Origin of the sequence: Arthrobacter sp. YAF16 (assembly GCF_052113385.1) — a bacterium.
Classification (GTDB): Bacteria; Actinomycetota; Actinomycetes; order Actinomycetales; family Micrococcaceae; genus Arthrobacter.
The window spans coordinates 1,303,144-1,359,403 of sequence record NZ_JBFRDC010000001.1 but is presented as its reverse complement, the minus strand read 5'-3'; the positions used below and the strand labels follow the sequence as shown (position 1 = coordinate 1,359,403).

The 56,260-nt window shown below is 64.9% G+C and carries 51 protein-coding genes, 2 tRNA genes, 3 pseudogenes and 1 riboswitch (1 of these 57 cut by a window edge); of the genes and pseudogenes, 16 read left to right on the top strand and 40 right to left on the bottom strand.

Annotated elements, in window-relative coordinates:
• Positions 1 to 828 precede the first annotated feature (828 nt).
• The 5 genes and pseudogenes from AB4Y91_RS06360 to AB4Y91_RS06340 all read left to right on the top strand — a co-directional run.
• Positions 829 to 1,425, top strand: a complete 597-nt coding sequence (locus AB4Y91_RS06360; RefSeq protein WP_441417615.1) for a hypothetical protein — start codon at positions 829 to 831, stop codon at positions 1,423 to 1,425.
• Positions 1,426 to 1,463: 38 nt separating this feature from the next.
• Complete coding sequence (locus tag AB4Y91_RS06355; RefSeq protein ID WP_441417614.1) at positions 1,464 to 1,604, top strand: hypothetical protein; 141 nt, start codon at positions 1,464 to 1,466, stop codon at positions 1,602 to 1,604.
• 130 nt (positions 1,605 to 1,734) lie between these two features.
• Positions 1,735 to 2,781 (top strand): DUF4238 domain-containing protein, encoded by a 1,047-nt coding sequence (locus AB4Y91_RS06350; RefSeq protein WP_441417613.1) that lies wholly within the window; start codon positions 1,735 to 1,737, stop codon positions 2,779 to 2,781.
• A gap of 410 nt (positions 2,782 to 3,191) precedes the next feature.
• Positions 3,192 to 3,332, top strand: a pseudogene (locus tag AB4Y91_RS06345) (hypothetical protein); the annotation flags it as partial.
• Between the two features lie 31 nt (positions 3,333 to 3,363).
• Positions 3,364 to 3,492: pseudogene (locus AB4Y91_RS06340) on the top strand (DUF7255 family protein); the annotation flags it as partial.
• 276 nt (positions 3,493 to 3,768) lie between these two features.
• Here the strand turns inward: AB4Y91_RS06340 and AB4Y91_RS06335 are convergent.
• The 4 genes and pseudogenes from AB4Y91_RS06335 to AB4Y91_RS06320 all read right to left on the bottom strand — a co-directional run.
• On the bottom strand, positions 3,769 to 4,206 hold the full coding sequence (locus AB4Y91_RS06335; protein ID WP_441417612.1) for an Lsr2 family DNA-binding protein: 438 nt from the start codon (positions 4,204 to 4,206) through the stop codon (positions 3,769 to 3,771).
• Between the two features lie 92 nt (positions 4,207 to 4,298).
• Positions 4,299 to 4,919: an RES family NAD+ phosphorylase gene (locus AB4Y91_RS06330; protein WP_441417611.1), complete on the bottom strand. Its 621-nt coding sequence runs from the start codon at positions 4,917 to 4,919 to the stop codon at positions 4,299 to 4,301.
• Complete coding sequence (locus AB4Y91_RS06325; RefSeq protein ID WP_441417610.1) at positions 4,913 to 5,533, bottom strand: hypothetical protein; 621 nt, start codon at positions 5,531 to 5,533, stop codon at positions 4,913 to 4,915. The genes AB4Y91_RS06330 and AB4Y91_RS06325 overlap by 7 nt, the downstream gene beginning before the upstream one ends.
• Before the next feature lie 110 nt (positions 5,534 to 5,643).
• Positions 5,644 to 5,982 (bottom strand): annotated as a pseudogene (locus AB4Y91_RS06320) (class 1b ribonucleoside-diphosphate reductase subunit alpha); the annotation flags it as partial.
• 456 nt (positions 5,983 to 6,438) lie between these two features.
• Between AB4Y91_RS06320 and AB4Y91_RS06315 the strand changes: the two are divergent.
• The 3 genes from AB4Y91_RS06315 to AB4Y91_RS06305 all read left to right on the top strand — a co-directional run bounded on the left by AB4Y91_RS06315 (position 6,439) and on the right by AB4Y91_RS06305 (position 9,413).
• Complete coding sequence (locus AB4Y91_RS06315) at positions 6,439 to 7,854, top strand: competence protein CoiA family protein (protein ID WP_441417609.1); 1,416 nt, start codon at positions 6,439 to 6,441, stop codon at positions 7,852 to 7,854.
• A 187-nt stretch (positions 7,855 to 8,041) separates the two neighbouring features.
• Positions 8,042 to 8,770 (top strand): hypothetical protein, encoded by a 729-nt coding sequence (locus tag AB4Y91_RS06310; RefSeq protein ID WP_441417608.1) that lies wholly within the window; start codon positions 8,042 to 8,044, stop codon positions 8,768 to 8,770.
• Positions 8,771 to 9,236: 466 nt separating this feature from the next.
• Positions 9,237 to 9,413, top strand: coding sequence for a hypothetical protein (locus tag AB4Y91_RS06305; protein ID WP_441417607.1), 177 nt, complete (start codon positions 9,237 to 9,239; stop codon positions 9,411 to 9,413).
• Between the two features lie 79 nt (positions 9,414 to 9,492).
• Here the strand turns inward: AB4Y91_RS06305 and AB4Y91_RS06300 are convergent, their stop codons facing one another.
• A complete protein-coding gene (locus tag AB4Y91_RS06300; RefSeq protein WP_441417870.1) occupies positions 9,493 to 9,885 on the bottom strand; it encodes a recombinase family protein in 393 nt (130 codons plus the stop codon).
• A 233-nt stretch (positions 9,886 to 10,118) separates the two neighbouring features.
• On the opposite strand from AB4Y91_RS06300, the gene AB4Y91_RS06295 reads away from it, so the two are divergent.
• The 3 genes from AB4Y91_RS06295 to AB4Y91_RS06285 all read left to right on the top strand — a co-directional run bounded on the left by AB4Y91_RS06295 (position 10,119) and on the right by AB4Y91_RS06285 (position 12,840).
• Positions 10,119 to 10,841: a hypothetical protein gene (locus AB4Y91_RS06295; protein WP_441417606.1), complete on the top strand. Its 723-nt coding sequence runs from the start codon at positions 10,119 to 10,121 to the stop codon at positions 10,839 to 10,841.
• A 575-nt stretch (positions 10,842 to 11,416) separates the two neighbouring features.
• Positions 11,417 to 12,229 carry a hypothetical protein gene (locus AB4Y91_RS06290; RefSeq protein WP_441417605.1) on the top strand — a complete coding sequence of 271 codons (813 nt, stop codon included), beginning with the start codon at positions 11,417 to 11,419 and terminating at the stop codon, positions 12,227 to 12,229.
• The gene (locus AB4Y91_RS06285; RefSeq protein WP_441417604.1) at positions 12,226 to 12,840 is read left to right on the top strand and encodes a restriction endonuclease; all 615 of its coding nucleotides are present in this window, start codon (positions 12,226 to 12,228) and stop codon (positions 12,838 to 12,840) included. Before AB4Y91_RS06290 ends, AB4Y91_RS06285 begins: the two co-directional genes overlap by 4 nt.
• Positions 12,841 to 13,059: 219 nt before the next feature.
• Here the strand turns inward: AB4Y91_RS06285 and AB4Y91_RS06280 are convergent, their stop codons facing one another.
• From AB4Y91_RS06280 to AB4Y91_RS06230, 11 genes are all read right to left on the bottom strand, one after another.
• A complete protein-coding gene (locus AB4Y91_RS06280; protein WP_441417603.1) occupies positions 13,060 to 14,415 on the bottom strand; it encodes a hypothetical protein in 1,356 nt (451 codons plus the stop codon).
• 324 nt (positions 14,416 to 14,739) lie between these two features.
• Entirely contained in the window at positions 14,740 to 15,930 is a 1,191-nt protein-coding gene (locus tag AB4Y91_RS06275; RefSeq protein WP_441417602.1) for a hypothetical protein, read from the bottom strand.
• A 37-nt stretch (positions 15,931 to 15,967) separates the two neighbouring features.
• Positions 15,968 to 16,966 carry a KAP family P-loop NTPase fold protein gene (locus AB4Y91_RS06270; protein WP_441417601.1) on the bottom strand — a complete coding sequence of 333 codons (999 nt, stop codon included), beginning with the start codon at positions 16,964 to 16,966 and terminating at the stop codon, positions 15,968 to 15,970.
• Between the two features lie 707 nt (positions 16,967 to 17,673).
• Positions 17,674 to 17,925: a helix-turn-helix domain-containing protein gene (locus AB4Y91_RS06265; RefSeq protein WP_441417600.1), complete on the bottom strand. Its 252-nt coding sequence runs from the start codon at positions 17,923 to 17,925 to the stop codon at positions 17,674 to 17,676.
• Positions 17,926 to 18,265: 340 nt separating this feature from the next.
• Positions 18,266 to 19,240 carry a class 1b ribonucleoside-diphosphate reductase subunit beta gene (gene nrdF / locus AB4Y91_RS06260; protein WP_018773326.1) on the bottom strand — a complete coding sequence of 325 codons (975 nt, stop codon included), beginning with the start codon at positions 19,238 to 19,240 and terminating at the stop codon, positions 18,266 to 18,268.
• A gap of 90 nt (positions 19,241 to 19,330) precedes the next feature.
• Complete coding sequence (gene nrdE / locus AB4Y91_RS06255) at positions 19,331 to 21,451, bottom strand: class 1b ribonucleoside-diphosphate reductase subunit alpha (protein WP_441417869.1); 2,121 nt, start codon at positions 21,449 to 21,451, stop codon at positions 19,331 to 19,333.
• Between the two features lie 80 nt (positions 21,452 to 21,531).
• Complete coding sequence (gene nrdI / locus AB4Y91_RS06250; RefSeq protein ID WP_441417599.1) at positions 21,532 to 22,026, bottom strand: class Ib ribonucleoside-diphosphate reductase assembly flavoprotein NrdI; 495 nt, start codon at positions 22,024 to 22,026, stop codon at positions 21,532 to 21,534.
• Between the two features lie 42 nt (positions 22,027 to 22,068).
• Entirely contained in the window at positions 22,069 to 22,314 is a 246-nt protein-coding gene (gene nrdH / locus AB4Y91_RS06245) for a glutaredoxin-like protein NrdH (protein WP_018773329.1), read from the bottom strand.
• A gap of 478 nt (positions 22,315 to 22,792) precedes the next feature.
• Complete coding sequence (locus AB4Y91_RS06240) at positions 22,793 to 23,290, bottom strand: hypothetical protein (protein ID WP_441417598.1); 498 nt, start codon at positions 23,288 to 23,290, stop codon at positions 22,793 to 22,795.
• Between the two features lie 428 nt (positions 23,291 to 23,718).
• Complete coding sequence (locus AB4Y91_RS06235) at positions 23,719 to 24,618, bottom strand: hypothetical protein (RefSeq protein ID WP_441417597.1); 900 nt, start codon at positions 24,616 to 24,618, stop codon at positions 23,719 to 23,721.
• Between the two features lie 243 nt (positions 24,619 to 24,861).
• On the bottom strand, positions 24,862 to 25,494 hold the full coding sequence (locus AB4Y91_RS06230) for a hypothetical protein (RefSeq protein WP_441417596.1): 633 nt from the start codon (positions 25,492 to 25,494) through the stop codon (positions 24,862 to 24,864).
• A 431-nt stretch (positions 25,495 to 25,925) separates the two neighbouring features.
• On the opposite strand from AB4Y91_RS06230, the gene AB4Y91_RS06225 reads away from it, so the two are divergent.
• Together AB4Y91_RS06225 and AB4Y91_RS06220 are read left to right on the top strand one after the other, a co-directional pair.
• A complete protein-coding gene (locus AB4Y91_RS06225; RefSeq protein WP_441417595.1) occupies positions 25,926 to 28,262 on the top strand; it encodes a bifunctional polysaccharide deacetylase/glycosyltransferase family 2 protein in 2,337 nt (778 codons plus the stop codon).
• A gap of 68 nt (positions 28,263 to 28,330) precedes the next feature.
• On the top strand, positions 28,331 to 29,419 hold the full coding sequence (locus tag AB4Y91_RS06220) for a chitinase (RefSeq protein ID WP_441417594.1): 1,089 nt from the start codon (positions 28,331 to 28,333) through the stop codon (positions 29,417 to 29,419).
• Between the two features lie 19 nt (positions 29,420 to 29,438).
• Here the strand turns inward: AB4Y91_RS06220 and AB4Y91_RS06215 are convergent, their stop codons facing one another.
• From AB4Y91_RS06215 to AB4Y91_RS06200, 4 genes are read right to left on the bottom strand one after another with little or no spacing between them, the layout of a single operon-like run.
• Positions 29,439 to 30,680, bottom strand: coding sequence for a class I SAM-dependent methyltransferase (locus AB4Y91_RS06215; RefSeq protein ID WP_441417593.1), 1,242 nt, complete (start codon positions 30,678 to 30,680; stop codon positions 29,439 to 29,441).
• Positions 30,677 to 32,125, bottom strand: coding sequence for a class I SAM-dependent methyltransferase (locus AB4Y91_RS06210; RefSeq protein WP_441417592.1), 1,449 nt, complete (start codon positions 32,123 to 32,125; stop codon positions 30,677 to 30,679). The genes AB4Y91_RS06215 and AB4Y91_RS06210 overlap by 4 nt, the downstream gene beginning before the upstream one ends.
• Complete coding sequence (locus AB4Y91_RS06205) at positions 32,122 to 32,853, bottom strand: DUF1365 domain-containing protein (RefSeq protein WP_441417591.1); 732 nt, start codon at positions 32,851 to 32,853, stop codon at positions 32,122 to 32,124. The genes AB4Y91_RS06210 and AB4Y91_RS06205 overlap by 4 nt, the downstream gene beginning before the upstream one ends.
• On the bottom strand, positions 32,850 to 34,226 hold the full coding sequence (locus AB4Y91_RS06200; RefSeq protein ID WP_441417590.1) for an NAD(P)/FAD-dependent oxidoreductase: 1,377 nt from the start codon (positions 34,224 to 34,226) through the stop codon (positions 32,850 to 32,852). Before AB4Y91_RS06200 ends, AB4Y91_RS06205 begins: the two co-directional genes overlap by 4 nt.
• Before the next feature lie 172 nt (positions 34,227 to 34,398).
• Between AB4Y91_RS06200 and AB4Y91_RS06195 the strand changes: the two genes are divergently transcribed.
• Entirely contained in the window at positions 34,399 to 35,319 is a 921-nt protein-coding gene (locus tag AB4Y91_RS06195; protein ID WP_441417589.1) for a LysR family transcriptional regulator, read from the top strand.
• A gap of 3 nt (positions 35,320 to 35,322) precedes the next feature.
• Here the strand turns inward: AB4Y91_RS06195 and AB4Y91_RS06190 are convergent, their stop codons facing one another.
• On the bottom strand, positions 35,323 to 36,756 hold the full coding sequence (locus AB4Y91_RS06190; RefSeq protein ID WP_441417588.1) for an aldehyde dehydrogenase family protein: 1,434 nt from the start codon (positions 36,754 to 36,756) through the stop codon (positions 35,323 to 35,325).
• 99 nt (positions 36,757 to 36,855) lie between these two features.
• On the opposite strand from AB4Y91_RS06190, the gene AB4Y91_RS06185 reads away from it, so the two are divergent.
• Positions 36,856 to 37,362 carry a DUF2004 domain-containing protein gene (locus AB4Y91_RS06185; RefSeq protein ID WP_441417587.1) on the top strand — a complete coding sequence of 169 codons (507 nt, stop codon included), beginning with the start codon at positions 36,856 to 36,858 and terminating at the stop codon, positions 37,360 to 37,362.
• A gap of 162 nt (positions 37,363 to 37,524) precedes the next feature.
• Here the strand turns inward: AB4Y91_RS06185 and metE are convergent, their stop codons facing one another.
• Complete coding sequence (gene metE, locus AB4Y91_RS06180; RefSeq protein ID WP_441417586.1) at positions 37,525 to 39,867, bottom strand: 5-methyltetrahydropteroyltriglutamate--homocysteine S-methyltransferase; 2,343 nt, start codon at positions 39,865 to 39,867, stop codon at positions 37,525 to 37,527.
• A 57-nt stretch (positions 39,868 to 39,924) separates the two neighbouring features.
• Positions 39,925 to 40,899: a methylenetetrahydrofolate reductase gene (locus tag AB4Y91_RS06175; RefSeq protein ID WP_441417585.1), complete on the bottom strand. Its 975-nt coding sequence runs from the start codon at positions 40,897 to 40,899 to the stop codon at positions 39,925 to 39,927.
• A gap of 459 nt (positions 40,900 to 41,358) precedes the next feature.
• Here AB4Y91_RS06175 and AB4Y91_RS06170 point away from each other — a divergent pair, with 459 nt between their 5' ends.
• Positions 41,359 to 41,556: a hypothetical protein gene (locus tag AB4Y91_RS06170; protein ID WP_249777074.1), complete on the top strand. Its 198-nt coding sequence runs from the start codon at positions 41,359 to 41,361 to the stop codon at positions 41,554 to 41,556.
• Positions 41,557 to 41,593: 37 nt separating this feature from the next.
• Here AB4Y91_RS06170 and AB4Y91_RS06165 read toward each other — a convergent pair whose 3' ends face one another.
• From AB4Y91_RS06165 to AB4Y91_RS06085, 17 genes are all read right to left on the bottom strand, one after another.
• Positions 41,594 to 42,796, bottom strand: coding sequence for an ROK family transcriptional regulator (locus tag AB4Y91_RS06165; RefSeq protein ID WP_441417584.1), 1,203 nt, complete (start codon positions 42,794 to 42,796; stop codon positions 41,594 to 41,596).
• Positions 42,797 to 42,983: 187 nt separating this feature from the next.
• Positions 42,984 to 44,144: a class I SAM-dependent methyltransferase gene (locus AB4Y91_RS06160; protein WP_441417583.1), complete on the bottom strand. Its 1,161-nt coding sequence runs from the start codon at positions 44,142 to 44,144 to the stop codon at positions 42,984 to 42,986.
• 9 nt (positions 44,145 to 44,153) lie between these two features.
• Positions 44,154 to 45,254 (bottom strand): NAD(P)-binding domain-containing protein, encoded by a 1,101-nt coding sequence (locus tag AB4Y91_RS06155; RefSeq protein ID WP_441417582.1) that lies wholly within the window; start codon positions 45,252 to 45,254, stop codon positions 44,154 to 44,156.
• A 68-nt stretch (positions 45,255 to 45,322) separates the two neighbouring features.
• Positions 45,323 to 45,685 (bottom strand): zinc ribbon domain-containing protein YjdM, encoded by a 363-nt coding sequence (locus tag AB4Y91_RS06150; RefSeq protein ID WP_441417581.1) that lies wholly within the window; start codon positions 45,683 to 45,685, stop codon positions 45,323 to 45,325.
• A gap of 64 nt (positions 45,686 to 45,749) precedes the next feature.
• Positions 45,750 to 45,822, bottom strand: a tRNA-Ala gene (locus tag AB4Y91_RS06145).
• A gap of 187 nt (positions 45,823 to 46,009) precedes the next feature.
• Positions 46,010 to 46,082 (bottom strand) — tRNA-Ala (locus AB4Y91_RS06140).
• A 118-nt stretch (positions 46,083 to 46,200) separates the two neighbouring features.
• Positions 46,201 to 46,602 carry a ribosome silencing factor gene (gene rsfS / locus AB4Y91_RS06135; RefSeq protein ID WP_441417580.1) on the bottom strand — a complete coding sequence of 134 codons (402 nt, stop codon included), beginning with the start codon at positions 46,600 to 46,602 and terminating at the stop codon, positions 46,201 to 46,203.
• A 125-nt stretch (positions 46,603 to 46,727) separates the two neighbouring features.
• On the bottom strand, positions 46,728 to 48,071 hold the full coding sequence (locus AB4Y91_RS06130; RefSeq protein WP_441417579.1) for a hypothetical protein: 1,344 nt from the start codon (positions 48,069 to 48,071) through the stop codon (positions 46,728 to 46,730).
• Positions 48,072 to 48,078: 7 nt separating this feature from the next.
• Positions 48,079 to 48,750, bottom strand: coding sequence for a nicotinate-nucleotide adenylyltransferase (nadD, locus tag AB4Y91_RS06125; protein WP_441417578.1), 672 nt, complete (start codon positions 48,748 to 48,750; stop codon positions 48,079 to 48,081).
• Positions 48,751 to 48,763: 13 nt separating this feature from the next.
• The gene (locus tag AB4Y91_RS06120; protein WP_175320924.1) at positions 48,764 to 48,997 is read right to left on the bottom strand and encodes a hypothetical protein; all 234 of its coding nucleotides are present in this window, start codon (positions 48,995 to 48,997) and stop codon (positions 48,764 to 48,766) included.
• Positions 48,998 to 49,088: 91 nt separating this feature from the next.
• A complete protein-coding gene (locus tag AB4Y91_RS06115) occupies positions 49,089 to 50,423 on the bottom strand; it encodes a glutamate-5-semialdehyde dehydrogenase (RefSeq protein ID WP_441417577.1) in 1,335 nt (444 codons plus the stop codon).
• A gap of 26 nt (positions 50,424 to 50,449) precedes the next feature.
• Positions 50,450 to 51,601 carry a glutamate 5-kinase gene (proB, locus tag AB4Y91_RS06110; RefSeq protein WP_441417576.1) on the bottom strand — a complete coding sequence of 384 codons (1,152 nt, stop codon included), beginning with the start codon at positions 51,599 to 51,601 and terminating at the stop codon, positions 50,450 to 50,452.
• The gene (gene obgE / locus AB4Y91_RS06105) at positions 51,591 to 53,180 is read right to left on the bottom strand and encodes a GTPase ObgE (protein ID WP_441417575.1); all 1,590 of its coding nucleotides are present in this window, start codon (positions 53,178 to 53,180) and stop codon (positions 51,591 to 51,593) included. Before obgE ends, proB begins: the two co-directional genes overlap by 11 nt.
• Before the next feature lie 116 nt (positions 53,181 to 53,296).
• Entirely contained in the window at positions 53,297 to 53,560 is a 264-nt protein-coding gene (gene rpmA, locus AB4Y91_RS06100) for a 50S ribosomal protein L27 (RefSeq protein ID WP_009372867.1), read from the bottom strand.
• Between the two features lie 60 nt (positions 53,561 to 53,620).
• Positions 53,621 to 53,929 (bottom strand): 50S ribosomal protein L21, encoded by a 309-nt coding sequence (gene rplU / locus AB4Y91_RS06095; protein WP_175321083.1) that lies wholly within the window; start codon positions 53,927 to 53,929, stop codon positions 53,621 to 53,623.
• A gap of 367 nt (positions 53,930 to 54,296) precedes the next feature.
• A complete protein-coding gene (locus AB4Y91_RS06090) occupies positions 54,297 to 55,862 on the bottom strand; it encodes a bifunctional hydroxymethylpyrimidine kinase/phosphomethylpyrimidine kinase (RefSeq protein ID WP_441417868.1) in 1,566 nt (521 codons plus the stop codon).
• Positions 55,863 to 55,896: 34 nt separating this feature from the next.
• A riboswitch (TPP riboswitch) is annotated at positions 55,897 to 55,994 on the bottom strand.
• Positions 55,995 to 56,131: 137 nt separating this feature from the next.
• Positions 56,132 to 56,260 carry the 3' portion of an Rne/Rng family ribonuclease gene (locus tag AB4Y91_RS06085; protein WP_441417574.1) on the bottom strand. 3,228 nt of this gene lie beyond the right edge of the window, so only the last 129 of its 3,357 coding nucleotides appear in the window; its start codon lies beyond the right edge, outside the window; it ends in the stop codon at positions 56,132 to 56,134.

The window sequence follows — 56,260 nt, the reverse complement described above, 5'->3', positions numbered from 1 at the left end:
CCGCTCCGGGACGCGGGTTCGGAGTCCGGGTCCCGGCACTGTCCAACCTCATGTGTGCGGACGGCCGAGGGCAGGTCCCCGGGTGCCTCGTTCTCGTGTTCTAAGTCGAAGCTGCGGTACCCACGGCCGAGGGGGCGGAGCGCGTGTGGATGTCTCGTCCCCTGGCCAGCTCAGTCAGCGCGTGGGCGTGTCCGTGGTCAATCTCGTGGTGAAAGACGACCGCGCCACTGCTACAAACCATGGACGAAACTCACGAAGCGAGCCCTGCACGATTCATCGCGCAGGGCTCGCTTCAGTGACACCTACTTGGAGGAATGCCGACTAGCTTCCGATCTCACAGAGGACTGTGAGACGTAGATCTATTTGGAAGTTCTTCCAACAAGGGATCGGCGGAATGCCGCGGGGCACGTCTCCTGAGAACTGAGCGGAGTGGGCCGTGTAATTGGGAGTTTGTGGTCCGGACTCTGTTCCGGTACAGATCTTCGCGACCCCGTCGTCCGAGGCAGCTGCGTGTACTTGTCGGGCGAGTTGCGTCGTGGGGCAAATGCAAGCAATCCGACGTTCCAGCGTCCGTCCTCGTCATTCGGCCGTCAGAAGCCCCTCTAGGGTTTTTCCGAAACTTTGGTCAGTTCCAAGCCCGGGCCGTGGGGCTCACGGGGGATCTGCCGCTGAACATGCGTAGACACCCGTGCCAGGGCCATCCGCCGGTTACCGCTAATGTCTAGGGCGGGCCGCAACGTGCGGCGAAAAACTGGGGGAACTTTGAAGAACTCCACACCGCCGGCGCGGCCGGGAACAGAAAAGACGGTCCGGCGTGGCTGGCCGGTCATGGACTTCGTTGCGGGCGTCCTTGCTGCGGCATTCGGATCGTGGGTTGCGCTGCAGTTCTTGGAGGGCCCTCGAAGGGGACAATCCAACAACACCGCGGCATCGATGGCCGCCGAGGACCGGAAAGAACCCAGGGAAGGCACCTTCTCGAGTCAGGTTGACCTAGGGCAACCGCCTACATCACCAGGGAAGGTGGACTCCACCAGTCCCTGGACACATTTCCTGATCGGGGTAGCCCTGTCAGCCCCGGTGTGCGCAATAGCAATCTGGCTCTTTGTGGCATACCCCGCCGGGCCGGACAATGCATGGCTGTTGGTGAGATATACCGCCTTTATGTTGGTCCCCGGACTCAGCTTGGCAGTCCTCGGGCTCTACATTCGGCGTCAGAAGAAGAACCATCTGGTGATGTATGCCCTGAATCGGCATGATTACCTCACCATGGCGGTGCAGTTCCTGCCGGGGACGCTGATCGCTGTTCTGGGCAACCTTTTGCCTACTGAGCCGACGCTGTTCGGTTGGTTATCAATCAGCTGGGCGAGCATCGTTCTCGGCACCTGCGTGAGCATCATGGTGGTGCGGAAGTTCGGGAAGCCCTAGCCCCCGACAGTGATGGCGCCCGACGGCTGGTTGGCAGGGTGGCCAGCCGCGGGGACGTCGAAGGCGACCTTGCCGTGGGCCGGCTGGCCTGGGGCGGCCGGGAGGGCGTCGTCGGTCTGGGTGTGCAAGGCGGCCCGGCCTCAGCTGGCATCGAGGACCTGGAACTGGCCGCTGGCTGACACGGCTGCCTTCTACGCTATCGCCGCCGACAACACCGCCCTGGTCCGGGAAGCCATCAACTCCAAGCCCGGCCGAGGGGCCGGTCCACAAAGGGCCGGCCCCTTTTCCGTGTCCCTGGAGAATGGGACGGTGCCCCTTCACCACTACATCCCGGCCGCCTACCTCGGTGGATTCTCCGCGTCGATCGACGGGCCCCGCCGCAGCAGGCCGATCTGGTGCCTGCGCCGCGGATCGGCCGCGCCGTTCCGAACCCTGCCCTCCCGGGTTGGGGCGGTCCATGACCTCTACACGCTGCATGAGATGTGGGAGCCCGATTCTCTGGATGAGGTGTGGTCACACTACGAAAGACAGCTGCCCCGGGCCACCGAAGCCCTGACGGCTGACCCGACGACCCTCACCGCCCCGACCTGGCTGCAGGTGCTCGTCCCCTTCGCTACCTCACTGTTTGTGCGCGGCGCTGAGTTCGGGCCCCGGTACTCCCAGCGGAATCCCATGCTCACCGACATGGCAGAGGGCCGCACAGCCGACCACATAAGTAATGGACGCATCTTCGAGTTCCAGCGTCTCCTCGCCCCCGTCACCGCAGCGGAATGGACCCTCCTGGATGCGGCAGACTCCGGCGGCCGGTTCATAACCAACGATCTGGGCCTCACCCCGGTCGGCCATGCGAAAGGCGCGCCGACGCCCGGCTACGTCATACCGCTCTCGCCCCGGTTCGCGGTGATGCTCACGCCGGTGCGGCAGCGGTGGGTGATGGTGTGGCGCGACGGTGCCTGGCGGACCCTTATGGCCCGGCACTCCCTGGCCGCCGCCGACGTCACCGCGATCAACGCCTCGACAGCGTCCTTCGCGACGGAATTCCTTATCGCGCCCAACCCTGAGGCCTTGACGGCCGCCACGACGCTGTGGAGTGGGCCGCCGGAGATGGACTGGCTGACTGCCGGCTGGACCGGAACGCGGGAAGAGAAGGCCGCCCACGAGTTCGACTGGCACAGGCTCGCCCGACTGGCCGATGAGCCCCTGACGCCTGCCATGGACCTGCAGGAGCTCGGGCTCGCCGAACATTGGAGCCCTCCGTTGCTCCTGCCGGTGAACCTCCCCGATTTCCGGTCCGGGTTGCACCAGCACGGGCCGGCCATCTTCCTCGAGCTCGGGCCGCGGCGGTTCCCCGACTAACTCCGCCACGGGAAGAGGCGCGGGTTATGTAGGTTGTCAGTGCCTCCGCTTAGTCTCCGGACCTTAACGACGACCTATGCAGACCGCCCTGTTTATGACACGGAAGTGGATCCGCAACGGCGCCAACAACAACTGCTCAGCGCCCCACCCGCAAGGTCCTGCGGCTCCCGGGCCTTTTTTCATTCGTCGGATATTTTCGCCGCGGCCTTCCGCGGGCCACCTTCTCAACGTGACGCCACGCAACCATGTCCAGCACCCTCAGCGGCGTCGGCTCCGGGCTGCCCTCCGGCGCCAGTGCGGCCATCTCCTGCCAGTGATGAAGCCCGTCCCGCAGATCTTGCTGGACTTCGGGCAGCCAGGTCACTCCATGTAGAGCTCCCCGTCGTCCAGGAGCTCACCGGAGGCAACGCGTGCAGCCGCTACAGGACGCTCATGCTCGCGGCACCCCGGTACCCGCGTTGCCATGGTCCGCGGCCTACAGCGGCTCCGCACTGTCGTTTGGAGACATCTGCCTTCGGGCCGGGAGGCACGGAGGGAAGTGGGCCTCCGTGTCATCGGACAGGATGTTTGGTGGCTCGAACGATGAAGGTGTCTTTGGGGGGGCTGGGGCCTTCACGGTGGAAGCAGCGGGCCGTCTACGACGCAGTGAAGGACGCGTACGCCTACTACTCCCCTGGCGTGGCCTTGGCCCCTGTGTCCATCGACGACGATGTCAATGGCATGAACATCAACTGGGCAACAAAGCAGGACATCGCCCATGCATCAGTCCGTCAGCCGCCATGTGTGGGGCGGAGCCGACGGGCCCCTAGCGCCGAAGCAGGCGCCGGCCGGCGCTTTTTTGGCCCGTTCCCAACCGTTCAGCAGGCTGTTGCGCGTGTCTGTCCATGGGGGCGCGGGGATAAGGAGCCAGGCGACGCCGGAAATCAGCTCGCCGTGGCAGCAGAAAGCCCCGGCCTGCCGAAGCGGACCGGGGCCAACATTTGCGGGTCAGGAGATCGCGAGAGCGGCGTTCTCCGCGGCCATGGCCTGCTCGTTTTCATCCACCGGCAGGGTGTCCTCGATGAAATAGCCGCCGGGTTGGTCGGCGTAGTCCCCGGAACAGTGGGGGACCCGGTGGTTGGATTCTGGTGCCGGCCGCGTTCCGACCTCGCCGCCGTGCTGGTGGATGCTGGCGCAGCGGTAGCAGAGCACTTCCACGGCGCGGTACCAGACGCCGGTCGAGGGGTCCTGAAGGATACTGTGCCAGATGACCGGGTTGTTCAGATCCTTGTGGGCCTCTATCCAGGCGGTGCGTACCGCCTTCGGGATGGCGCCCCGGTCCGAAACCTTCACACCGTTCTGCCCGGCCCAATCCCGGATAGTCCGGTTGACGTACTTCTCGTGATCTTTGTATCCGCGGTCGCTACGGATGCTGCGTGGCTTCATTACTCCCCCTGGATTGGTGTGTGCTGCGAATATTCTGCCCTAGATTATGCGAGAGCCCCGGTTGCCGAAGCAGCCGGGGCTCTGGGGCGGGGTCAGGCGCCCTTGACCATTACCTCGATATGCAGAGGCCCGCACAGGTCGATAAGCCAGTCGCGGTCCGGCCCCTGGGCGAAAACACGGGCGTAGCCGGGGTCGATCTCAAGGTCCCCCGGATCCACACGGTCCCCGAACAGGACGTAGGCCCGGTCGGTGTTGCACCGCTTGCTCATCCAGACGACGCCCGCGAAGCCGGCGGTATGGGCCGCGGCGGCCCATTGGACAGTATCGCCATAGGTGGTCGGGTCGGAGTCCGTCAGGTCCCGTGCTTCCACCTGCAGGGCACGGAGGCCGGTCCCCATGAAGGACGCGAGGCGGAGGTCCCGGCGCGTGACGAGCCGGGCGGCGACCTTGTCCATGTACGCGTCTGGCAGCAGCAGTCCGCCCTTGTGCGGGATGTCGTGCAGGAGCGTCTCGCTGACCGCGGCGACCTCGTCCTGGGCTGCGTAGAGCACTGGAACCGGCGGGCCACCGAAGAACGCCCACCTGGTCGGCGCCCCGTGTCCGGGATTGAACACATCAACGGGTCTGGCGTTGGACGCCACACGGTAAATCGACGAACCGGCCGGCAGGTCGAACCCTTGGACGGTGAACGGGTCCGGGGGCGGCGTCACCATTCGACCGTGGCCTTCTGGCGGGCTTTGTCCACCAGGTCAGCGTCGTTCAGATGGTCCACCGGGCGGTCGCCGTGGAAGTACCCGGAAGGGGCAATCAGCCAGAGGATCAGGTCCTCTTCGTCCCAGCCGACGTCCTTGGCCATGCCGAGCAGCGCCGGTACGGACGCGTGGGCCTTGCCGGACGCCCGGTCGAACTGGAATCCGGGGTAGAGAACCTTGTTGCCCCGCTTGATGCCGATGAGCTTGCCGGCGGCGTGCTGGTCCGAGGCGAAGCTGCGACCCGATTTTCCGGAGCCAATGAGCCGGGCGACTTCCATGCTGCCGAGCAGCCCGTATTCGGCCTCGACACCTTTCCAGGCGTTCTCGGTTGCCTGGATGGCCCGGGCCAGCTGCGGGGAGGTGGTTCCCTTGAAAGCAGCCATGGCCGGCCCGAGGGCGGAGATGCTGCTCGCGGTCATCATGGAGACTTCCATGATTGCCTTGGCGACATCCGCACTGATGGCTGCTGCGGGAAGCTTGATCCCGCGGCTCTCCGCAAAGACCCGAAGGTCCACTTCCGGGATTAGGGCCTGGGCCGGGCCGGAAGACGCCGGCTTCGCTCTTCCTACGTTCATAACGTCCATCATAGTCGTCGGAAACGTCGGAAACCAGTGCAGGGCAGCAGAAAGCCCGGCAACCAAAGTCACCGGGGCTTTCTGTCTAGCGGATCAGGCGCCTGCGTGCATTAGAGCTGGCAGGAGACGCAGTTTTCCACCTCGGGTCCCTTCGAGGGCCATCTGGCGGAGACGGATGTAGTAGATGGTCTTGATGCCCTTCTTCCATGCGTAGATCTGGGCCTTGTTAATGTCGCGGGTGGTGGCGGTGTCCTTGAAGAACAGCGTCAGCGACAGGCCCTGGTCCACGTGCTCGGTCGCCGCGGCATGACGTCGATGACCTTCTCGTAGCCGATCTCGTAGGCGTCCCGGTAATACTCCTGGTTCTCGTCCGTGAGGTACGGCGGCGGGTAGGAGACGCGACCCAGCTTGCCTTCCTTGCGGATCTCGATCTTGGACGCGATCGGGTGGTGCGGTTTGCGTCCGGCCAGGTCCCAGGGGACAGGACCTTGGCGTCTTCGCGGACACCGGCAACCATGCGGTGTCCGGTGACATCGTCGATGCCCATTTCCCGGTTCAAGCGGGCCGAGTCGGCGGGCCGGTCGGCGATCTCATTCAGCGGGTGCAGAAAGCCGGCGGCTACGTCCACTAGGTACACGCTTTTTCGTACCTGTCCCATCCCGAACAAAGATGAACAAGCGTGTACGTTGCTGCCAGTTCCCTGCCCCTTGAAGTGCTGCAGCAAGGAGCGCTCCTGATGTCGTTAAAAACACGCTGAAGCCCCTGTGCGTTGTCAACTGCACCTGGTCACCGTCTTGTTAGGACTAGTGACTGCATACTTTTCAGACGCGGCTGTGGCACTGCCAAGCCCCTTCATGATTGACTCGGACCAGCAGCGGCGGGGGCCGCTGAGAGGGGCGAGGACAATGCCACTGGTAGCCATGCTCGACGGCGAACGAGTCGATGCCACAAAGCACACACGTGAATCCTGGGCCGAGCTTCAGTCCTCTGACGACCGCAAACAAATGGTCATGCCTCTGTGCGGGATCCGTGCTGTGGCAAAGACGCGGGGCGAGACCAGGTTCTTCGCCCACCTGACGGTTGCCGACTGCCGCGTGGAGCACGGCGGGGAGACACCGCAACACCAGGCAGTGAAGACCGCGCTGCGCGACCGGATCGATGCCATCCAGGGCTGGCATGCCTGCCTGGAATATCCTCACCCGTCCCGTGAGTGGATTATCGATGTCCTCGCCGAGTCCGATGACGGGGCGCGTCGTATAGCCTTCGAGGTCCAGCTTTCCTCACAGGCGCCGCTGGGGTATCAGGCCCGAAGCCAGCGCTACTTCAATGACCGGGTCTTCCCTGTCTGGATCGTTCCCCGCCAGCTGGAACACAACGGCATCGAGGTTCCAGTCGTTGTGACCGGATTCGGCAAGAGCTCGCAGCTTCCGGAGGACCCAGCGGAGCTGCTGCAGTTGCCGGCCATTTCTTCATTCTCCAGTGAGAACACGCTGGGGAAATTCGTCGACGCCATCCTGACGTACCCGCCGCGCTGGCCACAGGGCAGCCCGGAGGACCAGCTCGCGGCGATCCGGAGAGCACAGGAAAGAGAGCAGAGGGCGCGCCAGGAGGCCGAGCTCAAGCAGCGGCACTTGGAAGAACGTATCGCCGAGATGAACTTGAACAGTGCCTCGCCGGAAGCCGCCTACGGAGCGCACACGGTCCACACCGACGGCGGACCGTTCGTGTGGGCAACCCTCACTCAGTGCTGGTCCTGTGAGCACCCGATGATGCTGTGGGAGGCGCAGGCCGGTGACGACGGGGTTCAACACACGGCCGCTCCCCGGTTGAAGGTCAAGACCGACATACGATCCAAGCGCTACGAGAATCATCCTGACGTGCATCAAGCCCTCAACCGGTGGATCGGGGAGACCAGGGCCGACGTCGGAAAGGCTTACCTCAAGATGCGCCGCAGCAAGACGAAAGGTGCCGAGTACAGCGCTTTCGTGTGCCCCGCGTGTGATGCCCTCATGGGCCAAATGTTCGTTTCCTGCATCGGCACCGAGAAATGGTCCCTGGTCAGTGCCCCGCTTCTGAAAAAAACGCGGACGACAGAACCATCAGCCAAACCCCGCCCGGTAGACGCCTGGCGAGGCAAGCCACAGAAGCAACGCCCTCCGAACGAGCCGGCCGTGCAGACTCTGTACCGTCGGCCCACCGTGCCCGAGGAACTCCAGACTGACCGCAAGAAGACGTGGGCGGAACTCCACTCCCCCGAGGGCGTGGCCGAGGCTCGGCAGAAGTTCATGGGAACTCGCGGCTTTCGGGCCGGGACTCTATGAACCCACGTGCGACGACTTCATTGGCTGAATTTTGTCACCCTCACCCTACAGCGGCGTGACCCGGCTGAAGCTGGCACTCTGACGACCGCGAATCGCCCACTTTGCGCTAGCTTGGCTGGCCAGCTCCGGCCCTCGCGGAGCTGTGTCATCTCCGTAGGCTGTCCAACCAGCACCGTAGTGTTGGTTTGTGTGGAAATTGTTTTCTGAGGTTGGAGCAGGATCTTGGCCCGACTGGGTATCTGCCATCGGTACGTCAATGGCCTTTTTGGTTGCTGCTCTCGCCTATCGCCAGAGTGTCCACCTGCGCAAAGAGTCACAGGCTCGTTTGGTCTATGCCAAGATCACGCACATTACGGAGTTCATGCAAGGAGAAACGCTCGATCCTCTCCCCAATGGCGCCCGCATCGGCAACGGAAGTACCGCCGTAGCCTATCTTCCCGACGCTTCGGGCGGTTCCACCCCCATCGCCACTCGGCCAGGATTACAGGCCACGGTGAAAGTTCACAACGGTAGCGCTGAGCTAATAAGCCCCATCAAAGTTCAAATTGTGGACCTGGGCTTAAACAAAATCATTGATGACACCTGCATCGTGACCGGCGGCCCAGTTGAACCAGGGTCTGACTATGTCGTCTCCTTCACCGTCGCAAACAGTCACTATCCCGGCAGTCCTTCCATTGGGGCAAAGCTTCTGTTCAGGGATGCTAGCGGTCGCTGGTGGAGCCGTTACTTGATGGATCCGGTGGAGGAAGTACACAACGACCCCGAAAACTTCACATACACTGCTGCCGAAAGGGCGGGCTTTGCGGCGAACGCCCTTTCCATGGGCCTCACTCCCTCCCCCGAGCCGAAAGTCCTCTGGCCTGTACGACTGCAGCGATTTAGGAGAAAAATACAGGGCAGGCCACCCATCCCCTAGATAGTCGCCCTCCTAGAGCCGTCAACGGGAATTTCTGGTTTCGTTTCCTCAGTGCTTGGCCGCGCCGGCCGATGACGTCATCCTCAGCATCGGGCCTCGTCGTAAAAGGAGCCCACCAGCCGTACGAGTGCGGAGTCCGGCAAACACTGCAGCTCAAACACCGGGACAACGTCAACGTTGTCTGCGTCGCGGTCTTGGGCTGCCGGGACGGCACCGGCCGTAGTGGTTGGGGGCGGCTGTTACGATTCGAGCACGCGGAATGGACCGAGCTCGTTAGCCAGGGGCACCGATTCCTAAAAGAGGTCGCAGGGCGGGAGCGCCGGAATTCCTAATCCGAGCTCAACACGGTGCTCACGAATCTCACCGGGTTGGAAGGTTTAATTCCAGCGACTCAGGTGGACGCGCTGCGATGGGCGAGCTTCTAGGGCGGATCGTTGACCGTGACCAGGCCGATAATCCTGCCCTCATGATCTCGTCAGTGGTGGTCTACCTGGATGCCAAGGACGCCGGGACTGGTTTCTGGGCTCTTGCCCAGCATGACGGGATCCTTGCCGCCGATTCGTCGCCTCAGGCCAAAGAGAAGTTCTGGGTTGGCCAGGTCCGGGGCATGCTACGCGGCTCACGCACGCCGGGCCAGGACTAGAGGCTAAATCGCCAGCGTGCCCAATTCGCCCGAGAACCGCAGGCCCACTGAAGTCAACGCAATAGTCATCGAGTGGGCGTCAGTCGCTTTCTGCTGTCTGCGCACCGAGCACACGCCGAACCGTGCGTTCGCTGGTAACCATAAGCCTGGCAATCTCTGCCACTGTTCGGCCACTTGATTTCATCCGAACGACCTCCCGCTTGCGTCCTTCAGACAACGAGGGCGGCCGTCCGCCGACCCGGCCGCGCCTCCGCGCGGCTTCGAGGCCCGAGTGCACTCGCTCCACCAAAATGGCCTTCTCCAGAGCGGCCAGGGAAGCCATCACAGAAAGGACCATCAAACCGGCTGGCGTCCCCGTATCCAGGCCAAGGGTCAATATGCGTAGGGAGATCTGCCTGTCGCGGAGGCTCTCTACCAGAGCGAGCAGGCTCCTTGTGTTTCGGCCGAGTCGATCCAAGGCGCGAACGACAATGACGTCCCCGCAGGCTCACCCGGCGGCCTCAACGGCCGATAGTTCAAGCAGGCGGGGGCGAATGTCCTGCCTTCTCGCAGATTAGCTATTTCCCCTTCATATTGAGAGCAGAGACATTGATCTACTTCGAAGACCAGCGCCAACAGCCGAGGGCGCCACATCCCCCGCAGCCAGGCCGACCGATCCGGAACACTGGGCGGATCTGGGCGCGGTGGAGCATGGGGCTCGTCTGCATGTCGATTGCTGTTTATGCGGTTTTCACGGTCTTCGGGATCTTTGAGCTGTTCAAATACTCGTCCGGGCTCTCGCCCGACGACGCTGAGTCGGCAATGCAGCAAAACATAGACGACATAGCAATGGGCATCCTGCTTCCCATCGACAGCGTCATTCTCTTTTTCATGGCGGCTGTTGTGACTGTCCTGCATCGTGGGGCACGAAAGTCGGAGTTTGGGGCTACTCGGATGACCAAAGCTGCGATGGTAATGACGATCGGTTCGTTCGTGCTTTCACTTTTCAAGTTTTCGGTGATGTTTCAGATTATGTTCAGCATGATTGGTTACACCGCCTCGGGTGGTTATAACGCCCCGACCGCTGGCTCGTCTTCCGGCCTCCACAATCCCTCAGCCACGGCCCCGAAGGGCGATGTTGATGTGGCCCCCACCTTCACGAGCTTGAAACCGCTTATGGCGCAAGACGCCATCGGGAATTTGAGAGCTTCAGTCACAGGGGTGATTGATGCAGCCTCGCTCGAGCGCCTGAAGCTCGAGGACGGGCGGCTCAACACCAGTGGATTCATGTTTGAACTGGTGAGAACTGACGGTGTTCGGTTGGACATGTGCTTCAAGGCGAAGGTGATCGCACCCGACGGGAGCTTCACAACTGGCCAGTATCATAGCCCGGTCAGGCCCGGCGAGATTGCCGATGCCATCTTTGTGCCCCACTGCGATGGGTCCTGACAGTCCTCCAGAAGTTGCCTGAACGGGGACCGCGGGCCGGAGGTCCGCACACATGAGGTTCATGGAATCCCAGCAGCTCACCCTCGGCGGCCTCATGGACGCGCTCGATGCGGTCCCCCGCGATGCTCAGCTCTTCGTTTCAGGCTTCGGTGGTGCGGGTTGTCGGGCCGGCGATAGCCGTGACGCCGGGCCTTGCGAATTTTTGGTGGCAGCTGGGGGATCGCCATATTAAGAGGACTCGGGGCTTCGCCCCTCGCTCCTTCGCTTCCGGAGTGCTTCCGCAACGAGGGGCCGATCTGTTTCCTGGCGTTCCGTTTCCTCTTCGAGCCACCTTCCTGCTGTCTGCCGTGCCCGCTGCGCGGGCACGCCTTCGGCGTGCCCTTTGGTGACTTCCGCTCCCAAGCCAACCACCCACAAGGCTCGCGTCGCTCGCCGGTACGGCGGGTGGTGCGTTGCCGTCTTGTCTTTCCGGTCCGCTGGCTGCTGCACCAGACGTTCGACAGCATTAGTGCCCCTGGCTGCTGGCTCGATACGCTATGAATCAGGTGTCCTTTATCGTCAAATAATCATGTGAAATGTCAGTCGAGGTCTCAATGAATGAAAAGCACTCCGCGTATTTCCAGCATTTGCAGGCCTACGAGCGAGATCTGGAGGGGTGGAGGCTCCGGGTACATAAACTGGAACGGCCGGAACCAGGAAGTCAGCTGGCCAGTGACAATGCAGCCTTTCCTTACCATCCCATTAGTGATGCAACGCGCCTATGCTTGGCATCTGCCGGCGAGCACCTTCGCTTAGCCTGGACAGCGATCGAGGCTGGCGAACTTTATCCGACTGCCCACTTCACAACCCTGCGTGGGGCGCTGGTCGCGGCCTCCCAAGCTGTTTATGTCCTTGGACCCGAAGAAGCTACAGTCCGGCGCGCGCGCGGATTGGCCGTCGTCATTGAATCCTACAAACGGCTCCGCCAGTTCCACCTAGAACATCTGAAGATTCTTGGACTCACTGATGCCGAAAAACTACAGATCCAAGAGCAGGTCGACTGGCTAACCGGTCGGATGCAGATTGCCACAGACGCCGGCGCCGACAGAGCGGGTCTCAACGTCTCGGACAAAGTTATTCCATACGCAGCAGAAGTGACTTACCCCAGCAGTATGAGCCTGCAGCATTCAGTCAACCTTCTCTGGCGGCAGATGAGCGGTGATGCCCATGCCCTTGCCTGGGCTCTTACCTTGCGCGCAACGCTGGATAGTCCGAGGAACGGGGAACTCCTTACAACAGGTACCGCAGGGGGATCGCTGGAGGACATATCCCAACCGTTCGAAGCCGCATTTCGGATCCTACGCCGAGGGTGGGCTCTATTTGACCAACGCTGCGAAGCACACTCATGAGGGGATCGCAGCAGGCGCCTAATGACGTAGCCTTCGAGATGACTCGGTATCCCCCTGCGGCCCAAATGAGCGCCTCAGAGTTCGAAGAGTTCGTCGTAGCTACTCTGCGGAGCTTGAACAACACCGTCGACAATCTGGAAGTGAAGCTCCATGAGGTGGTCGAGGGTACCGACGGGACATACGACATGGATGCCGTAATGCACTTCGATGTGAACGGCATGACATTCCGTGTTCTTATTGAGGCAAAGCGCCACAAAAACCCCATCAAACGTGAAGTAGTTCAGATTCTTCATCAAAAAGTTCTCAGTGCAGGCGCCCAGAAGGGCCTGATCGTGGCGACTGCACCCTTTCAACGTGGAGCTTTGGACTTCGCCAAAGCTCACGGGGTAGCCCTCGTAGTGGTCAGTGAGGGGCGATTTACATACGAAACGAGATCTGCGGACCCTGCTGCTGCACCGTCCCACGAATCTGCTGCACGAATGGGCATTCCTGCATTTGTCGGTCACGCATATAGATCTTCAGCCAACGGTAGAGGAACCCAAGTCAGCGTCATAAGTCGCGAGTATCCGGAGTATCTGTTGGAAGTCCTGACTGAACCGATCCACCTATAGTCAACCCTGTCGATCGGCAGAGCCTGAAAACATTTCCTAAACCGGGCTGTGACCGCCGCGCCTGGCATACGTATCTAGCGGCACTCCGCGAGGTGCCCGTTGAAGTGTCCTACTGTCGGCGCAGCTTGGGTTGAGAGACAACTTCAGCGTTGCCTTGTGTAGAGGGGACCTTCACCGCGTTATTGACTGGCGGTTGAGCGGAGTGGCCAGCACTAGGATTTACCCCAAAAACTTTTCACCTACAGTCGTAGTCTGAGTTTTCCTTTTCGGCCATGGATAAGTGTCTAGTGCCTCCGACAAGATCACGTTTTCAACGCCAGCCTTCTTGCCGAGGTCGGTCAAGCCAATAGCACGCTTGCTACTCTCCGCGACCTTCGCGAGCAACATGTGCTCGAGGCCGGCACCGTGCGTGACGAGGTTCTCGATGTCTCGTGCGCTCACCGCAGCGACAGGAACATCAGGCAAAGAACCACCGGGGATGATTGCCAAGCCTTGATCGAATAGGAACGCGGCCCCGGTGTAATACGGCTCCGCGGTCACAACCATTCCGAGCATAGGCCGGTCGGTCGGAATCTCAGCAAAGGCCGGGTGTCCGTCGGAGAGTTGCTCCACCGTGCGCGTCAGCTGCGCTCTGGCACCGCCCAGCGTGTCGCTCAACGTTTCCATCAGGGCAGTATCGCCGGCACGGGCGGCGGTGCCAAGTCGGCGCAGCTTGACCTCAACCAAGATGACCAAGTTCGGGAGGATAACGAACCAATCGACGCTTTTGGTACCACCGCCCTTGCCGTAACTGATCTCGGGCAAGACTTCGGCGCCTTCGATCAGCTTGAGCTGCCTGCCAATGTAGTGTTCAAGCAGATGACCGAGATCATCGGCGAAGGCCTTACCGTGCTTAGCCCAACCGGCATAGTACAAGCCCCCAGGGGTGACAGTGCGCAGAATGAGTTGGTTTGCGGGTGCAACAGGGCCGTCCCCGAGGTCGATAAAAGGCGTTGCGACGAGGGGGTTGTAGTCAAAGCGAGCCATTGTCGCCGCTCCCACTGAGTTCTGCTTGAATGCAGCGCGAAAGGCCTCGGGTGTCGTTGTCAGTCGAGCTGCCATTATCTCGATGCTCGACCGCGGATAGATCTCTAGCACCTCGACGAAGTTAGGTTGATCGAGCCAGCTCTGCATGTAAACGCCACCGTTCAGCAGAGCACCAACTTGGAGTAAAAATGTCGCACCGATTGCCTCCCGCAACGGCACACCGTCGAACATAACGGCCAGCGAGTCCTCGGTGATGACCTTTGTCTCCACTTGGGGCAGGCCCTCCACCATCCAGGCGTGGGACCGTGCCAGCTCGTCGAACATCGACTCCTGGTAGGGGAACTGCTCATAGGTCAAACGGGTAGATACCTTAATGAGGAGATCCTCATCATCTAAGTCAGAATCGCTCAGAGTCATTGCGATCTGGAACTTGAGCATCAATGCGCGTAGCGCGCCATCGGAGACAGGTCTGTCGCGGTATTCATTGCCATAAAGGAGGGACTCCCGCGCAGCGGCGGCCAGTCCCCAAGGCGGCACCTGGTGCTTCACTTTATTTGTATACGGCGGTGGACCCTGTGTTGCTGACGTCCGTGCGATCGCGGGCACCAATTCGCTTGGCCTGAAGGCTCGGCAGGCCTGAGTGAACGCCGAGTACGGCAAGCTTGGATGTGGAGAATGGCTCACAAGCACCGCTTTTCCAGTTGGGGAGACTCCGCTCCCATATCCATTCTTTATATTTGGGCGATCGGGTCTGACTGGTTGGTCAGCCCCGAAACGAGAAACACTTCGCCATCACAACACGGCAGGCACCTAACCGGTGTCGCCCAGCGAGTGTGGCCGAGCACTTATACGCCAGCTCAGGTGATGGGTTCCCTACTCCTGTTGTCGCCGGAATGATTGGAGGGTCCGACCGAAGCTTTCCAGTGCGAAGGGTCGGCGTTCGTTAAGGGTGGGCCTGTGGTCAAACCGGGGGAACGGCGCCGGAGGGCCCGCCGGGGTGGGAGTAACAACCAGAGCTTCAGCAACCTTTTCAATGCCTAGGATCGATTCCACGGATTCAGCCTCAAAATCACCGACGCTCGTCCACTCGTCTTCACCATCGCTGCCGCTGCCGATTGGAAGCATCGCTGTTAGGACATCTATGGCCGCCCACCTAGGGCTCGAGCCGATGAGCCCCCAGAGGAATGCTTGCGCTTGGTCGTTGGACGTTAGGTCTCGGAGAGCCCAAATGTTTCTAAACGCATTTTCGAACTCCGCGTCTGATGTGGCCTCATCCAAACCCCGCAGTTGGGCTTTGATCTTCTCGGCAACAACAGACCCAGCCTTTTGTGTCCAATCCACCGGGTCGTTGCCGCTGGCTCCAAAGTGGAGTTGCTGCCGCAATAGGTCACTCACAAAAGCGAGACCGGATGCCGTCTGGCAGCTTGTTTCGATGATGGAAATGGCATCTTCGGGCACCGATTTTAGCAGGTGTTCTGCAAGTTCCAAAGCTGCCCACGATGGACGCGACAAGAGTCCCGTCTCCTTGGCGGCAATGGCCTCATAATTCGAGGCGAGCAGTTGCATAAGCCCCCTGACTGGCAAGGCATTATCATTCCCGTGCCGCATAATCTTCGATACGACCAGACGATCGTCCTCCAGGAGCTTGGTTGTAACGGCTGCTGTTGCCGCCCCCGGGCATGATTCTCGGAGTTCTCGAAGGCATTCAAGGATGACGCTCTCGGCTATGTCGGTTTGAGGAACGCTCGTTTGTGTGTATCTGTAGAAGTAGTCGGGGTGCCCGACGCCTTTACGGTTGGCGATGTCCGTCTTGGCGGCATGCCCATATTCCGTGTTGTTTCTGGCGCTACGGAGGGGGACGAACAAATCCGCGAGGAGCTCAGCAATGGCTTCCGGATGTTGGGCTTCCGCTTCCCGAATATACCCTAGCCATCGTTCCCAGCGTTGTTGATGATTCTCTCTATGGTTGAAGTTCCATGTACCGCCATCACCCGAAAGAAGCTCGTCAGAGCGCGCCTCGACCAAGTCATAAATTGAAGGTTCAAAAGTTCGAAGGAAAGTCATGAGGACAAATTCAACGAAGTCGACTTCGCCTGAGACGTCACGCCAAGTCGCGTCGACTTGAGTGAAAAGTCTCTTGGCCGCTCGGGGTTGGGATGATGTAGCGGTCAACGCATTTGGCCCAAGATCGGCTCATCCGCTTCATGTCCTGATCGCTGAGCTCTACGTCATGGCTCGTAAGTACTTCCTGAAGCACTGCATTAACCAAGCTCAGTCGATCGTCAGGAAGCATCGTGGGTATATCCAGTCGTAGCTGGATCATTTTTTCCATATATTCACGTGCCCTGCTTTTCTCGTTAGCCACCAGGCCCGTCCTCAAAAGGACGTCTTGGAGAGTCCTTTCGTCATAAGACAGCAAGTAGTACACGTTCGGTAGTCTGCCGAGGAGGCGGACAAGCTTGAAGGTCATAAGAAGCTCGTCCGGACCCAGGCGATCGAGATCGTCGATCAGCATTAAGATTGGAATGTTCAGTTCCTGAAGAAGTTCCTCGGCTTGGGAACGAAGCTTCTCGGGACTGCGGTCCCCAGCCACCATATCGGCGACAAGCTGCGCCGGGCCGGAAAGATCTGCACCGACGATATTTCCAATGCTGCCTAACGGGGCAAGCCGTGAGATCCATCCGCCTATTGCAGCTCTGGTCCCTTCGCTCTTGGAATCGTCCGGCAGAGCAGCCCTAATCTCCGAGAAGAAAGCCGGAACGGCTAAGTCCATGGATGAGTACGACCATGGATTGTACTTCGCCACGCGCCAGTCGCTGCCAGACACTAGGGTCGCTTCTACCTGGTTCAACAGGGTTGTTTTGCCACTACCCCATGGGCCCACTAGAGCAGCGACAGAGCTGGACGTTCTGTCTCGAAGTACGTCCAGGGAGGACACAACGCGGCTGACAATCCTATTCCTACCAAAGGTGTCTCCATGATCACCGGTAAGGGGATCGTCTCCGTAGAGTATCGACAAAAGCGCTGCTCCTCGTTCGCTCAAAAGGTAATGCACGTAAGTCAGCACAGTATCGCAACCACGCACCTCCGCTGGGCTCATCGGACCGATGTAACTAACGCTGCCTTGGAGTGTTGATAAACTCCGCGTGACCTATGAACGCTAGAGATCCGCCGATGACCCTCCCGTCCTCGCCGTGATCGATCAGGCGGCCAACGCGATGGTTGGAGAAGTCGTGTTCAAGGACTGGAATGAAAAGCGAAGGTACTTAGCTTCCGGCGGCGGCCCACGGCGCGTTTGCTTTTAGATTAGCAACTGTTAAGAATCGGAAAATTTAGACGCGGTATTGCTAATTTTCGGGCGCACGGGACAACACACGCGCGGTAATGATGAAGTAGGCAAGCGACACCATCACCAGCAAGGACAGAAAGGTGAAATCCGCTACCGCACTCCCCTGCTCGGAACCGTCGTCAGGGCCGGATGGCGGCATGACCCTTCACCTCCAGGCTTTGGCGCAGCTCGACCACGCCGAGCACTGACAAGGGGCAGGACTGAGCCACAAGTCGCTGCGCCGCTACTTAGACAAGCTGTGTTGCCCCTGCTCGACGAGTAACCAGGCCACCCACGACACAGAGCCGCCCCTGGCCTATGTTCGTGTCCTGGACAACCACGCCGGCCAGCACAACGGCGCTGAGATCAAGGACTACTGCGAGACCGTCGCGGCCGACCGGACCAAGGTCCTCAACGAGTCATCCCTCAGCCAGCCCCGACTGACGGAACACGGCTAGATCACTCGCTGGCCACACAGGCTACTCGGGCAATGACTCCCGGTCGTCCTTGAGCTCGCCGGCGGCGATCCGTTCGGCAGTGCGCCGGTAGGCCTCGGCGATGTAGTCTTCGACGTCGCTGGCCGCTACGCGCCACACCGCCCGGCCACCGATGTGGATTCCGCGAAGCTCCCCTGTCCTGAGCAACGCCCGGATCTGGTTCGGGTTCACATTCAGCTCTTCGGCCGCCTGCGAGATCGTCAAGAAACGCACCTTCTTCGGTTCGTCAGTCATCGGTTCATTGTATGCGTGGACGGTTAGCGCCGGCCGCCGACTCGGGCCCTGACAGGGGATAGAGCATCCTGCGCATCACAATGCGGGCAACTGCCACGGTGTCGGCAGCGGGCTGCGCCACCACCTACACAGTCATCGACTACTCAGCACCATCAAGGTCAAGAGCCAGGGGCACCCTCATACTGAGGTGGCAAGGGTATGAAAGCTTTCGAAGCGGCTCTGCACGATTTACCGTGCAGAGCCGCTTTAATGGAATCTACTTGGAAGACTTCCAACTAGGCGATGCGTTTCTTCCAAATAGGGTGCCATTCTTCCAATTAGGTCGACATCTCACAGAGGACTAGAAGTCCCAGTCATCATCCTCAGTGTTAACAGCCTTGCCGATCACATACGACGACCCCGACCCGGAGAAGAAGTCGTGGTTCTCGTCCGCGTTGGGTGACAGGGCCGACAGGATCGCCGGGTTCACGTCGGTGACGGAGGCCGGGAACATGGCCTCGTAGCCCAGGTTCATCAGCGCCTTGTTGGCGTTGTAGTGCAAGAACTTCTTGACGTCCTCGGCCAGGCCGACGGAGTCGTAAAGGTCGTGCGTGTACTGGACTTCGTTCTCGTACAGCTCGAAGAGGAGCTCGAAGGTGTAATCCTTGATCTCCTGCTTGCGCTCCTCGGAGAGACCTTCCAGGCCCTTCTGGAACTTGTAGCCGATGTAGTAGCCGTGCACGGCCTCGTCGCGGATGATCAGGCGGATCAGGTCGGCCGTGTTCGTGAGCTTGGCCCGCGAGGACCAGTACATCGGAAGATAGAAGCCGGAGTAGAACAGGAAGCTCTCCAGCAGCGTGGAAGCCACCTTGCGCTTCAGCGGGTCGTCGCCCTGGTAGTAGTCCATGACGATCTGGGCCTTCTTCTGAAGGTTCTCGTTCTCGGTGGACCAGCGGAACGCCTCGTCGATCTCCTTGGTGGAGGCCAGCGTGGAGAAGATGGAGGAGTAGCTCTTGGCGTGCACGGACTCCATGAACGCGATGTTCGTGTAGACAGCCTCTTCGTGCGGGGTAAGGGCGTCCGGAATGAGCGAGACGGCGCCGACGGTGCCCTGGATGGTGTCCAGCAGGGTCAGGCCGGTAAACACGCGCATGGTGAGCTGCTGCTCGTCCGGGGTGAGCGTCGCCCACGACTGCACGTCGTTGGACAGCGGCACCTTCTCCGGCAGCCAGAAGTTGTTGACCAGGCGGTTCCAGACGTCAACGTCCTTGTCGTCCTGGATCCGGTTCCAGTTGATCGCCTCGACGTGGCTAAGCAGCTTGACCTTCTCGGTCATGTCATCCCCTCAATGTTGGGTTGTTCTCTAAGTTAAAGCGTACGACGGCGGGCGGGCGCCCGCCGTCGTACTCAAGCCTTCAGCGGCTGGTTACAGCATGCAGCTGACGCAGCCCTCTACCTCGGTCCCTTCCAGCGCGAGCTGGCGGAGACGGATGTAGTAGATGGTCTTGATGCCCTTCTTCCAGGCGTAGATCTGGGCCTTGTTGATGTCGCGCGTGGTGGCGGTGTCCTTGAAGAACAGCGTCAGGGACAGGCCCTGGTCCACGTGCTGCGTGGCGGCGGCGTAGGTGTCGATGACCTTCTCGTAGCCGATCTCGTACGCATCCTGGTAGTACTCCAGGTTGTCGTTGGTCAGGTACGGCGCCGGGTAGTACACGCGGCCCAGCTTGCCTTCCTTGCGGATTTCGATCTTGGACGCCACCGGGTGTATCGAGGAGGTGGAGTTGTTGATGTAAGAGATCGAGCCGGTCGGCGGGACGGCCTGCAGGTTCTGGTTGTAGATGCCGTGCTCCATGACGGAAGCCTTCAGCTCGCGCCAGTCATCCTGGGTGGGGATGTGGATGTGCGCGAACAGCTCGGCGACCTTCGCCGTCTGCGGGACCCATTCCCGGTCCGTGTACTTGTCGAAGAACTCCCCGGACGCGTACTTGGACTTCTCGAAGCCGCCGAAGGTCTGGCCGGTCTGGATGGCCAGCAGGTTCGAGGCCCGGACAGCGTGGTAGACCACCGAGTAGAAGTAGATGTTGGTGAAGTCCAGGCCCTCTTCGGACCCGTAGTGGACCCGCTCGCGGGCCAGGTAGCCGTGCAGGTTCATCTGGCCGAGGCCGATCGCGTGGCTCTGGTCGTTGCCGCGGGCGATCGAGGGCACCGAGGTGATGTTGGACATGTCCGAGACTGCCGAGAGCGAGCGGATGGCCGTCTCGATGGTCAGGCCGAAGTCCGGCGAGTCCATCGCCTTGGCAATGTTCATCGAACCCAGGTTGCAGGAGATGTCCTTGCCGGTCTGGTCGTAGGACAGGTCATCGTGGTACGTCGTCGGCTGGGAGACCTGGAGGATCTCCGAGCACAGGTTGGACATGATGATCTTGCCGTCGATCGGGTTTTCCCGGTTCACGGTGTCCTCGAACATGATGTACGGGTAGCCGGATTCGAACTGGATCTCGGCGAGGGTCTGGAAGAACTCGCGGGCCTTGATCTTGGTCTTCTTGATCCGGGAATCGTCCACCATCTCGTAGTACTTCTCGGTGACCGAGACGTCGGAGAACGGCATGCCGTAGACCTTTTCGACGTCGTACGGCGAGAACAGGTACATGTCCTCGTCCTTCTTGGCCAGCTCGAAGGTGATGTCCGGGATGACGACACCCAGGGAGAGGGTCTTGATGCGGATTTTCTCGTCCGCGTTCTCGCGCTTGGTGTCCAGGAAGCGGTAGATGTCCGGGTGGTGGGCGTGCAGGTACACCGCGCCGGCACCCTGGCGGGCACCGAGCTGGTTGGCGTAGGAGAAGCTGTCCTCGAGGAGCTTCATCACGGGGATGACGCCGGAGGACTGGTTCTCGATCTGCTTGATCGGCGCGCCGACCTCGCGGATGTTGGTCAGTGCGAACGCGACGCCGCCGCCGCGCTTGGAGAGCTGCAGCGCGGAGTTGATGGACCGGCCGATCGACTCCATGTTGTCTTCGATGCGGAGCAGGAAGCAGGAGACCAGCTCGCCGCGCTGCTTCTTGCCCGCGTTCAGGAACGTGGGGGTGGCCGGCTGGAAGCGGCCTTCGATGATCTCGTCCACCATCTGCAGGGCAAGCTTCTCGTCGCCGCGGGCCAGGTGCAGGGCCACCATGCAGACGCGGTCCTCGTAGCGCTCCAGGAAGCGCTTTCCATCGAACGTCTTGAGCGTGTAGGAGGTATAGAACTTGAACGCGCCAAGGAAGGTCTCGAAGCGGAACTTCTTCTTGTAGGCGCGGTTGAACAGCTCGCGGATGAAGTTCATCGTGTACTGGTCGAGGGTTTCCCGCTCGTAGTACTCGTTCTTGACGAGGTAGTCGAGCTTTTCCTCGAGGTCGTGGAAGAACACGGTGTTGTTGTTCACGTGCTGCAGGAAGTACTGGTGGGCAGCCTCGCGGTCGGCCTCGAACTGGATCTCGCCGTTGGGGCCGTAGAGGTTCAGCATGGCGTTGAGCTCGTGGTAGCCCAGGCCCTGGTAGGCGGCCGGCATGGCCGGCTTCTCGCCAGCTACGGTGTGCTTCTCGACGGCGGTATTGCTGGCCTTACCGGCGGTGCCGTGGGAGTCCCCGGTCACTTCGGTGTCTGCGACAGTCGTGTCCAAAATTCTTCCAATCCTTGTTGTACTCGGCTGACGTCTTCCGGCGTCCCCATGAGTTCGAAACGATATAGGTGCGGGACCTGGCACTTGGCGGCGACGATGTCCCCGGCCATGCAGTAGTTGTCCCCAAAGTTCGTGTTGCCCGCCCCGATCACTCCACGGAGCTGTTGCCGGTTCCTCGGATCGTTCAGAAAGCGGATGACCTGCTTCGGAACCGATCCTTCTCCCCCGGTCCCCCCGTAGGTGGGAAGCACCAGCACGTAGGGCTCGGTCGCCACCAGCCCCGGTTCCCTCGCGTGGAGGGGGATGCGGGCGGCGTCGACACCCAGCTTCGCAACGAAGCGTTTGGTGTTCTCGGAGGTGGAGGAAAAGTAGATGAGGTGGCTGCTGGTGGTTCGGACCGGGTCCGGATCTCCGGCGCCTGCTGCCAGCGGCGTGTCAGCTGTTGCCGCTGTAACCGGTGCCATCGGAGTCACCTCATCTGACGTGCTTGTGCCGTGTGTTGGCTTTCAGGCGACCGCGACGGCGGCAGCCTGTGCCAGTTCTTCGATCTTGTCCGGGCGAAATCCGGACCAGTGATCCTGGTCGGTGACGACGACCGGGGCCTGCATGTAGCCCAGGGACTTGAGGCGCTCAAGGGCCTCGGCATCCTGGGAGATGTCGACGCTCTGGTAGGCGATGCCCTTCTTGTCGAGAGCGCGGTAGGTGGCGTTGCACTGCACGCAAGCCGGCTTCGTGTAAACCGTAACGGTCATGTCCTTCAGTCCCCTTTGTTGAAATCTGTGGTTCGTGTCCGGTGGGGCCTGACCGGAACAGGAATCCTTATCCGTTACTGGCCTCGCCCGGCGGTCTGCAACCGCTCCGCTCGAACTGTATGTCGATACTACATGTAGTGCAAGAGTCCCGCGCGGACCCCAAGATGATGTATTACAAGTATGTCATTTAACCCACTTTTAATCCACAGCCCAGGGCCTTCAAAATGTCCGGATTTCAGCCGTTTTCGAGGACGAAATCCACACCCTGTGGAGTACTTAGCCACAATTAACCGCCCCGCGTGTCGCATTTTGGACGGCGTGTCGCAGGTGCGTCGCAGCAGGCCGCGGAGTGGCACGAAGCACCACATCCAGTGGGCGAAGGCACAGCAAGAGCCACCCCGAGTGTCCGGACCGGGATGGACGGGTTTGGACCCGAGGCGGCGGCGCGCTGCCCTCGGCAGGCGGCGCCCGGCCGGGTCTAGTCCGCCGGACGCAGCGAGGTGATCATCTGCCGTAGCGAGTCGTACTCCTCGGTTCCCGTATAGGACTCCGGGGTGTCGACGTCGGGCGTGTCCCCCGGTGTCGTAAGGAGCGGATCGTAGACGCCGCTGAAGGCCGCCACGCCCGGCGGCCAGTTGAAGAACTGGAAAATCGGGCAGGCGCTGGGGCCGGCCGGCAGCGGTGCGGAGGTGATCCCGTAGGACAACGGGGCCGGCCTTGAGGGGTAGGACTCATGGTCGTCCCGGCCCTCGAACACAAAGCGCGGCTTTACACCGTTCCGGGCAAGAGCCGGCAGCTCCTGTGAGTCCATCAGGGCATAGGGCAACTTCCGGGTGCAGTTCGCCTTGGTCACAATGTTGGTCCGCAGGGTGGCGATCGACTTGCGGGCGCCGGTGAGGACTTCGATGAAGACTCCCCCGGGCGCTGCCTCGCGGGCCCGGTCCTTGACGGTCCAGTCCGGCGGGTAGTCGAACATAAGCGTGCCATCCGGCGTCGTGTAGGTCTTCCAGTCGGCCTGCCCTGTCGGCCGGGGTGAAGCCTGGGCCAACGGTTTCAGGCCCGGCTTCGAGCTTGCGGACGAGGCGGCCGGCGACGGTGTAGCTGTCCCGGTACCCGTTGGCGGGCCACTGGGGGAAGAACAGGACGCCAGCAGAAAAGCGACGCAAAACCCTACTGAAACTGCCCTGACGGACTGTGCGGACCGACGCATGGCGCCCTCCCCTTTTGGGTGCGACTACTCCATCCAAGTCTGCGTTGTCCCAGGCCAGGAACAAGGGTCTTTGGGCCTCCGGAGCGGAACGGGGCGGCCCAACACCGGCCCCGCCAACAGAAAACGGGGGCCGGCGAAGTCTCGCCAGCCCCCGCAGGGCCTCCGGCCGCAGCCGGAGGTCAATCTCCCGAAAGCTACCGCTTCAGGAGCGTGTTGCCATAGCCGGCGTCGCACTTGCCGTCGTGGATCACGCCCGTGCCCGGGGCAACCGCGTAGTTGCTGGCAGGGTTGAAGACGGCCGTACGGACGTTCGTCACCCGGCTGGCGCAGTTGTCGGCACCGTCAGCGCTCATGCTCTGGCCGCCGATCCACATGTCGATCCAGATGGTGGAGTTGGTCCCCTCCACGTTGGTGCCCTGGTGGCAGGGGCCGCCTTGGGGGTCGTCGCCGTCGCCGCAGCTGTCCTCGACGATAAAGTAGCGGCGCACGTCCGGAAGATAGATCCGGGTGCCGGCCGGGAAGTCCAGCACGTCCTTACCGGTGGCAGTGGAATGACCCACGGCGATGGTGATCGGGTCGTTGTAGGTGCCGGTGCCCCCGGCCGTGCTGTGCAGAATGGGGTGGCTGATCGTGGCTGAGCCCACCGGTGTGTTGTCGTACCAGGTGTACGCCGTCGTGTACGTGGTGTGGACAACCCGCTCGGAGGACGACGCCGGCACAACGGGTGCCGGGGCCGGCTTCGGAGCCACGGCCGGCACGGCGGGTGCGGCGGGAACAGTTACCGGCGTCTTTACTGCGGCTGCCGTTTTGGCTGCTGCAGCGGCTGCGGCTTTCTGAGCCGCGGCCTTCTGCGCTGCTGCCGCCTTGGCCTTCTTGGCGGCTACAGCTGCAACCTTGGCCTTCTCGGCAGCGGCCCGCTGCGAGGCGCCGACCTCGGCGGACGGCTTATCGGCAGCGGCCGAAACCTCAACGCCGGCGTTTGCCGCTCCGGAAGACTGGGCGGATGAATTGGAGGCGCCGGTTCCGGCGCCACACGCCGAGGTGGCGAGGAGGACCGAGAGCATGCCGGCGGCCAGCAGAGTATTTCTGCGCATGGAAAATAAAGCCTTTTCATGGGGTGCGGAAAACGGGCAGTCCCTGGGGATGGTTCCTGCCCGGAGTTGGTCACGGCATGCGGAGCGCTAAGACGCCTCGCCGAGGGGATTACCACACGCAAGAGCATTCTGGATGTTCTGTCGGGCGTGTGTACCAACCGGTAACCCAAACGTTACCTTGGCAAGCGCGGAGAGGCCAATCGACAGGGTCCTTTGACCTGTTTTCAAACTCGGAGCAGGAAATCAGCGGGCCTTCGGGGACGGTGACGTGGTGACGAGCTGATTGCCGTAGCCGCTATCGCACTTGCCGTCGTGGATCACACCCACCCCGGAAGCCACGACGTAGTTGTCCGCAGGGTGGAAGACGGCGGCCCGGACACCGGTTACCTGGTCCGCGCAGCGCCTGGCAAATGACTCGCTCTCCCCCTCGCCGCCAATCCAGACATCAAGCCAGCTGGATGCACCCCCGTGCCTGGCCGCCAGTGCGTGGCAGGGCCCGTCCTCCGGGGTGGGGCCGTCCCCGCAGGTGTCCTCCACGATGAAGTACCGGCGGACGTCGGGTAAGTAGATCCGGGTGCCGGCAGGGAAATCAAGGACATCCTGGCCTGTCTCCAGGGAGTGCCCGACGGCGATCGTCACCGGATCCGCGTAGGTCCCTGCCCCGCCCGCCTTTTTGTGCAGCACCGGGTGGCTGATGTCCGGGGAGCCCTCGGGCGTGTTGTCGAACCAGGTATAGGCCGTGATGTACGTGTCCGGGACGGCCGAGAGCCCCGATGACGAAGGAGAAGGCGGTGGCGACGGCGGCGCGCCCTCGCACGCGGCGGCAGCCAGGACAACCGACAGCAAGCCCGCGGCCAGTCCCATCTCTCTGCGCATTCGGCATCTGCCTCCACTAATTCGGACCACGTACCTAGAACGCTACCCGTCGGCCCGGCTGCGGCGATAGACGCAAGCTTCACCCGTCTCTCAGAGTCCGGCGGCACCCCAGTTGTGCCCCTCCGCGCTTACTCGACTCGTCGCCACCAATCGCGGTAGTCGGCCCCTCAAACCAAGTAGAACCACTCTTAAAACGCGGGTGTTTCCTACGCGTGTGTGACCCCATCGGGCGCTCCTAACCTCGAAGGCATAGGGGGACGCCGCGAACCGGCGGCTCCCGCGGCTTCAAGGGAGAGATCAGATGAGCGCCGATTTTTCCCTCCGCGAGTTGGCCGCCAATTCCGGGTTTGACCCCCGGGCACGAGCACTGGCGCTCACGCCCTGACTCCGGTCGGGACTTCATCACACCAGATTCCCTGTCGAGGCAATCCATGAAGAAAATATCCCCAGTTTCCGGCACTGCACCGGTCTTCTTCGATCCCAGTGGAAAACGGTGGCGACGCATCCTCGTCGCCCTGGTGGCGAGCGTGCTGTTGATCGTCCTGTCGGTCGTGTGGATCCTGCCCGCTGCCAGCGCCCCGGTATGGAAAGCAGCGGAGAACCAGTCCGTGGAGTATCCCCGGAAATTGCTGTCCACCCAGGATCTGCGCAACATTCCCCGAATCGGCCCTGAAGGCGGCTTCGCCTTCGACCGGATAGCGCTCATCGAGCGGCGAGGCGGCAAAGTCTTCCTCAAGGATCCCTTCAGCAACACCATCTGGAGGGAGGCCACCGCCGAGGAAATTGAGCTGATCGGCAACAGCCCCTACGCCATGGAAACTTTTGGGAAGCCGGCGGACCACACATTGATGTTGACCTTCGATGATGGGCCGGACCCGCGGAATACGCCGCAAATTCTGGATTTGCTGTCCAAAGAAGGCGTGCCGGCGACGTTCTTTACGGTTGGCGACAACATCGTCAAGTACCCGGATATCTTCCGCCGCATGACCCAGGAAGGTCATATGGTCGGAAACCACACGATGTCCCACATCGATTTCTGGGCTCACGACGACCTGTTTAACCGCCAGCAAATTATCGGGGCGGACCGGGTTATGCGCGCCGCAGACAACTATGGAACACGGCTGTTCCGGATCCCCACCGGAGACCCGGAGAACAACACATTGGCCCTCCTGCAATCCCAGCAGTTGGGGTTCCTCCACATCAACATGGACTTTGATACGCGTGACTGGTCCTACGCCCCCGGCGTTCCGATCAAGGCGCAGAAACTGGACGGACAAGGACACATTGTCCTGGTTCACGACGGCGGCGGTGATCGCAGCGCAACGATCGAAATGCTGAAGACTTTCATCCCGCAGGCAAAAGCGATGGGTTACACCTTCACCACGGTCGAGCCGCTGCTTCCGCCCGAATACATTCCCCAGTCGGACGCCAAGGCCGCCGTGGAGGACGATGCGACCCTGGCCGCGATGACGACGTATCTAGTGACTCCGAACGTGGTCCTCACCTGGCTTTTCTGGTTCGGAATCGGCTCACTGACCGTCCTGACGTTCCTCTACGTGGTCCTCGCCGTCATCAACAATCAGCGGCAGAAGAAACGTCTTTGGGCGGACGTCAAGGAGGAAGAGTGGCCGTTCGTCAGCGTCGTCCTGCCGGTGTTCAACGAAGAACTTGTCGTGGCCAAAACATTGGATGCCCTTAGAGCCAGCGACTACCCCCGGATGGAAGTCGTCGCCATTAATGACGGCTCTACCGACGGCACTTTGGCGGTTCTTTCCGAATACGCCCAGACCTGGCCGCAACTGCGCGTCATCGACCAGCCCAACGGCGGAAAGTCCGCCGCCAGTAACCACGGAATAGCCCAGTCCCGCGGAGAAATTGTGGTCACCCTCGACGGTGACACGCTGTTTGAACCCCAGACCATCAAGATGTTTGCCCGCCATTTCCTGGCGCCGCGCAACGGCAAGATCGTCGGAGCAGTCGCCGGGCACGTGAAAGTCGGAAACCGCCGCAATCTCCTGACTGCCTGGCAAAGCCTTGAATATCTCTCCGGCATCTGCGTCACCCGAATGGCGGAGGGCCTGATGGGAGCGATCTCGATTGTCCCGGGCGCCTGCGCAGCCTGGCGGCGGGAGGCACTCATCCAGGCAGGCGGCTACTCTCACGACACGCTCGCAGAGGATGCTGACCTCACCCTCTCCCTGCAGCGGCTCGGCTACAGCATCGTGCAGGAGAACTCCGCCGTGGCATGGACGGAAGCGCCCATGACCCTGCGGGGATTGTTCAAGCAGCGGCTCCGCTGGACTTATGGCAACATCCAGACGCTCTACAAGCACCGCTCGATGCTCTTCAATCCCCGGTTCGGCGCCCTCGGCATGCTGACCATGCCCTACGCCCTGATCTCGGTGCTGGTTCCGCTGGTCTTCATGCCCCTGACGGTCATTGTGGCTGTGACCAGCCTGGCCCGCGGCGAATGGCAGGCCGTCGCCGCGTTCTCGGTGTTCGTCGCCGCAACCCACATGATCATCTCGATAGTGGCCGTGCTGATGGTCCATGAGAGCCCGATGCACCTCCTCATGGTCCCCATCTACCGGCTCATCTACGAACCCCTCCGCGCCTACGTGGTGTTCGGGTCCGCGATTCTGGCCCTGCGGGGCACCGCCGTCGGCTGGTACAGGCCCGAACGCACCAACAGCGTCCTGATGCCGACGGGCCAGGCAAAACTGGGTGCCCTCGCCCCGGCGCATGCGGACCAGCTGGCCCCGTTGTAGCCTAGGGCCGTTGGCGGGATCCGTGGCGAAGAAAGGGACGGCCCTCGTGGCGGACGGAGGAAGCATTCATGCAAAGACGGAATAGGCCCCGCTCCCGCAGCCGGAGCGGGGTCCTCGCCACCTCCGCCGTAGTGTTGGCGGTCGCCGCTTGTTCTCCGGCACCGCCGACCAACTACGGACAGGAGCCGCGCAGGAGCCAGTCCGCGCCGGCCCCTCAGTGGTTCGGCGGCTACCTCGACGTCACGCTCCTCCCGAGCCTGCGCCTACAGGACACGGCACTTCACGGAGCCGCCACCACGGTTCTGTCCTTTGTTGGCGCACATCCGAAAAATACCTGCCAACCCTCCTGGGACGGCGTACACACGCTTGACCAGGCCGGCGCCAAGCTGAGCGTGGACGACCAGATCAAATCATTCCGCAAGGCCGGCAATGACATAGCTGTCTCTTTCGGAGGACAGCTCGGCAAGGAGCTCGCCGAAACCTGCACCGACCTCGCCGCGCTGGTGAAGGCCTACGCGGCGGTCATCACCAAGTACGGACTCGACACCCTGGACTTCGACATAGAAGGCGCGGGCTTGAGCGATCAGGCCGCGGCAACACGACGTGCCGCGGCCGCCGCGAAGCTTCAGGCCGACAGTCCTGCCGTCAACCCTTTGAAGGTCTGGCTGACCCTTCCCGTGTCGATGCAGGGCCTGACGACGGATGGCGAAAAGTCCGTGACAGCCATGCTGGACGCCGGAGTCGAACTCGCCGGCGTCAACATCATGGTGATGGACTTTGAACCGCTCGCGCCTGGCCAGACGATGCTCGCCGCGGCAAAAAGCGCTGCCGAGGCTACCCACCAGACTCTGGGTGCACTGTACAAGCAAGCCGGCAAGCCGCTCGACGATGCGGCGTTGTGGCAGCGGATCGGGCTCACCCCGATGATCGGGGTGAACGATGTGAAAGGCCAGGTCTTCACCCTCGCGGACGCCGAAGGCCTGAACAGCTTCGCCGCGGAACGCGGCATCGGGCGGATGTCCATGTGGTCGCTGAACCGGGACATCGCCTGCACTTCCGCCAGCCGGCCCGAAGAAGGCAGCAGCGCTTCCAGCAACTGCAGCGGCGTGCAGCAGGCGCCCGGGATGTTTGCGAAGCTGCTGGCCAAGTCCTTCTAGGGTGGAGCTGCCGGAACTGTTACTCCGGCCGGCTGCAGAGGATCTGTTCCACGCCCATCCGGCTCTCCGCGAAGCTGCGCAGTGCGCCCACCAGGTACAGCCGCCATACCCGGGCAATCTCCTCACCCATCATCGCGACGGCGGCGTCGTGGTTCTGCTCGAACCGCGCGTACCAGGCCTCAAGGGTGCGGACGTAGTCGCGGCGCATCGCCTCGACGGCCTCGACCTCAAGACCGGCGCCCTCCAGGAACCCCAGCGTCTCCCCGACCGGGCGCATATGCATGTCCGGGGCGATGAACGACTCGATGAACGGCCCTCCCCCGGGATGCTTGCCGCGACGGGACATCTGCTGCACCAGGACGCGGCCGCCGGGGACCACGTTGTTGAAAAGTGCGGCGGCGTAGATGGGGTAGTTACGCTGCCCCACGTGCTCGCCCATCTCGAGCGATGCCACGGCGTCGAACGGGCCGTCCGGGATCTCGCGGTAGTCCTGCACCCGGATGTCTGCCCGGCCCTCCAGCCCTCGCTCCTTGATCCGCGCGTCGATGAACGCCTTCTGCTCGACCGACAGGGTGACACCGACGACGTCGACGCCGTAGTGCTGCGCCGCATGCAGGCTCAGCGATCCCCAGCCGCAGCCGATATCGAGCAGCCGCATCCCCGGCTTCAGCCCGATCTTGCGGCAGACCAGATCCAGCTTGTCCCGCTGGGCGTCCTCGAGCCCATACCCTGGGGCGGCGTTCCCGCGGGAATCCATCCAGTAGCCGCTGGAATACGCCATCTGCGGGTCCAGGATCAGCGCGTAAAAGTCGTTGCTGAGGTCGTAGTGGTGGCTGATGGCGGCGCGGTCACGGATCAGGCTGTGCAGCCGGCCCTTCACCCGGGCCTGGCTGGCCGGCGGTTCGGGCGGCGCGCCCAAGGCGCCGGCAGCCTTAGCGATCCGGCCGACGCCGGCCAGAATGGACGGGGTGGGCCGGACGCCGGACAGGCCGCGGTCCCGGACCACCTTCCAGAGGTGCTCAAGCGCCGAGTTCAGGTCGCCGTCGACGTCGAGTTCCCCGGTGACGTAAGCCTGCGCGGCACCCAGCTCCCCCGGCGCCCAGAGCAGCCGGCGGATGGCATCCGGGGAGTTGAGCCGCACCACCGGAGCCCCGGCCGGACCAGCCTCGCTGCCGTCCCACACGACGAGCCGGACGGGGAGTTCACCGCCGACCACCGGGCGAAGGACGTCAGCGATCATGGTTGCAAGCGCCGCCGTCATCCTGCGGTCCGCTCGCTGGAAACCTTGGCCGCTGCCTTACCGGCGGCAGTCTTGCTGGAAACCTTGTCCAGCACGATCTGCTGCACGTCCAGGTAACCGGTCTCAAAGCCGGCGCGGGAGTAGCACAGGTAGAACAGCCACATCCGCTGGAAGATTTCGTCGAACCCGAGGGCGCGGACGTCCTCCGCGCGGGCCATGAAGCGTTCCTCCCAGAGCCGCAGGGTCTGGGCGTAGTGTTCGCCCATGGCGAGTCGTTCGCGGACCCGGAGCCCGGTCTGCTTCTCGGTGATCTCCTCGATCGCCCGGACCGAGGGAATGACGCCGCCCGGGAAGATGTACTTGTGCACCCAGGTGTAGCTGGTCCGGGTGGCGATCAACCGGTCGTGGCCGATAGTGATGGCCTGGATGGCGACCTTGCCGCCGGGGGCCAGCACGCGCTCGATCGTCTGGAAGTAGGTGGCCCAGTACTCGTAGCCGACCGCCTCGATCATCTCCACGGAGACGACGGCGTCGTACTCGCCTTCCACGGCGCGGTAATCCTTGAGCTCGATCGTGACGGCGTCGGCGTAGCCTGCTTCGGCCACGCGCTGTCGCGCCAGTTCCTGCTGCTCGCTGGAGAGGGTCACGGAGTAGACCGTCGCCCCGCGGGCCGCGGCCCGGAGGGCAAGTTCACCCCAGCCGGTGCCGATTTCCAGCACGCGGGTTCCCTCCGTGACACCGGCCTTGTCCAGCAGCCGGTCGATCTTCGCCTGCTGCGCGGCGGCCAGGCCGTCCCAGGCAACATTCCGCAACGCGTCGCCGCTCTCCGGGAAGAGGGCGCTGGAGTAGGTCATGGTGCTGTCCAGGAACGTGGCAAAGAGCTCGTTGGACAGGTCGTAGTGCCGGGAGATGTTGGAGCGGGTGTTCTGCTCCGTGTTCCGCTCGGTGCGCGGCGTCCGGGGCAGGTACAGGCCGCGGAGCTTCTGCAACGGCTCAGGTACGAGTGTTCCGGCCCGGGCCGCGAAGACCTCCATCACGGCGGTCAGGTCGTCCGCGTCCCAGTCCCCGGCCATGTAGGACTCACCAAGGCCGATCAGTCCGCCGTCGCCGAGCCGGGCAGCGAATGCCTCCGGACGGTTCATCGTCATCACCGGGAAGGACTGGCCCGGCCCGGCCTGGCCGGATGCCGCCCTCCCGAGGACGGAGCCGTCGGGGTAGCGCACCTCCAGCGGGAGGCGGCGCACCGCGGCACGGAAGATCGCATCGGCGGCCTTCCCCGCCAGCCGGGCCTTGAGGCTGGAGGGCACGGCCGCGATGCTGGGCCAGATCGTGGCGTCGATAGCCGCCGGCGGCTGCGGAACCGTGTAGGGCACCGGCGGGTTCGCGGATGTGTTCGTCTGCGCCGTGTTCGCCTGCGTGGTGTTCGTCTGCGCAGGCTGGGACCCGGTCGCTTCGGTCATGGTCACTGGACTGCCTCCTGTGAGGGGTGGTGTGGTCTTTTGATGATGGGCAACCGACGTGCCCAAAGCTTGATTCCCTGCCAGCGGATCTGCGCGGCCACCCGCAGCGGCGCCAGCGGGACGGCGAGCGCCGCGGCCAGGATGTTCGGCACGGTGGCGTCGCGGCGGCTGCCGTCCACGGTCGCGACGAACGGCTTCTGCCCGTCCCGCTCCAGGACAATCGAGACGGCGAGCCGCTCGGCGGGTTCCGGCAGCTTCATCCGGTACTGGCCGTCGACGTCGTTGAACGGCGAGACGTAGAACGCCTTGGGTACGGTGGCCCGTCCGGCGTCGTCGGTCTCCAGCAGGTAGCAGTGCCGTTCCCCGTACGTGTTGTGGACCTCGGCGACGACGCAGCGCAGCTCCCCCGCGCCGTCGTGGCACCAGAACAGGCTGAGCGGGTTGAAGACGTGGCCGAAGACGCGCGCGCTGGCCAGCATGGTGATCCGCCCGCCGTCGAGCTCAATGTTCTGGGTGGCGAGATAACGTTCGACGTTGCCGCGCAGCGTTCCGTCCGGGTCACCGAGGTGGTCGGCAACGCAGAAGCTGGCCAGCGGGGCGAGCCAGCGCGGCAGGCTGGGGAGGGAATCGACGTCGACATACCAGCTGTAGCTGCGGTAAGTGAAGGCATTGTGCAGCGGGGTGCGGCGCACGTGCGCGATCGACGTGCGGTAAATGGCTGCCTGACTGCTCATGCCCCCTCCTGGGCAGCCGCCTGCAAGGAAGCCGCCTTCACCTCGGCAACACCGGCGGGTTCCCACTCGCGTCCCAGCTTCCCTGCGGCGCGGACGCCGGAGAGGGCGCCGTCCTCATGGAAGCCCCAGCCGTGGTAGGCGCCGGCGAACGCCAGGCTGCCGTCGCCAAGGCCCAGGATCTGCTGCTGGGCGCGCAGTGAATCCGGCGTGTACTGCGGGTGTTCGTAGACCATCTGCTCCAGGACGGTGCCGTCTCCAATCAGCTCCGACTCGCCCAGGCTGACGATGTAACGCTTACCGTCCGCCGGTTCCAGACGCTGCAGGCGGGTCATGTCGTAGCTGACCAGGACCCGGTCGGGGCGGGCGTCGCACGAGGGCAGCCGGTAGTTCCAGGACGCCTTGGCATTGTCGCTGGCGGGCAGCACGGCGTCGTCGCGGTGGAAGACCGTGTGGTTGACCGAGTAGGGCATGCCGGCCAGGGCTTCGCGCTCGGCGGCAGTGGCGTCCTCGAGCATCCGCAGCGCCTGCGCCGGATGGGTGGCGATCACGACGGCGTCGAACTGCTCGGTGCTCTCCCCGGTGGTGACTTCCACCCCGCCGGCGTGGCGGCGGACCCGTGTGACCGGGCTGGAGAGGCGGATGTCCGGCAGAGTCGCGGCGACTTTATCCACGTAGCTGCGCGAGCCGCCGGTGACCGTGCGCCATTGCGGGGAGCCCTTCACCCCGAGCAGCCCGTGGTGGCCGAGGAAGGTGAAGAGGTAGCGGGCCGGGTAGGCCAGGGCGGTGGTGGGGTCGCACGACCACACTGCGCTGACCACGGGGGTCATGAAGTGGACGACGAAGTAGCTGCTGAACTTCTCCCGGTCCAGGAACTCGCCGAGGGTCAGCTCGGGCGCAGCCGTGCCGGTGCCGGTGGCGGCGTCGGCCTCGGCCAGCAGGGCCCGGGCCCGGCGGTAGAAGCGGGTGACCTCCAGCAGCATCAGCAGGTAGCGGCCGCGCAGCAGGGTGGAGGGCCTCGGGATGATGCCCCGCGCGCCGCCCCGGGCGCCCGCGTATTCCAGTCCGCAGCCGTCGCAGCGGATGGACATGCTCATTTCCGATTCCTGGGTCTGCACGCCCAGTTCCTTGAACAGCCGCAGCAGGGTGGGGTAGGTCCGGTTGTTGTGGACGATGAAGCCGGTGTCGATCCCCAGGACGGAGCCGTCGGCCTGGCCGACGTCGTGCGTGTGGGCGTGGCCCCCAAGCCGTGCATCCGCTTCGAACACCGTCACGTGGTCGCGCCGGTTCAGGACGTAGGCGGCGGTCAGTCCGGCCACCCCGCTTCCGATCACGGCGACGCGCCGTCCGTCCGGGATGCTTGATGCTTGCTGCACTGGTCTGCTCCTGTTGCTTCGCCTGAATCGTCCTGGTGGACCGTCTTATGGGCAATTCGTAACCGCGGGGCGGCCGGATGAGTCCGATTTCCCAGCGGCCGCCTGCACACCAATGTGCCAGAATGAAGCGGGATTTCGCTCCCGCCTCACCGTAACCACCGAAGGGCCGCCCTTGATCAACCCCGTGCACCTCCGAACGCTCGTGGAAGTGGTCCGGCTGGGCTCGTTCGCGGCGGCCGCCACGCGGCTGGGCTACACCGCCTCGGCGGTGTCGCAGCAGATGTCAGCCCTGGAGCGGGACACCGGGGTGGCCCTGTTTCAGCGCTCGGCTCGCAGCATCAACCCGACGGAGGCCGCTGTCGTGATGACCCGGCATGCGGCCAAGGTCCTCACCGACATCGACGCGCTGATGGCGGCGGCGGCCCGGACCCACGACAGTGCCAGCCAGGAACTCCGGCTCGGCATCTTCCCCAGCCTGGCCACGTACGTCCTCCCCCGGATCCTGCAGAATCCGGCGTGGAAGAAGCTGGGCATCGAACTGCGGGTCTCCGTGGCCGAGCCGGGCCAGACCATCCAGGGGCTGCGCACCGGCGGCGAGCTCGACGTCGCGCTGGTCTACCAGGTGGGCCAGTCCGGCCTCGCCTGGCCGCATACGGTGAACCGGCAGTGGATCGGCGACGACGACTTCCGGGTGGTGCTGCCCGCGGCCTGGGGCATCGGCCCCGAATCCAAGGTGGCGGCCGACCACCTTTCCGACATGCCCTGGATCATGCACCACCCCGGCACCTCCGACGCCACAGTGATCGAACGGCTCTTCGCCAGCTGCAACCTGCACCCGCGCGTAGTGGCCTACAGCGACGATTTCCACGCCAGCCTGGAAATGGCCGCTGCCGGCCTGGGCGCGGCCTTGGTCCCCGAGCTGGCCTTGCTGCACCGGCCGGCCGGCGTGGTGGTGCTGGATGTCCCCGAGATCCGGCTGGCCCGCAACGTCTTCGCGCTGCTGCCCAAGGAGAAGCAGACGGCCCAGGTCCAGCTGTTCGTGGAACTGCTGGCCGACACGCTCCACAAACTCGGAACCACGCGCCGGGACTGAGCGCTAGGACCGGCCCGGCTTCTCCGCCGGCTTCCGGGACTTCCGGGACTTTCCGGTCTTCCCGGCCGGCGCCACGAGCGTGCTGATGATCCGGTGCTTCGCCCTTGTGTACGGCGGATAGATCAGCGCCAGGGTGTCCGGCCAGAGCGGTTTGGAGAGCGTGGAGCGCTCGTGCGAGAACGTCCGCAGCGAGTGTTCGCCGTGGTAGGCGCCCATGCCGCTGCCGCCCACCCCGCCGAAGGGCAGCCCGGGAACGGTCAGGTGCGCGGCCGGCACGTCGAAGCACAGCGCCCCCGAGGAGGTCTGTTCGGCGAACGCCCGGCGCGTGTCGGCGTCGTTGCTGAACACATACAGGGCCAGCGGCTTGGCTCCGGCGTTGATCGTCCGAATCGCCTCGTCCCGGCCGCTGACCGGCACCAGCGGCAACAACGGGCCGAAGATCTCCTCCCCCATCACGGCATCCCCGGGCGCCGGGCGCAGCAGCGTCGGAGCGAAGTGCCGGCTGCCGGCGTCGCGCTCACCGCCGTGGACCACCGTGCTGCTGTCCGCGAGCCCCGCGAGCCGGGCGAAGTGCCGGTCATTGACGATCCGGCCGTAGGACTGGCTCCGCGCGGAATCCGTGCCGAACAGCGCATTGATGGCCTTGACCAGCTCGCGTTCCAGCGGCACCAAGACGTCCTCCGTGGCCAGAATGTAGTCGGGAGCGACACACGTCTGCCCGGCATTCATGAACCTGCCCCAGGCGATCCGTTTGGCGGCGCCGGCCAGGTCCGTGGAGGCATCCACATACACCGGGGACTTGCCGCCCAGTTCCAGGGTCACCGGCGTCAGGTGCTCGGCTGCGGCGCGGAGCACCACCTTGGCCGCGGCCTCGCCCCCGGTGAAGAAGATGTGGTCGAAGCGCTCCGCCAGCAGCGCCGTGGTCTCGGGGATGCCGCCCTCGACCACCTGGGCCGCGCCGGGCAGGTATTCCGGAATCCAGCGGGCCAGGGCGGCGGAGGTGGCGGGGGCGTGCTCACTGGGCTTGAGCACCACGGCGTTCCCCGCGGCCAGGGCGCCGGCCAGCGGGGCGAGCAGCAGCTGCAGCGGGTAGTTCCACGGGCCGATCACCAGGACCACGCCCAGCGGGGTGAGTTCGGTCCAGGCCTTCGCCGGCTGGACCGCCAGCGGGACGGACACCGGCCGCCGCCGCAGCCAGGCTTCGAGGTGCTTCTCCAGATGCGCGGCTTCCGCCGTGACAAACCCGATTTCCGTTAGCTGCGCCTCGGTTTCGTGTTTGCCCAGGTCGCGGGCCAGTGCGGCGGCAAACTCCCGGCGCCGCTCGATGAGCATCCGCCGCAGGTTGCCGAGCTGCTCCAGCCGCCACGCCAGCGGGCGGGTGGTTCCGCTGTCAAAAAAATCTCGGGCGCGGGCAACGGTGGCGGCAACTGTTTGCATCCGATCAATGTACCGTTCCCCTGCCGGTGTTCAGGGGCGGTATCGGATAAATGCCGGCCAATGCTGGAACGGACCCGTATTCAGGACTATGTTGAAGACATGAGCAAGGTAGCGAGCCAGCACTTTGGAGAGATCGAGCTCAACCACGGGCGTGACCATAATTTCGCTGCGAAGCACGAACTTGCCGGCCAACCCCTGGAGCTTGACCTGAATGTCAACGCGCATGACCATTTCGACGAGGCGGCCATGCACAAGGTTGACTACCGGCTGCGCTTCCTGCCCGAGCTTGTGGACCAGGTCCGCGAAATGATCGCCGAGGAGTTGGAGCAGGAAGGCACCAGCCCGCAGGAATACCTCCGCTTCCACTGCAACGCCATCAAGCCCGAGCACCTGCAGCAGGTCTTCGGCGTCACGGACAAGTCACAGCTGACCAACCAGGTCTTCCTCAAGGCCCTGAAGCTCGGCCACGTCGGCATCTACCCGGGCCAGCCGGAGCGCTACTTCGTCCTCGACTTCACCCTGGGCGCGCACTTCTCCGACGAGGTCCTGGTGGCCTCCGCGGACGAGGACGGCGTGGTTGACGACGAGATCCTCTGGGAATCCTGAATCTGTTGTTCCGCAGCGGCCCTTCTGAGCGCTGACAGGGGCCCCTGCTCAGCAGCCGATGGGACAAACGTACGACGGCGGCCGGCCACCTAGGAAGGTGGCCGGCCGCCGTCGTCGGTTAAGGCTGCCGACCCTTCAGCGAACCGCCGGGTCGGCTGCGTGCTACTTGGCCGCTTCGAGCAGTTCCGCGCGGACCGTCCTGGTGGCCGTGACCAGGTTGCGCAGCGACTCCTCGGTCTCGGCGTAGCCGCGGGTCTTCAGGCCGCAGTCCGGGTTGACCCAGAGCTGGCGGGACGGGACGTGCTTGACCGCGGTGCTGAGCAGTTCGGTGACTTCCTGCTCGCCCGGGACGCGCGGCGAGTGGATGTCGTAGACGCCCGGGCCCACGCCGCGGCCGAAGCCGTGCGATTCGAGGTCGTGCACAACCTCCATGCGGGAGCGGGCGGCCTCGATCGAGGTCACGTCGGCGTCCAGGCCGTCGATCGCGTCGATGATGGCGCCGAACTCGGAGTAGCACAGGTGCGTGTGGACCTGGGTGGCGTCCGCGGCGCCGGCGGTGGCGAGGCGGAAGGACTTCACGGACCAGTCCAGGTAGGCGGCCTGGTCCGCCTTGCGCAGCGGCAGGAGCTCGCGCAGGGCCGGCTCGTCGACCTGGATGACCTTGATACCGGCCGCCTCCAGGTCCGCGATCTCGTCGCGGAGCGCGAGGGCCACCTGGTTGGCGGTCTCGCCGAGGGGCTGGTCGTCGCGGACGAAGGACCAGGCGAGGATGGTGACCGGCCCGGTGAGCATGCCCTTCATCGGCTTGCTGGTCAGCGACTGCGCGTAGCGGGCCCATTCCACCGTGATCGGGGCGCTGCGGGTGACGTCGCCCCAGAGGATGGACGGGCGGGTGCAGCGCGAGCCGTAGGACTGCACCCAGCCGTGCACGGTGACGTCGAAGCCTTCGAGGTTCTCCGCGAAGTACTGCACCATGTCGTTGCGCTCGGGCTCGCCGTGGACCAGGACGTCGAAGCCGAGCCCCTCCTGCAGCTCCACGACGCGCTTGATCTCATCCTTCATGAGCTGCTCGTACTGTTCGGTGCTGAGCTCGCCCTTGTTGGCGCGGGCCCGGGCGGTGCGGATCTCGGAGGTCTGCGGGAAGGAGCCGATGGTCGTGGTGGGCAGCGGCGGCAGGTGCAGCGCCTCGGTCTGCGCTTCTTCGCGGACCGCGTAGGCGGAGCGGCTGAAGTCCGCGTCGGTCAGGGCAGCGGTGCGGGCACGGACCTCGGCACGGCGGACACCCTCGGCCTCGGCGCGGGAGGCGATGATGCGGGTGGCCTCCTCGATGGCCGGGCGGACGGCGTCGGCATCGCTCAGCAGCCCGGCGAGGGTGACGACCTCGGTGGCCTTCTGGTCGGCGAAGGCCAGCCAGCTGCGCAGCTGCGCGGAGAGCTGGACTTCCTCGTCGACGTCGTGCGGGACGTGCTGGGTGGACGTGGAGGTGCTGATGGCGAGCTTCGCCACCGACTTCTGCAGCTCGGCGATCTTCGCGGCCGAGGCCGACAGGTCATTGCGCCAGATATTGTGGCCGTCCACGACGCCGGCCACGAGGGTCTTGTCGCCCAGCGCGGCGAGGGCGGCGGCGGACGGGACGTCGCCCTTGAAGACGTCCAGGTGCAGGGCATCGATGCCGGTCGCCGCGAGGGTGCCGAGCTGGCCGTTGAGCGCACCGTAGGGGGTGGAGACGAACAGCTGCGGACGGTCCGCGGCGCCGGCGAGCACCTCGTAGGAGCGGGCGACGGCGGCCTGGATCTCGTCGGCGGGGGTGTCCTGGTCCACCACGAGGGCGGGCTCGTCGAGCTGGACCCAGCTGGCGCCGGCCGCGGCGAGCTTTTCCAGCAGTGCGGTGTAGACGGGGAGGACGTCCTCGAGGCGGGACAGCGGGTTGAACCCGGCCGGGGCGTCGTCGGAGGCCTTGCTCAGCAGCAGGAAGGTGACCGGGCCGACGATGTACGGGCGGGTCTCCACCCCGTTGGCCAGGGCGTATTCGAATTCTTCGACGATCCGGTTGGACGTCAGCGCGAAGCTGGTCTCGGGGCCGATTTCCGGGACGAGGTAGTGGTAATTGGTGTCGAACCACTTGGTCATTTCCAGCGGCTGCTGGTCCTTGGTGCCGCGGGCCAGGGTGAAGTAGCCGTCGATGTCCAGCTGGCCCTCGGCGTCGAGGAGGTTTCCGAAGCGGGACGGCACGGCGCCGAGGTGGGCGGCGGCGTCGAGCACCTGGTCATAGTAGGAGAAAGTGCCGGGGACGGCGGCGGCTTCGGTCAGGCCGAGGCCCTGGAGGCGCTTGGCGGTGCCCAGCTGGATCTCCTTGGCGGCGGCGTCCAGGGCGGCGGCGTCGATCTTGCCGGCCCAGTAGGCCTCGACGGCCTTCTTGAGCTCGCGGCGGCGGCCGATGCGCGGGTAGCCCAGGATCGAGGCGGCCGGGAACGGGGTGGGGGCAGTGGTGTTGTGGTCAGTCATGGGAAGTCCTAAGAGTTGGTGGTGCTGTGCAGAGGAAAGTTGTGTCTACCGGCGCCGTCAGCTGGCGAGCTGGCGGCGGCCGGCCGGGCGCTGGTGGCTGCTGTGCCGGTTGCCGCTTCGAGGGCGGGGAAGCGCGAGCTTGTCCAGCACCTCGAGGGCGCTGGCGTGCTCGTTGAACGTGTACAGGTGCAGGCCCGGGGCCCCGGCGTCCAGGGCCGCGTTGGCCAGGTCCACGGTGGCGCTGACCCCGATCCGGTTGCGTTCGGCGTCGGTATCGGCGGCTGCCAGCCGCTCAATCAGCTCCGGCGCCGGTTCGACGCCGGTCAGTTCGCCCAGCCGGGTGAGCCGCCGGATGCTGGTCAGCGGCATGACCCCGGGGACGATCGGGATGGTGACGCCGGCCCGGCGTGCCCGGGACAGCAGCTGGGCGTACTGCTCGGTGTGGAAGAAGACCTGGGTGATGGCGAAGTCCGCGCCGGAGCGCTGCTTGGCCAGCAGCACCTCGACGTCGTGCGCCTCACTCGGGGATTCGGGGTGCCGCGTGGGGTAGGCCGCGACGCCGACCGCCACCTTGCCGGCGCAGAGCAGAGCCGAGCGTCGCTGCTCGACGCGGCGGATGAGCTCGATCAGGTCCTGGGCGTAGCGCAGCGAGCCATCGGCCGGGGCGCCGCCGTCCCTGGGCTGGTCGCCGCGCAGGGCGAGAATGCCGCGCACGCCGACGTCGAGCAGTTCGCCGATGATTTCGGCCAGCTCCTGGGGGGTGTTGCCTACGCAGGTCAGGTGCGCCAGCGGGCGCAGCGTGGTTTCCTGCACCAGGCGGTTGATGAGTTCGACGGCGGTGTTCCGGTTTGAGCCGCTCGCGCCGTAGGTGACGGACACGTAGTCGGGGCTGGTGGCTTCCAGTTCCCCGATGGTGGTCCAGAGCGACTCAGCAGCCGCTGGCGAACGTGGCGGGAAGAGTTCGTAGGACAGGGCGACGGGGGCCGCACCGGCGAGATTTGGATGTGCGTCAATAAGGCTTGGTGGAGACATTTGCGTCCTTGGCTGTGGGCCATTGGTGCCAGCTGGGCCGGAGTCCGGCCGGCGCTGCCGCCAATGAGTTGAGTTTGGGGAACACGGAGGAAACTTCAGCAGGACGCAGCCGCGACTGTTACGCCTGATACGAAGTTGTCCGTGAGCAAATGTCAGGCCCACATGGGGGCACCCACACCCTCCTAGGCCGCCCGTGAATAATTCGCATGGAATTCTTCCAAGAGCCGGCCCGCAGCGGAGGATCGCTGACACGTTACCGCGGTAACTTGTCTACGACTCTAAGGCGCCTGGGAAGGGCATTCAAGTTCTCCGCCGAATTAAGACGCGACTTTACGCCTTCGCGAAGCCTTCCACGGAAGATTCTTCGCCTATCATGCCGATTATGTGGGCTGACGTTGTCCCGGAACCGGGGCCCTATCGGCCCTCCCCATGTCCGCGGCGCAGGTCTATCCTGAGGGCATGATCCAGCTTCCAGCCAGTTACCAGGAGTATCTCGCCGGCAAGAGCGAGAGCGTCATCAACACCGTCCGCCCGATCCTGATGCAGTCGGCGGCTGACAAGTTGCACGGGGTCCGGGTGGTGGTGCACCCGCACGACCACCAGGCGCATCTTGATGACACCATCCCGTTCGGGACCGTCATCGAGGACATCGACTGACGGATTCCGTTCCCGGCACTGGAGAGGAAGCTCCCGGCTAGCGCTCCAGCAGGAGGCGCTGCGAGCGCGGCGCCAGGGTGTGCTCAAGAACCAGGCAGGCGGCACCGATGGCACCCACATCCTCGCCCACGCCCGTGCCCACCACTTCGATCCCGTGGATTTTGCGGGTGGCGCTGTTTTCCGCCACAAGGTCAGGGACCAGGTTCAGGTACGTCTCCGAGAGACAGCTCCAGAACGGTCCCCCGAAGACGACCCGGTCCACGTCCAGGGTGTTGGTGATCACGGACACTGCCCGGGCCACAAGCACGGCGGAGCTGTCGATAATCTCTGCGGCCTTTTTGTCGCCCCCGTACGCCTGGGCACAGAGCTGGGCGAACCGTTCCTGGACGGCAGGACCGCTGTTACTCCCGCGCGGTCCATCGAGCACCCCGGCTTCTTCGGCCCGGGCCACGAGCACCTGGGGTATGGCCGTGGACTTCACGCAGCCGCGCAGCCCGCAGTCGCACAGGGCGCCGTCCGGGTCCACCACAATGTGCCCGATTTCGCCGGCGTTTCCGGACGTCCCACGCACCACCTCGTCGTTGAGGACGATTCCGCAGCCGATCCCGGTGCCCATGTACATAAAGATGAAACTCCCGGCCCCGCTGGGACCCCCGGCCCACGTTTCCGCAACCGCCGCGCTGGTGACGTCCTTGTCCACAAGGGTGGACAGTCCCGTGGCTTCTACGAGGGCATCCCGCAACGGGACGCGGTCCCAGCCGAGCAGGAGCGGCGGGTCCACCACCGTGCCCTCGTTGAGGTCGATGGGGCCGGGCGACGCGACGCCGAGGCCGGCGATCTTGGCGGGGTCGACACCGGAATCCGAGATCAGCTGCTTGATTTCGGCGGCGATGGTGTCAATGACGGCACCGGGATCGGCGCCGGACGGCGTTTTGATCCGGGAGTGCTTGACCACGGCCCCCACGAGGTCGAGCACCACGAACGTCGTCACGGCGGGATCCAGATGGACGCCGACGGCATACATGCCAGCGGCGTTCAGGCGAAGCATGGTCCGCGGCTTTCCGGGACCGGTACCCTCCTTGCCCGCCTCGACGATCAGGTTCTGGTCCAGCAGCCGGCGGGAGATGTTGGAGATGGTCTGCGGCGAGAGTCCGACGAGCTGCGCGAGTTCCACCCGGCTAAGGCCGCCCGGGGCGCGCCGGATCGCATCCAGGATAACCGTGAGGTTGAAATCCCCCATCCGTGGGAGGTTCGTTCCGCGCCGCGGCGAGGGTGTTCGGATCTCAGTCACTGATACCTCTAAACGTCTTCGGCCAAGCACTGCTGATGTCAGAATCGTACGTTACCCGCGGCCCCACGCCCCCACCTTCGGCCGTCACAGTCGGTCAGATTTCGCCCGAACGGCCTACCATTACCGGCGCGGGCTCCTACGGCCGTGGCCTGCGGACACTCGCGGTGACGGTAAATTTCGGATTGCGGCCCACCTCCCGGGTGCGGCCGACCAGCCGTTCCAGCGCGGGCTGGTAGTGAAGATGGCTGTTGAACACCGTCCAGAGTTCACCGCCGGGGGCCAGGACCCGGGCCGCGGCTTCGATCAGTTTGATCCCGGCTCCGGCGTGCACCGCGGCGCCGAGATGGAAGGGCGGGTTGAGCAGGACCAGCTCGGCGCATCCGTCCGGCAGGGTGCTCATGGCGTCGTCCTGCAGGACCTCGATCCGGCGGTCCAGGCCGTTGGCGCGGGCCGTCGCCCGGGCGGAATCGACGGCCGCCGCGGACCGGTCGGTGGCGGTGACCCGGGCCTCCGGATGGCTGCGGGCGTACAGTGCGGCCAGGATGCCGGTGCCGCAGCCGAGGTCGACGGCGTGCCGGACGCCGGGGATCTCCGGCAGGAAATCCAGCAGGAAGCGGGTTCCGATGTCCAGCCCGGTGCCGGCGAACACGGCGCCGCGGGCGCAGACCGTGAGCTCCAGCCCGGTGTTCCGCTCAGAGACGGGGAACGGCGGTGGCCCGTCCATTGCTTTCGCGGCCCGGGCCAGCAGGATCCGTGATTTTTGCCGCGCCAGCTGCGGCTGCACCTCCCCGAAGTAGCGCTCCAGCACAGCGTTCATGCCCAGGCTCATGTGCTTGACCCGGCCGCCGGCGAGCAGCACCACCCCGGGTGCGGCGTACCGCGCGACGGCGTCGGCGATCTCCTCCAGCTCGGCCAGGGACCGCGGCAGCTGGAGCAGGACCAGGGCGGCGCCCTCCACGGCGTCGGCCAGCGGGAGCTGCTCGAACCCCTCGGTGAGCCCCGTGGCGGCGGCGTTATGCCGCAGCGCGCGTTCGCCCGTGATCAGGTCTTCGTGCACCCGGACCGGGCCGGCGTCGTGCCACCCCAGCGCGAGCACACCGAGGGTCAGTGCACCGTAGCGGTCCCCCACGACGGCGATCCTGCCGCCGGATGCCACCTGGCCGGCGGCCCGCAGTTCGGCGGCGGTGTCCAGCAACAAACGGTCGGTGGCGTCCCAGGCCTGCAGGTTGGCGGCCTCGACGTCGGGGAACCTCCGGAGCCGGGGGAAGAGGGATTCAAGATTGTTGGTAACGGGCACCGCTTTACGTTATCCCGAACCGGCCAGCAGTTTGACGATCCCTGCCACGGCGGCCCGGCCGGCGCGGTTGGCCCCGATGGTGGAGGACGACGGCCCGTAGCCGACGAGGTGCACCCGGGGCTCCGCGGCGACCCGGGTGCCGTCCATCGCGATGCCGCCGCCGGGTCCGCGCAGGTGCAGGGGCGCGAGATGTTCCAGCTCGGCGCGGAAGCCCGTTGCCCAGAGGATGACGTCGGCGGACCGGAAGCTGCCGTCCGCCATCCGCACTCCCCCTGGTTCAATGCCGGTGAACATGGGGTGTCGCTTGAGCACGCCGCGGTCCGCGGCGGCGCGCAGGGCCGGTGTCCAGATCAGTCCGGTCGCGGCGACGACGCTCTGCGGCGGCAGCCCCTGCCGGACCCTCTCCTCGACCAGGGCGACGGCGTCGTGGCCTGCCTGCCGGTCGAGAGCGGCGTCGCGCCAGACCGGCTCCCGCCGGGTGAACCAGGTGGTGCCGGTGACCTTGGAGATCTCGTCGAGCAGTCCGACGGCGGAAATGCCGCCGCCCACCACGATCACGTGCTGGCCGCGGAATTCCTCCGCGGACACGTAGTCCGCGACGTGCAGCTGCCTGCCGCGGAAACTGGCCTGGCCCGGATAGATGGGCCAGAACGGGCGCGTCCAGGTGCCGGTGGCGTTGATCAGGGCCCGGGCGGACCAGGTGCCGCGGGAGGTCGTGATGCGCAGGCGTCCGGCCGGGTTGCTGTCCTCGCGGGTGACGGCGTGGACCTTCACGGGCCGTTCGATGGCCAGGCCCAGCCGGGATTCGTAGCCGCCGAAGTAGCGGCTCAGGAAACTCGAACTGGGCTCCTGCGGGTCCACCTGCGGCTGCGCGATGCCGGGGAGGTCGCTGATGCCGTTGACGGTGTCCATCAGCAGGCTTTTCCAACGGTGCCGCCAGGCGCCGCCGGGGCCGTCCTCGGCGTCGAGCACCACATAGCTCAGCGGGTCGGCGGCGCTGTCCGCACCGGCGTTGCCGGAGACGCCGGCCGGGACGCCGCCCGGGACGAAGCCGCGGCGCTGCAGATGGTAGGCGGCGGACAGCCCCGCTTGGCCGGCACCGATGACCACGACGTCGGCGGAGATTACGGGCGCTTCCGGTTGGCCCGGACGCGGTTCAAGAATGGCGGGTCCCCCGCTTAGCTCTTCTTGACGACGCTGGACTTGAGTTGCATGGGTCCGACGCCGTCGACCTTGCAGTCGATGTCATGGTCTCCAACGCCGTCCATGAGGCGGATTCCGCGTACTTTGGTCCCGACCTTGATGACAGTGGAGCTGCCCTTGATTTTCAGGTCCTTGATGACCGTTACGGTGTCACCATCGGCCAGCACGTTGCCCACCGCGTCCTTGATGACTCGCGCGGCCCGGGCACCGGCTTCGGCCTCCGCCGCATCGGCAGCAGCGGACCACTCATGGCCGCATTCGGGGCAGACCAGCAGGGCACCCAGCTCGTAGCTGTATGTACTGGAGCATTCGGGGCACGGCGGCAGGGAGTCGTTCACGGTCCCCATCCTAATTGAGCGTTAACTAAGCGAGGCCCCGCTCAGAGAGCGGGACCTCGTTCGGTGGAGCTGAGGGGACTCGAACCCCTGACCCCCTGCATGCCATGCAGGTGCGCTACCAGCTGCGCCACAGCCCCGAAACTGCCGCTGACCGGGACCTTCAAAGAGCCGGTTCGATCAAGCAACCTGATTAGCTTAATCTACATTTGCCGCCGACGCTAATCGGCGTGCGGCGTGTCGGGCCGGACCGCTGTACGCACGCCTCCGGGCGGGGAGGGCACAAAAAAATCCGCCGGAATCTTTCGATTCCGGCGGATTATCCGGTGGAGCTGAGGGGACTCGAACCCCTGACCCCCTGCATGCCATGCAGGTGCGCTACCAGCTGCGCCACAGCCCCGAATTTTCGCTGCTCCGACTTCGTTCTCTCCGAAGCAACTCAAATATCTTAGATCAGCACTTCTGAAAATTCCAAATCGGGCATATTCAGGGTTTTGCGCTGCTGGCTGCCGCGCCGCCTACTCGGATTCGGTGGCGGCAGTGGCCTTCGCCGAGGCGTCGTCACCGAGCTGGAGGTCCACGACGGGGCAGTCCTTCCAGAGGCGCTCCAGGGCGTAGAACACGCGGTCTTCCTCGTGCTGGACGTGGATGACGACGTCGGCGTAGTCCAGCAGCACCCAGCGTCCGCCGGAGCGTCCTTCGCGGCGCACGGGCTTGAGGTCGAACTTGGACAGTTCATCCTCGATGCCGTCGACGATCGCGTTGACCTGTCGCTCCGACGGTGCCGAGGCGATCAGGAAGACGTCGGCGAGGGCAAGCCGCTCGCTGACGTCGAGGGCCACAATGTCCTCGGCCAATTTTTCCGCGGCAGCACGGGCTGCGTGGCGGGCTGTGGCGATGGATGAATCGGTTGCAGTCACGGGACTCCTTGTTGAATGTAAAAGCATTGAATGTCGAAAGCTGTTGGAATGAAAAGCTGTGTGCTGGAACCGCTGCTGGGACCGGAAGGCTACCGAAGCAGCCCGGCGCCGCCGCGGCGGAGCGGCTAGTGCGCCAGTCCGGTGACGATCAGGATGATGCCGGCAATCAGCGCCAGCACGCCGAGGGCCAGAACGCCGAGCTGAAGGGCTCGCAGACGCCGCGCCCGGCCCAATCCGGCCGTGGCCGCGTCGAGCGGATCGAGGCCGTAGGCGGCGTTGGCAGCGACCGGCGGACGTGCCGCAAAATCTTCCTCCACCGCCGGGGCACTGGGATTTTCGGGGGCGGCTGCCGCAGCCGGGCGGCGGACCTGTGCGGCCTGCGCGGCCGCCTCCGCGCGTGCCAGGACACCGGAGCGGCCGTTGACCGGAGCGGCATCCCGCTTGCGGGCCTGGCCGGGACGGCGCGAGGTGCGTGGAGGCTGGACCTTCGGGCTGGAGTTGGTGACCAGCGGGACATACGACGTGGCAGGGCGCTTCATTACTGGCCGCTCCACGCCGGGGACCTCGACAAATTCCAGCGGCGTCACCATGGCGAGGTTGCTGGCGGTCGAGGGATCGTTCTTAGGCTGTTCGCTGCGCGGCTGGGCGGGCCGGTTGTTCTGCTCGGCCAGCTTTTGCTTCGCGGCCGCGCGGCGGTTGAGCACCGCCGCCCGCTCGGCGAGGGCAATCTGCTCCGCCAGAATCTCCGGGTCGACGGCGTCCGGATCAGTGGCGGCAATGTGCTCCATCTTCGCCATCTGGTTGCGGGCCTGCTCGGCGAGCAGTTCGCGCGCGGCGAGGGCCTGCTCGACGCTCATTCCCTCCGGCAGCTTTCCGCCGCGGCCGGGACCGGGTTCGCCGTCGCCCTGGTTCGGGGCGGCGGCAGCCTCCGCCGGCGTCGGGACCGCGTCAGCGGACGTTTCCGTGCCGGCCGGCGGCTTGGCAGCCGCTCCCACTACCGGGTGCGAGCGGGTTCGCGGGCTGGGCATCGACACGATCGGTTTGGCCGAGGTGGCAGGTGCGGTCTCCTCGGCAAGCTGCTGGAGCCGGAGTTGGCGGCGCGTGGGCGCACCGCCGGGCGAAAGCTGCCCCTCTTTCTCCGCAAGTTCCTTGATGGTCCGCAGCGCGGCGCGGTCGCGGGCGCGGATCTGGGAGGACCGTTCGGCGGCGGAAGTAGTCCGGACGGAATCCACCGGGCCTGGGACGCGGCGGCGGCCGGTGGTCTCGGCCTCGGTCGGTTCCTCGGGACGTCCGGAGAAGGAGGGATCCGCGCCGGCCTGCCGGGAGCCGGAACCCCCGCCGTCCTGATTCCGGGCAGCCTGATCCGCGCCAGCACCCGCGGTACCGGCGCCGGGGTTCACTTCCTGGCGTTCATCCCTGGCCTGGCGCAATTCGCGGCGGCTGCGGATGGGAGGCTGTTCCTGACTCATTGAAGGCTCATTCGGTGCTGGCGGTTTGGTTTATTTCGAGGGCAGCCCGGGATTCCCGGAAATCCGGCCCGGGATCGGGCTGGCCGTCGTACAGGTCGTACTTGGCGATGTACTGGACCACGCCGTCCGGCACGAGGTACCAGACAGGATTTCCAGCGGCGACGCGTGCCCGGCAGTCCGTGGAGGAGATCGCCATGGCCGGGACCTCGAGCAGGCTGACATCATCGCGGCCCATGCCGTCCAGCACGTGCCCGGGGCGGGTCACACCGACGAAGTGCGCCAAGGACCACAGTTCGTCAATGTCTTTCCAGGACAGGATCTGGGCCAGCGCGTCCGCGCCGGTGATGAAGAACAGATCGGCGTCCGGCCGCAGCGTGCGCAGGTCGCGCAGGGTGTCAATGGTGTAGGTGGGACCCGGGCGGTCGACGTCAACCCGGCTCACCGTGAACCGGGGGTTCGAGGCCGTGGCGATGACCGTCATCAGGTACCGGTGCTCGGCCTCGCTGACCTTCTTGCTGCTCTTCTGCCAGGGCTGGCCGGTGGGAACGAACACCACCTCGTCGAGGCCGAACTTCGCCGCGACCTCACTGGCCGCGACGAGGTGACCATGATGGATCGGATCAAACGTGCCGCCCATCACACCCAGCCGCAGGCGGCGCTTCGCGCCGTGCTGCTTCACTTTGGCGGAAATATTAGTGGCCCTGGCCGTGGTCGTGCTTGTTCGGGTGCTGGCGGTGCGGATCCGCGTGCTCCTCGACGGCTTCGTGGCGCTTGCCGAGGTTGCCGTAGGACAGCGTGATGAACATCAGGACCAGCAGGATCACGAACATGGAGCCGCCAATGACGAACGGCGGCGCAATGAGCGGCGCGAGCTCCTCATGTTCAACGGCTGCGGCGATGGACGTGGTGATCTGCTGCAACAGCATGTTCTCCCCTAGTGACTTCACAAATTAATTGCGGTTTTGCGACGACGGAGGTCCCCGCCGTTCCTGGCTTCTGTTCCATGTTACCGCGTTGCTAGGCCCGGACCTGGCCTTCGCCCTGCACGATCCACTTCGTGGTGGTGAGCTCGGTCAGCCCCATCGGACCGCGGGCATGCAGCTTTTGCGTCGAAATGCCCACTTCGGCGCCGAGGCCCAGCTCCCCGCCGTCGGTGAACCGCGTTGAGGCGTTCACGATTACCGCAGCCGAGTCCACCTCCGCGATGAAGCGCTCGGCATTGGCGAGGTCGTTGGTGAGGATCGCCTCGGTATGCCCGGTGGACCAGGTGCGGATGTGTTCCACGGCCTCGTCGAGGCTGTCCACCATGGCCACCGCCAGGTCCAGGTCCATGTATTCGGTAGCCCAATCCACCTCGGTGGCCGGCACGGACTCCACTGCGGCCGGGAGCGCGGCGCGGATCCGGTCGTCTGTGTGCAGAGTCACGCCGGCGGCGCGCAGGGCGGCGGCGACGGCGGGCAGCACGGTGGAAGCGGAATGGACCAGCAGCGTCTCCACGGTGTTGCACACGCTGGGCCGCTGGGTCTTGGCGTTGAGCAGGATCTCGACGGCCATCTCCTCGTCCGCGGAGGCGTCGAGGAAAATGTGCACGTTGCCTTCGCCGGTTTCGATGACCGGCACCGAGGAGTTCGTCACCACGGTCTGGATCAGCTCGCGTCCGCCGCGGGGAATGAGCACGTCGACACGGCCGCGGGCACGCATCAGGACGTTTGCGCCGTCGCGGCCGTACTGGTCAACGCTCTGGACGGCGTCCGCCGGCAGGCCCACGGACTCCAGCGCCTCGCGGAGGATGCCGACAAGGGCCTCATTGGTGGCGGCGGCGGCACTTCCGCCCCGCAGGATTACGGCGTTGCCGCTCTTGAGGGCCAGTCCGGCAATGTCCACGGTGACGTTGGGACGCGCCTCGTAGATCGCGGCAACCACGCCCATCGGCACGTTGACCTGGCGCAGGCGCAACCCGTTCGGGAGGGTTTGGCCGCGCACCACGTTGCCCACCGGGTCGGGCAGGTTGGCGAGGTTTTCCAGTGCGGCGGCCAGGCCCTGCACCCGGGTGTCGTTGAGGGTGAGGCGGTCCAGCAGCGCCGCGGAGGTGCCATTGGCCCGGCCGGCGGCGACGTCCGTGGCGTTGGCGGCCAGGATCCGGTCCTTGTGCTCCAGCAGTGCGGCGCCGATGGCGCGCAGCCCCCGGTCCTTCCAGGCCCGGTTGGCGCGGGCCATCCGGCGGGAGGCGGTCCGGGAGCGGTCTGCGACGGCGTGCACGGCGGCTTCGACGTCCGTTGCGGCCGGCGGCAGGCCCCCGGAGGGCGCGTCGTGAACCGGCAGGTCGGGGTGCGAAGTCAGGGCCTCAGTCATGCTCCAAGTTTAGGCGAGGCGGCAGCTTAGACCAGCACCAGGTCGTCAACATGAACAACTTCACGGTCATAGCCGCGGCCCAGCGTCTTGCCGAGTTCACGGGTGGAGCGGCCGAGCATCTGGGGCAGCTCGGCGGCCCCGTAGTTCACCAGGCCGCGGGCGATCACGGCCCCGTCGGCGCCGACCATCTCCACTGCATCGCCGGCTTCGAAGTCCCCGTGCACGGCGGTAATCCCGGCGGGCAGCAGCGAGGTGTGGCGGTCGCGCACGGCGCGGACGGCGCCGTCGTCGAGTACCAAAGTGCCTTGCACGGACGCCAGGTGGGCAAGCCAGAGCAGCCGGATTGGCTTGCGGGCGCCGTTGACGGAGAACCAGGTTCCCACGTCCTCCCCCGCCAGCGCGGCGGCGGCGTTCGCGGTGGAGGTCACGAGGGCGCTGATCCCGGAGCCGGCGGCGATGGACGCGGCCTCGACCTTGGTGACCATTCCGCCGGTGCCGACTCCGGCCTTGCCGGTGCTGCCGATCGAGATGCCTTCGAGGTCGTGCGGGCCGGAGACGTGGGCAATCCGCTTGGCGCCGTGCGAGGGCGGCCCGTCGTAGAGCGAATCGACGTCGGAGAGGAGCACGAGGGCGTCGGCACGGACCAAGTGCGCCACGAGGGCCGCGAGCCGGTCGTTGTCGCCGAAGCGGATCTCGTGGGTCGCGACAGTGTCGTTTTCGTTGACCACGGGGACGACGCCAAGGTTCAGCAGCCGGTCCAGGGCGCGGAAGGCGTTGGTGTGCTGGCTGCGGCGCATGAAATCGTCCGCGGTCAGCAGCACCTGGCTCACCGTGACGCCGTGTGCGCCGAAAGCGTGGGTGTAGCGGGCCATCAACAGGCCCTGGCCCACGCTCGCGGCGGCCTGCTGGGTGGCGAGGTCGCGTGGGCGCTTTTCGAGCCCCAGCGGCGCCAGCCCGGCGGCGATCGCCCCGGAGGAGACCAGGATGATCTCGGTGCCCGCGTTGCGCTTGTGCGCGAGGGCGTCCGCTAGGTCGCTCAGGGCTTCCTCGGCGATGCCGCCCTTGATGGACGTCAGCGAGGAAGACCCGACCTTGACCACGATTCGGCGGGCGCCGGAGAGCAGGGTGCGGCTGGGGACCGCCGCCGCTCCGGGCACGACGACGGCGTTACTCGTCATCGGCTTCGCCGAGTCCACTCTCCTTGAGCGGCTGCGGGGCGCGGCGGGCACTGACCGATTCGGTCCAGATGCCGGCCTTGCGCTCGGCCTCCAGCTCGGCCCGGGCGGCGGCCTTCGCGTCGCGGCGTTCCTGCTGCTCGTCGCGCTTCTGGCCACGGGTGGGGCGGTCGCCGATGTCCGCGAAGCGCACGTCGGTGCCGCGCGGGGAGGCCAGCAGTTCGGCGCCGGCCATCATGGTCGGCTCCCAGTCGAAGACGACGCCGTCGTCCTCGCCGATGACCACCATATCGCCGGGCTTGGCGCCCTGCTTGAACAATTCGTTCTCGACGCCGAGCTTAGCGAGGCGGTCAGCGAGGTAGCCGATGGCTTCCTCGTTGGTGAAGTCGGTCTGCTTGACCCAGCGCACGGGCTTCTCGCCGAGCACGCGGAACAGCGGCTCCAGGTTCTTTTCCTCGCGGCGGATCGTGAAGCCGCTCTCGTTGACGGCGCGCGGGCGCAGCACGGGGGCCTGGACCTTCGGCGGCGTGGCGGCCACGGCGTCGCGGGCGGCCTTGACGATCTCGGCCATGGCGAAGCCCAGCTGGCGGAGTCCCTCGTGGCTCGTGGCGGAGATTTCGAAGACCTTGTAGCCGCGCTTTTCGAGTTCCGGGCGGACGAACTCGGCCATGTCCTTGCCGTCCGGCAGGTCGACCTTGTTCAGGGCGATCAGGCGGGGGCGGTGGTTCAGCGGCACGACTTCACCGTCGGTGCCGGCGTAGCTCATGTCCACGGCGTACTTTTCGAGCTCGGCTTCGATCACGGCGAGGTCCGAGAGCGGGTCACGGTCCGATTCCAGCGTGCCGCAGTCCAGCACGTGCACGAGCGCGGCGCAGCGTTCGACGTGGCGCAGGAAGTGATGGCCCAGGCCCTTGCCTTCGCTGGCGCCTTCGATCAGGCCCGGGACGTCGGCGATGGTGAAGCGCACGTCGCCGGCCTGGACGACGCCGAGGTTGGGGATCAGGGTGGTGAACGGGTAGTCGGCAATCTTGGGCCGCGCGGCGGACATCGCGGCGATCAGGCTGGACTTGCCGGCGGACGGGAAGCCGACCAGGGCGATGTCCGCGATGGACTTCAGCTCCAGGACGATGTCGCTGGATTCGCCCTCGATGCCCAGCAGCGCGAAGCCGGGGGCCCGGCGCTTCTGCGAGGACAGCGAGGCGTTGCCGAGGCCGCCGATGCCGCCGGCAGCGGCGACGTACTCGGTGCCTTCGCCCACCATGTCGGCCAGGACGGTGCCGTCCTTGCTCTTGACGACCGTGCCCTCGGGCACGGGCAGGACCAGGGTCTCGCCGTTCTTGCCGCCGCGCCAGTCACCCATGCCGGGGCCGCCGTTGGTGGCGTGCCGGTGCGGGGCGTGGTGGTAGTCGAGCAGGGTGGTGGTCTGGGGATCCACGCGCAGGATGACGTCGCCGCCGTTGCCGCCGTTGCCGCCGTCGGGACCGCCGAGGGGCTTGAACTTCTCGCGGTGGACGGAGACACAGCCATGGCCGCCGGTACCGCCGGATACGTGCAGTACTACCCGGTCTACAAAGCTCGCCACGTGGATCTCCTCAGTGCTGTTCCTCGGGCCCGCAAGGGGCCCAAGATGATTGTAATGCGGTTAAAACACCGGTGGAGCGGACCTACTGGTCCGCCCCACCGATTTAGAACTTGTTGTTACTCTGCAGCTGCAGCAGCCACGATGTTCACAACGCGACGACCACGGCGGGTGCCGAACTCGACAGCGCCGGGGGTCAGTGCGAACAGGGTGTCGTCGCCGCCGCGGCCAACGCCGGCGCCCGGGTGGAAGTGGGTGCCACGCTGGCGGACGATGATCTCGCCTGCGGAAACTACCTGGCCGCCGAAGCGCTTGACGCCGAGGTACTGGGCGTTGGAGTCACGACCGTTGCGAGTGGAGCTCGCGCCTTTTTTATGTGCCATTAGAAATGCCTGCCTTTAAAATTCTGGGGAATCTGCTGAAAACCTGAACAGTAACGTTAGTTACTTGATACCGGTGATCTTGACCTTGGTCAGTTCCTGACGGTGACCCTGGCGCTTCTTGTAACCGGTCTTGTTCTTGAACTTCTGGATGACGATCTTCGGACCACGGAGGTCTTCGAGGATCTCAGCCGTAACCGTTACCTTGGCCAGGTCCTTGGCTGCAGACGTGACCTTGTCACCGTCCACCAGGAGCAGTGCGGGCAACTCAAAAGTGCTGCCGGCTCCACCGGGGACGCGGTTCAGGGTAACGAAGTCTCCAACGGAAACCTTCTCTTGGCGGCCGCCTGCGCGGACAATCGCGTACACCACTGGGGAACTCACTTCTCTCGACGTTTATTACTAGATTTGCGTGCGGAACCTGGGGCCCAAATGCTTGGACCGGCTCACGCTGTGCCTCAACGCCGGTGGATTCCCCGGGGGAACCCATGAGCTATCCTGCGGAAAAGTCCTGCCCGTAATACGGGTGAACTGTTCCTCAAGGTCATAACCCAAGTGTTGGCGTAAGCACCGAAGATCTAGACTACGCTAATTTTGCCTTCGGCCGCAAACGAGGCTGGTCCCGGCAGGTAGTGCGTGACGGACGCCACACCCTGCGCCCGGGGGCCAAAGTTATGGTGCCGCAGCGACTTCCGGAACCGCGCCCAACTATCCTACCGGCTGCTTCGCGTAGCGCGGCTCAGGCGTGCAGCCTCGGCGCGTCGAAGAACTCCACCTCGTAGCGGGAGGACTGCCTGAACGCCACCGCCATGGCGCTGCGTTCCGCCTCGGAGCCTCTACGGGCCGCCGCGTCCGTGTACCTGATCGCCTGCCGCGTCGCCTCCGCGAAGGCCTCGTCCGCATAGGTGCGCAGCCACTCCGCGTAGGGATGCGTTGCCGGTGCGCCGGCAGCGAGGAACTCGCGATGCAGCGTGGCGCCGACCTCCGCGTAGAGCCAGAAGCACGGCAGCGCCGCGGCCACGAGCACGCCGTAGCTGCCGGCGAGCGATGCCGCGTGCAGATGGTCCACGTACGCCTTGGTCACCGGTCCCAGCTGGGTCTCGACGGCGCGGCCGGCCAGCCAGTTCCGGTGCAGTTCGGATTCGACTTCGAGGCACTGCTGCGCCGAGCGGGACCAGAAGAGTTGTTCGGCTTCCGACGGCGCCAGGGCCGCCGCGCGGGACAGCACCCGGGAGTAGCCGTTGAGGTACAGGGCGTCCTGGCCGAGGTAGTAGGCGAACTCGGGTTCCGGCAAGGTACCGTCCGCGAGCCCCCGAATGAAGTCCAGGCCGTAGATCGCGTCCAGCCCGTCCGCCGCGTGCCCTGCCAGCAGCGTGGCGAACTCGCCCTCGGCAGGAAGCTGGGGTGCCGCAGCGTGCTGCAGGTGGTGGAAGTGGTGCACGGGGCCGTTGCCGGATCCGACCTCCAGGCGTCCGGCTTCCCGCAACGCACCCAGCAGCCACGGCTTGACCTCCCGCAGCGCTGCCTCCCAGTCCCCCGTCCGGGCCTGGACCGTGGCCAGAGCCGAGGACAGCGAGCAGCCGGTGCCGTGGCTGTTGCGGGTGTCGATCCGCTCGCCCGGCACCACCACCGTCTGCTGGCCGAGCACTCCCCCGGTGTTGACGAGCGCGTCCGGGCAACCGCCGTCGTTCTGGGCGCCGTCGCTCTGGGCTCCGCCGGCCGGCAGGTGGCCTCCCTTGACCAGAACCGTGGTGCCGGCCAGGGCCGCGAGCCGCTTGCCCTGTTCCAGCGCACTGGCCCAGTCCGCGGCGGGCGGCTCCCCCAGCAGCATGCCCAGCTCGGCCAGGTTCGGTGTGATGAGGTCCGCCAGTGGCAGGAGAGCCCGCAGCGCGGTTTCGGCCGATTCCTGGAGCAGCCGGTCGCCGCTCGTCGCCACCATCACCGGGTCCAGGACCACGACGCCGGGGCGCACCTTTTCGAGCCAGGCCCGGACGGCGTCGATCACCGAGTCGTCGCCGAGCATACCGATCTTGACGGCGTCGATGGTGATGTCGTCGCTGATGGCCTCCAGCTGGGCGGTCAGGAACGCTGCCGGCGGTACATGCACCGACCGGACGCCCTGGGTGTTCTGGGCGGTCAGGGCTGTGATGGCAGCCATCCCGTAGCCGCCGTTCGCGGCAATGCTCTTCAGGTCGGCCTGGATGCCGGCACCGCCGGAGGGGTCCGAGCCCGCGATGGCCAGCACCCGCGGAATCCGCGGCGGCGTTGAGGCCCCGCCGTCGGGCTCCGGGAAGACGGACTGCAGGAAGGCTGAGGTTCGGCTAGATGCAGGCTGGGTTGTTGAAGACAAGAGACATCCCTTCGCCGGTGCTAACCGGACAGGTTCAACGGGTCTGGATCTCAGCCGGCTCGATGCGCGGCACCCCGTGTCAGTCCCCCAGCCTAGCGTTCCTCGCCGGCAACCCCGCTAAATTTCAGCCCGTCCCCTTAACGCACTCGCGGGTTCCGTCCGGGGTCGACGTGATGTTACGTCGATCCCGGACGGAACCCGCGAGTGGTGGTGCCTGCTTGGTCCTAGAGCTCCGACGCCGGGACGCCGACGCCGAGGATGATCGGCTCGTTGGCGGCGGGCTTGGCGGCCACCTTCGCCGGCTCCGGGGCCTTGGCCTCATGGACCGAGACGGCCTCAACCGACGGAGCGGT

Bases quoted from the DNA above. Each gene is read 5' to 3' on its own strand.
- AB4Y91_RS06360 (WP_441417615.1), top strand. From the start codon at position 829: ATGGACTTCGTTGCGGGCGTCCTTGCTGCGGCATTCGGATCGTGGGTT.
- AB4Y91_RS06335 (WP_441417612.1), bottom strand. From the start codon at position 4,206: ATGAAGCCACGCAGCATCCGTAGCGACCGCGGATACAAAGATCACGAG.
- AB4Y91_RS06330 (WP_441417611.1), bottom strand. From the start codon at position 4,919: ATGGTGACGCCGCCCCCGGACCCGTTCACCGTCCAAGGGTTCGACCTG.
- AB4Y91_RS06325 (WP_441417610.1), bottom strand. From the start codon at position 5,533: ATGAACGTAGGAAGAGCGAAGCCGGCGTCTTCCGGCCCGGCCCAGGCC.
- AB4Y91_RS06315 (WP_441417609.1), top strand. From the start codon at position 6,439: ATGCCACTGGTAGCCATGCTCGACGGCGAACGAGTCGATGCCACAAAG.
- AB4Y91_RS06305 (WP_441417607.1), top strand. From the start codon at position 9,237: ATGATCTCGTCAGTGGTGGTCTACCTGGATGCCAAGGACGCCGGGACT.
- AB4Y91_RS06295 (WP_441417606.1), top strand. From the start codon at position 10,119: ATGTCGATTGCTGTTTATGCGGTTTTCACGGTCTTCGGGATCTTTGAG.
- AB4Y91_RS06290 (WP_441417605.1), top strand. From the start codon at position 11,417: ATGTCAGTCGAGGTCTCAATGAATGAAAAGCACTCCGCGTATTTCCAG.
- AB4Y91_RS06285 (WP_441417604.1), top strand. From the start codon at position 12,226: ATGAGGGGATCGCAGCAGGCGCCTAATGACGTAGCCTTCGAGATGACT.
- AB4Y91_RS06275 (WP_441417602.1), bottom strand. From the start codon at position 15,930: ATGACTTTCCTTCGAACTTTTGAACCTTCAATTTATGACTTGGTCGAG.
- AB4Y91_RS06270 (WP_441417601.1), bottom strand. From the start codon at position 16,966: ATGAGCCCAGCGGAGGTGCGTGGTTGCGATACTGTGCTGACTTACGTG.
- AB4Y91_RS06265 (WP_441417600.1), bottom strand. From the start codon at position 17,925: ATGACTGACGAACCGAAGAAGGTGCGTTTCTTGACGATCTCGCAGGCG.
- nrdF (WP_018773326.1), bottom strand. From the start codon at position 19,240: ATGACCGAGAAGGTCAAGCTGCTTAGCCACGTCGAGGCGATCAACTGG.
- nrdE (WP_441417869.1), bottom strand. From the start codon at position 21,451: ATGCCGGCCGCCTACCAGGGCCTGGGCTACCACGAGCTCAACGCCATG.
- nrdI (WP_441417599.1), bottom strand. From the start codon at position 22,026: ATGGCACCGGTTACAGCGGCAACAGCTGACACGCCGCTGGCAGCAGGC.
- nrdH (WP_018773329.1), bottom strand. From the start codon at position 22,314: ATGACCGTTACGGTTTACACGAAGCCGGCTTGCGTGCAGTGCAACGCC.
- AB4Y91_RS06240 (WP_441417598.1), bottom strand. From the start codon at position 23,290: ATGTTCGACTACCCGCCGGACTGGACCGTCAAGGACCGGGCCCGCGAG.
- AB4Y91_RS06235 (WP_441417597.1), bottom strand. From the start codon at position 24,618: ATGCGCAGAAATACTCTGCTGGCCGCCGGCATGCTCTCGGTCCTCCTC.
- AB4Y91_RS06230 (WP_441417596.1), bottom strand. From the start codon at position 25,494: ATGCGCAGAGAGATGGGACTGGCCGCGGGCTTGCTGTCGGTTGTCCTG.
- AB4Y91_RS06225 (WP_441417595.1), top strand. From the start codon at position 25,926: ATGAAGAAAATATCCCCAGTTTCCGGCACTGCACCGGTCTTCTTCGAT.
- AB4Y91_RS06220 (WP_441417594.1), top strand. From the start codon at position 28,331: ATGCAAAGACGGAATAGGCCCCGCTCCCGCAGCCGGAGCGGGGTCCTC.
- AB4Y91_RS06215 (WP_441417593.1), bottom strand. From the start codon at position 30,680: ATGACGGCGGCGCTTGCAACCATGATCGCTGACGTCCTTCGCCCGGTG.
- AB4Y91_RS06205 (WP_441417591.1), bottom strand. From the start codon at position 32,853: ATGAGCAGTCAGGCAGCCATTTACCGCACGTCGATCGCGCACGTGCGC.
- AB4Y91_RS06190 (WP_441417588.1), bottom strand. From the start codon at position 36,756: ATGCAAACAGTTGCCGCCACCGTTGCCCGCGCCCGAGATTTTTTTGAC.
- AB4Y91_RS06185 (WP_441417587.1), top strand. From the start codon at position 36,856: ATGAGCAAGGTAGCGAGCCAGCACTTTGGAGAGATCGAGCTCAACCAC.
- metE (WP_441417586.1), bottom strand. From the start codon at position 39,867: ATGACTGACCACAACACCACTGCCCCCACCCCGTTCCCGGCCGCCTCG.
- AB4Y91_RS06175 (WP_441417585.1), bottom strand. From the start codon at position 40,899: ATGTCTCCACCAAGCCTTATTGACGCACATCCAAATCTCGCCGGTGCG.
- AB4Y91_RS06170 (WP_249777074.1), top strand. From the start codon at position 41,359: ATGATCCAGCTTCCAGCCAGTTACCAGGAGTATCTCGCCGGCAAGAGC.
- AB4Y91_RS06165 (WP_441417584.1), bottom strand. From the start codon at position 42,796: ATGGGGGATTTCAACCTCACGGTTATCCTGGATGCGATCCGGCGCGCC.
- AB4Y91_RS06130 (WP_441417579.1), bottom strand. From the start codon at position 48,071: ATGAGTCAGGAACAGCCTCCCATCCGCAGCCGCCGCGAATTGCGCCAG.
- AB4Y91_RS06120 (WP_175320924.1), bottom strand. From the start codon at position 48,997: ATGCTGTTGCAGCAGATCACCACGTCCATCGCCGCAGCCGTTGAACAT.
- AB4Y91_RS06115 (WP_441417577.1), bottom strand. From the start codon at position 50,423: ATGACTGAGGCCCTGACTTCGCACCCCGACCTGCCGGTTCACGACGCG.
- proB (WP_441417576.1), bottom strand. From the start codon at position 51,601: ATGACGAGTAACGCCGTCGTCGTGCCCGGAGCGGCGGCGGTCCCCAGC.
- rpmA (WP_009372867.1), bottom strand. From the start codon at position 53,560: ATGGCACATAAAAAAGGCGCGAGCTCCACTCGCAACGGTCGTGACTCC.